This is a genomic window from Brevundimonas sp. EU05-FHT14B11 (assembly GCF_058790835.1).
The window spans coordinates 995741-1051819 of sequence record NZ_JBYTCY010000001.1; the positions used below are offsets into that span (position 1 = coordinate 995741).

At 68.7% G+C, this 56079-nt stretch carries 52 protein-coding genes (2 of these 52 only partly in view); 33 read left to right on the forward strand and 19 right to left on the reverse strand.

The window, feature by feature from the left end:
- Positions 1-152: the 3' end of an ABC transporter ATP-binding protein gene (locus tag AC3WRV_RS04915; protein WP_291836451.1), read on the forward strand. The gene continues 727 nt to the left of window position 1, outside the view; the window shows 152 of its 879 coding nt (coding positions 728-879); its start codon lies off the left edge, out of view; the stop codon is at positions 150-152.
- Positions 153-157: 5 nt separating this feature from the next.
- Positions 158-3733 (forward strand): ABC transporter permease/M1 family aminopeptidase, encoded by a 3576-nt coding sequence (locus tag AC3WRV_RS04920; protein WP_492312369.1) that lies wholly within the window; start codon positions 158-160, stop codon positions 3731-3733.
- 31 nt (positions 3734-3764) lie between these two features.
- Here AC3WRV_RS04920 and AC3WRV_RS04925 read toward each other — a convergent pair whose 3' ends face one another.
- The 4 genes from AC3WRV_RS04925 to AC3WRV_RS04940 are packed head-to-tail and all read right to left on the reverse strand — an operon-like array spanning position 3765 to position 7501.
- A complete protein-coding gene (locus AC3WRV_RS04925) occupies positions 3765-4373 on the reverse strand; it encodes a hypothetical protein (protein ID WP_492312370.1) in 609 nt (202 codons plus the stop codon).
- Complete coding sequence (gene upp / locus AC3WRV_RS04930; RefSeq protein WP_492312721.1) at positions 4373-5002, reverse strand: uracil phosphoribosyltransferase; 630 nt, start codon at positions 5000-5002, stop codon at positions 4373-4375. Before upp ends, AC3WRV_RS04925 begins: the two co-directional genes overlap by 1 nt.
- Before the next feature lie 20 nt (positions 5003-5022).
- Positions 5023-6261, reverse strand: coding sequence for a URC4/urg3 family protein (locus tag AC3WRV_RS04935; RefSeq protein WP_492312371.1), 1239 nt, complete (start codon positions 6259-6261; stop codon positions 5023-5025).
- Positions 6248-7501 (reverse strand): GTP cyclohydrolase II, encoded by a 1254-nt coding sequence (locus tag AC3WRV_RS04940; protein WP_492312372.1) that lies wholly within the window; start codon positions 7499-7501, stop codon positions 6248-6250. The genes AC3WRV_RS04935 and AC3WRV_RS04940 overlap by 14 nt, the downstream gene beginning before the upstream one ends.
- A gap of 134 nt (positions 7502-7635) precedes the next feature.
- Here AC3WRV_RS04940 and ku point away from each other — a divergent pair, with 134 nt between their 5' ends.
- The 13 genes from ku to AC3WRV_RS05005 all read left to right on the forward strand — a co-directional run bounded on the left by ku (position 7636) and on the right by AC3WRV_RS05005 (position 18646).
- Entirely contained in the window at positions 7636-8511 is an 876-nt protein-coding gene (gene ku, locus AC3WRV_RS04945; RefSeq protein ID WP_492312373.1) for a non-homologous end joining protein Ku, read from the forward strand.
- 91 nt (positions 8512-8602) lie between these two features.
- Positions 8603-9298, forward strand: a complete 696-nt coding sequence (locus AC3WRV_RS04950; RefSeq protein WP_492312374.1) for an SDR family NAD(P)-dependent oxidoreductase — start codon at positions 8603-8605, stop codon at positions 9296-9298.
- A 109-nt stretch (positions 9299-9407) separates the two neighbouring features.
- Positions 9408-9737 carry a PadR family transcriptional regulator gene (locus tag AC3WRV_RS04955; RefSeq protein WP_291832190.1) on the forward strand — a complete coding sequence of 110 codons (330 nt, stop codon included), beginning with the start codon at positions 9408-9410 and terminating at the stop codon, positions 9735-9737.
- 26 nt (positions 9738-9763) lie between these two features.
- Positions 9764-10861, forward strand: coding sequence for an HAAS signaling domain-containing protein (locus AC3WRV_RS04960; RefSeq protein WP_492312375.1), 1098 nt, complete (start codon positions 9764-9766; stop codon positions 10859-10861).
- Between the two features lie 231 nt (positions 10862-11092).
- Positions 11093-12196 (forward strand): bifunctional transcriptional activator/DNA repair enzyme AdaA, encoded by a 1104-nt coding sequence (locus tag AC3WRV_RS04965; RefSeq protein ID WP_492312376.1) that lies wholly within the window; start codon positions 11093-11095, stop codon positions 12194-12196.
- A complete protein-coding gene (locus AC3WRV_RS04970; protein WP_291832193.1) occupies positions 12177-12701 on the forward strand; it encodes a methylated-DNA--[protein]-cysteine S-methyltransferase in 525 nt (174 codons plus the stop codon). The genes AC3WRV_RS04965 and AC3WRV_RS04970 overlap by 20 nt, the downstream gene beginning before the upstream one ends.
- Positions 12702-12753: 52 nt before the next feature.
- Complete coding sequence (locus AC3WRV_RS04975) at positions 12754-13587, forward strand: hypothetical protein (RefSeq protein ID WP_492312377.1); 834 nt, start codon at positions 12754-12756, stop codon at positions 13585-13587.
- A 150-nt stretch (positions 13588-13737) separates the two neighbouring features.
- Positions 13738-14817, forward strand: coding sequence for a quinolinate synthase NadA (gene nadA, locus AC3WRV_RS04980; RefSeq protein WP_492312378.1), 1080 nt, complete (start codon positions 13738-13740; stop codon positions 14815-14817).
- 19 nt (positions 14818-14836) lie between these two features.
- Positions 14837-15019, forward strand: a complete 183-nt coding sequence (locus tag AC3WRV_RS04985) for a hypothetical protein (protein ID WP_492312379.1) — start codon at positions 14837-14839, stop codon at positions 15017-15019.
- A gap of 115 nt (positions 15020-15134) precedes the next feature.
- Positions 15135-15986 carry a metalloprotease gene (locus AC3WRV_RS04990; protein WP_492312380.1) on the forward strand — a complete coding sequence of 284 codons (852 nt, stop codon included), beginning with the start codon at positions 15135-15137 and terminating at the stop codon, positions 15984-15986.
- The gene (locus AC3WRV_RS04995; RefSeq protein WP_492312381.1) at positions 15983-17503 is read left to right on the forward strand and encodes an L-aspartate oxidase; all 1521 of its coding nucleotides are present in this window, start codon (positions 15983-15985) and stop codon (positions 17501-17503) included. The genes AC3WRV_RS04990 and AC3WRV_RS04995 overlap by 4 nt, the downstream gene beginning before the upstream one ends.
- A 5-nt stretch (positions 17504-17508) precedes the next feature.
- Positions 17509-18354: a carboxylating nicotinate-nucleotide diphosphorylase gene (gene nadC, locus AC3WRV_RS05000; protein WP_291832198.1), complete on the forward strand. Its 846-nt coding sequence runs from the start codon at positions 17509-17511 to the stop codon at positions 18352-18354.
- Between the two features lie 76 nt (positions 18355-18430).
- Positions 18431-18646 (forward strand): hypothetical protein, encoded by a 216-nt coding sequence (locus tag AC3WRV_RS05005; protein WP_291832199.1) that lies wholly within the window; start codon positions 18431-18433, stop codon positions 18644-18646.
- A 3-nt stretch (positions 18647-18649) separates the two neighbouring features.
- Here the strand turns inward: AC3WRV_RS05005 and AC3WRV_RS05010 are convergent, their stop codons facing one another.
- The gene (locus tag AC3WRV_RS05010; protein ID WP_291832200.1) at positions 18650-19681 is read right to left on the reverse strand and encodes a cell wall hydrolase; all 1032 of its coding nucleotides are present in this window, start codon (positions 19679-19681) and stop codon (positions 18650-18652) included.
- 489 nt (positions 19682-20170) lie between these two features.
- On the opposite strand from AC3WRV_RS05010, the gene AC3WRV_RS05015 reads away from it, so the two are divergent.
- Positions 20171-20356 (forward strand): hypothetical protein, encoded by a 186-nt coding sequence (locus tag AC3WRV_RS05015; RefSeq protein WP_291832201.1) that lies wholly within the window; start codon positions 20171-20173, stop codon positions 20354-20356.
- A gap of 148 nt (positions 20357-20504) precedes the next feature.
- Complete coding sequence (locus AC3WRV_RS05020) at positions 20505-20867, forward strand: DUF6481 family protein (protein ID WP_291832202.1); 363 nt, start codon at positions 20505-20507, stop codon at positions 20865-20867.
- Between the two features lie 45 nt (positions 20868-20912).
- On the opposite strand, the gene AC3WRV_RS05025 is transcribed toward AC3WRV_RS05020, so the two are convergent.
- Positions 20913-24554 carry a PAS domain S-box protein gene (locus AC3WRV_RS05025; protein ID WP_492312382.1) on the reverse strand — a complete coding sequence of 1214 codons (3642 nt, stop codon included), beginning with the start codon at positions 24552-24554 and terminating at the stop codon, positions 20913-20915.
- A gap of 186 nt (positions 24555-24740) precedes the next feature.
- Here AC3WRV_RS05025 and AC3WRV_RS05030 point away from each other — a divergent pair, with 186 nt between their 5' ends.
- From AC3WRV_RS05030 to AC3WRV_RS05045, 4 genes are all read left to right on the forward strand, one after another.
- Entirely contained in the window at positions 24741-25220 is a 480-nt protein-coding gene (locus AC3WRV_RS05030; RefSeq protein WP_291832204.1) for a Dps family protein, read from the forward strand.
- A 153-nt stretch (positions 25221-25373) separates the two neighbouring features.
- The gene (locus AC3WRV_RS05035) at positions 25374-26513 is read left to right on the forward strand and encodes a cell wall hydrolase (RefSeq protein ID WP_492312383.1); all 1140 of its coding nucleotides are present in this window, start codon (positions 25374-25376) and stop codon (positions 26511-26513) included.
- Positions 26514-26596: 83 nt separating this feature from the next.
- A complete protein-coding gene (locus tag AC3WRV_RS05040) occupies positions 26597-28120 on the forward strand; it encodes a sensor histidine kinase (RefSeq protein WP_492312384.1) in 1524 nt (507 codons plus the stop codon).
- A 59-nt stretch (positions 28121-28179) separates the two neighbouring features.
- On the forward strand, positions 28180-28632 hold the full coding sequence (locus AC3WRV_RS05045; protein ID WP_492312385.1) for a response regulator: 453 nt from the start codon (positions 28180-28182) through the stop codon (positions 28630-28632).
- Positions 28633-28644: 12 nt separating this feature from the next.
- On the opposite strand, the gene trxB is transcribed toward AC3WRV_RS05045, so the two are convergent.
- Positions 28645-29655: a thioredoxin-disulfide reductase gene (trxB, locus tag AC3WRV_RS05050; protein WP_291832208.1), complete on the reverse strand. Its 1011-nt coding sequence runs from the start codon at positions 29653-29655 to the stop codon at positions 28645-28647.
- A 69-nt stretch (positions 29656-29724) separates the two neighbouring features.
- On the opposite strand from trxB, the gene AC3WRV_RS05055 reads away from it, so the two are divergent.
- Complete coding sequence (locus tag AC3WRV_RS05055; RefSeq protein WP_291832209.1) at positions 29725-30039, forward strand: glycine zipper domain-containing protein; 315 nt, start codon at positions 29725-29727, stop codon at positions 30037-30039.
- Here AC3WRV_RS05055 and AC3WRV_RS05060 read toward each other — a convergent pair.
- The 4 genes from AC3WRV_RS05060 to AC3WRV_RS05075 all read right to left on the reverse strand — a co-directional run bounded on the left by AC3WRV_RS05060 (position 30036) and on the right by AC3WRV_RS05075 (position 32525).
- A complete protein-coding gene (locus AC3WRV_RS05060) occupies positions 30036-30968 on the reverse strand; it encodes a mitochondrial fission ELM1 family protein (protein ID WP_492312386.1) in 933 nt (310 codons plus the stop codon). The genes AC3WRV_RS05055 and AC3WRV_RS05060 overlap by 4 nt on opposite strands.
- A gap of 50 nt (positions 30969-31018) precedes the next feature.
- Positions 31019-31492 carry a transcription elongation factor GreA gene (gene greA, locus AC3WRV_RS05065; RefSeq protein ID WP_291832211.1) on the reverse strand — a complete coding sequence of 158 codons (474 nt, stop codon included), beginning with the start codon at positions 31490-31492 and terminating at the stop codon, positions 31019-31021.
- Positions 31493-31595: 103 nt separating this feature from the next.
- Positions 31596-31784, reverse strand: a complete 189-nt coding sequence (locus AC3WRV_RS05070) for a hypothetical protein (protein ID WP_291832212.1) — start codon at positions 31782-31784, stop codon at positions 31596-31598.
- A 78-nt stretch (positions 31785-31862) separates the two neighbouring features.
- A complete protein-coding gene (locus AC3WRV_RS05075; RefSeq protein ID WP_492312387.1) occupies positions 31863-32525 on the reverse strand; it encodes a glutathione S-transferase family protein in 663 nt (220 codons plus the stop codon).
- A gap of 111 nt (positions 32526-32636) precedes the next feature.
- On the opposite strand from AC3WRV_RS05075, the gene AC3WRV_RS05080 reads away from it, so the two are divergent.
- The gene (locus tag AC3WRV_RS05080) at positions 32637-33932 is read left to right on the forward strand and encodes a dicarboxylate/amino acid:cation symporter (RefSeq protein WP_492312388.1); all 1296 of its coding nucleotides are present in this window, start codon (positions 32637-32639) and stop codon (positions 33930-33932) included.
- Positions 33933-33973: 41 nt separating this feature from the next.
- On the opposite strand, the gene AC3WRV_RS05085 is transcribed toward AC3WRV_RS05080, so the two are convergent.
- Positions 33974-34273: a DUF1294 domain-containing protein gene (locus AC3WRV_RS05085; RefSeq protein WP_492312389.1), complete on the reverse strand. Its 300-nt coding sequence runs from the start codon at positions 34271-34273 to the stop codon at positions 33974-33976.
- A gap of 377 nt (positions 34274-34650) precedes the next feature.
- On the opposite strand from AC3WRV_RS05085, the gene AC3WRV_RS05090 reads away from it, so the two are divergent.
- Positions 34651-36558: a methyl-accepting chemotaxis protein gene (locus tag AC3WRV_RS05090; RefSeq protein ID WP_492312390.1), complete on the forward strand. Its 1908-nt coding sequence runs from the start codon at positions 34651-34653 to the stop codon at positions 36556-36558.
- A gap of 65 nt (positions 36559-36623) precedes the next feature.
- On the opposite strand, the gene carB is transcribed toward AC3WRV_RS05090, so the two are convergent.
- Together carB and AC3WRV_RS05100 are read right to left on the reverse strand one after the other, a co-directional pair.
- Positions 36624-39923 carry a carbamoyl-phosphate synthase large subunit gene (carB, locus tag AC3WRV_RS05095; protein ID WP_492312391.1) on the reverse strand — a complete coding sequence of 1100 codons (3300 nt, stop codon included), beginning with the start codon at positions 39921-39923 and terminating at the stop codon, positions 36624-36626.
- A gap of 28 nt (positions 39924-39951) precedes the next feature.
- On the reverse strand, positions 39952-40266 hold the full coding sequence (locus AC3WRV_RS05100) for a hypothetical protein (RefSeq protein WP_291838124.1): 315 nt from the start codon (positions 40264-40266) through the stop codon (positions 39952-39954).
- Positions 40267-40627: 361 nt separating this feature from the next.
- Here AC3WRV_RS05100 and AC3WRV_RS05105 point away from each other — a divergent pair, with 361 nt between their 5' ends.
- Positions 40628-43570 (forward strand): TonB-dependent receptor domain-containing protein, encoded by a 2943-nt coding sequence (locus AC3WRV_RS05105; protein WP_291838121.1) that lies wholly within the window; start codon positions 40628-40630, stop codon positions 43568-43570.
- Positions 43571-43645: 75 nt separating this feature from the next.
- Here AC3WRV_RS05105 and AC3WRV_RS05110 read toward each other — a convergent pair whose 3' ends face one another.
- The gene (locus tag AC3WRV_RS05110; protein WP_492312392.1) at positions 43646-44341 is read right to left on the reverse strand and encodes an HAD family hydrolase; all 696 of its coding nucleotides are present in this window, start codon (positions 44339-44341) and stop codon (positions 43646-43648) included.
- A gap of 160 nt (positions 44342-44501) precedes the next feature.
- On the opposite strand from AC3WRV_RS05110, the gene AC3WRV_RS05115 reads away from it, so the two are divergent.
- Positions 44502-45368 carry a hypothetical protein gene (locus AC3WRV_RS05115; protein ID WP_291838115.1) on the forward strand — a complete coding sequence of 289 codons (867 nt, stop codon included), beginning with the start codon at positions 44502-44504 and terminating at the stop codon, positions 45366-45368.
- A gap of 130 nt (positions 45369-45498) precedes the next feature.
- Here AC3WRV_RS05115 and AC3WRV_RS05120 read toward each other — a convergent pair whose 3' ends face one another.
- The gene (locus AC3WRV_RS05120; RefSeq protein ID WP_492312393.1) at positions 45499-46479 is read right to left on the reverse strand and encodes an acyl-CoA thioester hydrolase/BAAT C-terminal domain-containing protein; all 981 of its coding nucleotides are present in this window, start codon (positions 46477-46479) and stop codon (positions 45499-45501) included.
- A gap of 121 nt (positions 46480-46600) precedes the next feature.
- Here AC3WRV_RS05120 and AC3WRV_RS05125 point away from each other — a divergent pair, with 121 nt between their 5' ends.
- Both AC3WRV_RS05125 and carA read left to right on the forward strand, forming a co-directional pair.
- Positions 46601-47938 (forward strand): amino acid permease, encoded by a 1338-nt coding sequence (locus AC3WRV_RS05125; protein ID WP_492312394.1) that lies wholly within the window; start codon positions 46601-46603, stop codon positions 47936-47938.
- Between the two features lie 46 nt (positions 47939-47984).
- The gene (gene carA / locus AC3WRV_RS05130) at positions 47985-49142 is read left to right on the forward strand and encodes a glutamine-hydrolyzing carbamoyl-phosphate synthase small subunit (RefSeq protein ID WP_492312395.1); all 1158 of its coding nucleotides are present in this window, start codon (positions 47985-47987) and stop codon (positions 49140-49142) included.
- Positions 49143-49278: 136 nt separating this feature from the next.
- On the opposite strand, the gene AC3WRV_RS05135 is transcribed toward carA, so the two are convergent.
- Positions 49279-50109, reverse strand: a complete 831-nt coding sequence (locus tag AC3WRV_RS05135) for an SIMPL domain-containing protein (protein ID WP_492312396.1) — start codon at positions 50107-50109, stop codon at positions 49279-49281.
- A gap of 89 nt (positions 50110-50198) precedes the next feature.
- On the reverse strand, positions 50199-50465 hold the full coding sequence (locus AC3WRV_RS05140; RefSeq protein WP_492312397.1) for a hypothetical protein: 267 nt from the start codon (positions 50463-50465) through the stop codon (positions 50199-50201).
- A 215-nt stretch (positions 50466-50680) separates the two neighbouring features.
- On the opposite strand from AC3WRV_RS05140, the gene dnaG reads away from it, so the two are divergent.
- The 4 genes from dnaG (at position 50681) to AC3WRV_RS05160 (ending at position 55573) form a co-directional block, all read left to right on the forward strand.
- Complete coding sequence (gene dnaG / locus AC3WRV_RS05145) at positions 50681-52555, forward strand: DNA primase (RefSeq protein ID WP_492312398.1); 1875 nt, start codon at positions 50681-50683, stop codon at positions 52553-52555.
- A 69-nt stretch (positions 52556-52624) separates the two neighbouring features.
- Positions 52625-54577: an RNA polymerase sigma factor RpoD gene (gene rpoD / locus AC3WRV_RS05150; RefSeq protein WP_291836624.1), complete on the forward strand. Its 1953-nt coding sequence runs from the start codon at positions 52625-52627 to the stop codon at positions 54575-54577.
- A 49-nt stretch (positions 54578-54626) separates the two neighbouring features.
- Positions 54627-54824, forward strand: coding sequence for a DUF2256 domain-containing protein (locus AC3WRV_RS05155; protein WP_492312399.1), 198 nt, complete (start codon positions 54627-54629; stop codon positions 54822-54824).
- An 11-nt stretch (positions 54825-54835) separates the two neighbouring features.
- Positions 54836-55573, forward strand: a complete 738-nt coding sequence (locus AC3WRV_RS05160; RefSeq protein ID WP_492312400.1) for an extensin family protein — start codon at positions 54836-54838, stop codon at positions 55571-55573.
- 48 nt (positions 55574-55621) lie between these two features.
- Here the strand turns inward: AC3WRV_RS05160 and AC3WRV_RS05165 are convergent, their stop codons facing one another.
- Positions 55622-55972 carry a DUF1428 domain-containing protein gene (locus tag AC3WRV_RS05165; RefSeq protein ID WP_291836619.1) on the reverse strand — a complete coding sequence of 117 codons (351 nt, stop codon included), beginning with the start codon at positions 55970-55972 and terminating at the stop codon, positions 55622-55624.
- Positions 55973-56073: 101 nt separating this feature from the next.
- On the opposite strand from AC3WRV_RS05165, the gene AC3WRV_RS05170 reads away from it, so the two are divergent.
- A protein-coding gene (locus AC3WRV_RS05170; RefSeq protein WP_492312401.1) for a winged helix-turn-helix transcriptional regulator crosses the window boundary here: on the forward strand, positions 56074-56079 show its 5' end (the start). 678 nt of this gene lie beyond the right edge of the window; 6 of the gene's 684 nt are visible here — the first part of the coding sequence; it begins with the start codon at positions 56074-56076; the stop codon falls past the right edge of the window.

The window sequence follows — 56079 nt, forward strand, 5'->3', positions numbered from 1 at the left end:
GCTACGAGGTCATCTCGACCCGTCTGCTGGCGGGCCGGACCGTGATCCACGTCCTCGCCGACAACCACCCGGGAGACGGCTTCGAAGGCGCGCCCGGCGGCCTTGAGGATGTCTATCTGGCGACCGTCGCCAAGACCCGCCGCGCGGCCTGATCCCCATGTTCGGCAAAATCGCGAGCTTCGAGTTCCGCTACCAGCTGCGCCAGCCGGCGTTCTGGGTCATCGCCATCGTCTTCGGCCTGCTGGCCTTCGGCGCGGTCGCCAGCGACAACGTCTCGCTGGGATCGGGCGGCAACGTTCACAAGAACGCGCCCTACGCGCTGTCCGTCGCCCACATCATCTTCAACGTCTTCTTCATGCTGGCCACGACGGCCATCGTGGCCAACGTCGTGGCGCGGGACACCCAGACCGGCTTCGGGCCGATGATCCAGAGCACCCGGATCACCAAGGGCGCCTATCTGTACGGCCGCTTCTTCGGCGCGTTCGCGGCGGTGTCGCTCTGCTATTTCAGCATCTCCATCGGCACCCTGCTGGGCACGATGATGCCCTGGGTCGATCCCGAGACGGTGGGCGCGTTCCGGCCACAGGACTATCTCTACGCCTATGGCGTCTTCGGCCTGACGGGCCTGTTCCTGACCTCGGCCCTGTTCTTCACTCTCGCGACCCTTACCCGGTCGATGATGGCCACCTATGTCGGCGTGGTCGCGGTCCTGATCGTCTATCTGGGCACCACCGGAGCCCTGGGCACGAAACCCGAGTTCGAAACCGCCCTGGCCTGGGCCGAGCCCTTCGGCAGCGGCGCCTATTCGCTGGTCACCAAATACTGGACGGCGGCGGAGCGGAACACGCTGAACCCGCCGCTGGAAGGCGTGCTGCTGTGGAACCGGGTCATCTGGGTCGCGGTCGGCGCGGTCCTGCTGGCCGGCGCCTATCTGCTCTACCGTCCCGCCGCCAAGGGCGCGAAGCCGAAGAAGCAGGAGCGCCTGCGCGCGCTGGCCGAGGCCGCCGCGCCCGTGTCCGCGCCCCTGGGCGACCTGCCGGCTCCGAGCCATGGCTTCGCCAGCGGCGTGGCGCGGCTGGTCTCGCGCACGGCTTTCGAGACGGCCCTGATCTTCAAGAGCCCCGCCTATGTCGTCCTGATCCTGCTGGGCTTCGCCTTCGCCGTGGCGACCCTGTTCTTCATGGGCGAGATCTACGGCGCGCCGCTGCTGCTGGTCACCCGCGTGGCGATCACCGGCCTGACCGGCGCCTTCGGCCTGATCTCCATCGTCATCGCGATCTACTATTCGGGCGAGCTGGTCTGGCGCGATCGGGACCGCAAGGTGCACGAGATCATCGACGCCACCTCGACCCCGGACTGGACCTTCCTGGTTCCCAAGACCCTGGCGCTGGCGCTGGTGCTCATCTCCACCGCCCTGATCGGCGTGGTGGCGGGCGTCGTCGTTCAGGCCATCAAGGGCTACACCGACTTCGAGCTGGGCAAATACCTGTTCTGGTATGTCATCCCGCAGGCCGTGAGCTTCGGCTTGCTGGCCGTGCTGGCGATCTTCGTCCAGGCGCTGTCGCCCAACAAGTTCGTCGGCTGGGCGATCATGGTCGTCTACATGATCTCGACGATCGTGCTGTCCAACCTCGGTTTCGACCACGTGCTCTACGCCTACGGCCGGGGCATCGGGGTGCCGCTGTCGGACATGAACGGCACGGGCGACTACGCCGGGTTCAACGCCTGGCTGGACGCCTACTGGACCGCCTTCGCGGTGGTGCTGCTGGTCATCGCCTACGGTCTGTGGCGTCGCGGTACGGAGACCCGGCTGTGGCCGCGTCTCAAGCGCTTCCCGCGCCGTTTGATGGGCCCGGCGGGCGCGATCGGCGGCGTGGCGCTGGCGGCCTTCGTCGGCCTGGGCGTCTTCATCTACACGAACACCAACGTCTGGAACGAGTACCGCACCGACAGCCAGACCGAGCGGCTTCAGGCCGACGCCGAGAAGACCCTGCTGCGCTACGAGACCCAGCCGCAGCCGTCGGTCTCGGACGTGCGTCTGGTCATGGACCTGCATCCCCATGCGCCCAAGCTGACCACGCGCGGGAGCTATGTGCTGGAGAACAAGACCGACCAGCCCCTGCGCGAGGTTCACCTGCGCTGGAGCGACGACCTGGAGATGAAGCAACTGCTCGTGCAGGGCGCGACGGTCGCCCGCGAGTGGCCGGAGTTCGACTACCGCATCTATCGCTTCGACACCCCGATGCAGCCGGGCGAGCGCCGCACCGTGCAGTTCGAGACCGTGCTGGAGCAGCGCGGCTTCAAGAACAGCGGCAACACCACCCGCCTGGTCGACAACGGCACCTTCGTCACCAACGGCGAGTTCACGCCGACGGTCGGCATGGATCGCCGCGGCCTGCTGACCGACCGCGCCAAGCGCCGCAAGCTGGGCCTGCCCGCCGAGCTGCGTCCGGCCAAGCTGGAAGACGAAAGCGCCCGCGCCCACAACTACATCGGCGCCGACTGGGTGACGGCGGACATCACCGTCACGACCGACGCCGACCAGACCGTGGTCGCGCCCGGCGACAAGCGCTCGGACGTCACGGCCAACGGTCGCCGCACGGCGCGCTTCGTCACCGAGTCTCCGGTGCTGAACTTCTTCTCGATCCAGTCGGCCCGCTACGCCCAGACCCGGCGCGAGCACAACGGGGTCGAGCTGGTGGTCTTCCACGACCCCGCCCACACCCGCAACGTGGGCCGGATGCTGGATGCGCTGGAGTCGTCGCTGGACTACTTCCAGGCCAATTTCAGCCCCTACCAGTTCCATCAGGCGCGGATCGTGGAGTTCCCGGACTACGCGTCCTACGCCCAGTCCTTCCCCAACACCTTCGCCTGGTCTGAAGGGCTCGGCTTCATCGCCGACCTCAGCGACCCGACCAAGATCGACTACGTCACCTATGTCGCCGCGCACGAGTTCGGCCACCAGTGGTGGGCGCACCAGGTCGTCGGCTCCAACCAGCAGGGCATGACCACCCTGTCGGAAACCCTGGCGCAGTACTCGGCGCTGATGGTGATGGAGAAGAAGTACGGCCGGGATCAGATCCGCCGCTTCCTGAAGTTCGAGCTGGACCGCTACCTGCGCTCGCGCGGCACCGAGCGGCTGGAAGAGATGCCGTTGTTCCGCAACGAGAACCAGCAGTACATCCACTACCAGAAGGGCGGGCTGGTCATGTACCTGCTGCGCGATCAGGTCGGCGAGGACGCGGTCAATCGCGCCCTGCGCCGGGTGCTGGCGCAATACGCCTTCAAGGGCGCGCCCTATCCCCGCTCCCTGGACCTCGTGGCCGCCCTACGGGCCGAGGCGCCGGCGGACAAGCAGGCCCTGATCACCGACCTGTTCGAAAAGATCACCCTGTATGACGTCAAGACCACCGGCTCGACGGCGACCCGCCGCGCCGACGGCCGCTGGGACGTCACGATCACCGTCGACGCCCGCAAGCTGTACGCGGACGGGCAGGGCAAGGAGACCGACGCGCCGCTGAACGAAAGCTTCGACGTGGGCCTGTTCAGCGCCGAGCCGGGCAAGGGCCGCTTCAACGAGGGCGACGTCATCCTGCTGGAGCGCCGCCCCATCCGGACCGGGGTGCAGACCCTGCGCTTCATCACGACGAAGAAGCCGTCGTTCGTGGGCGTTGACCCCTACAACAAGTGGATCGACCGCAACTCGGACGACAACGTCAGGCCGGTGGACTAGGGCGAAACGGTTGAGTTGGACGTGGTCCGGCTCAACTCGGGTTTCGCTCCTGGGCGGGTGATCCCGGGGCCGGACTGTTCGCCAGGTCGGAGAGACAGCCTCGCCATTCGGCGAGCAGTTCCGGTCGACCGCTGACATCGATCCGGAAGCGTTCCAGCGCGGCGCCCGGGCTGGATTGGTAGGCGACTTCGGCGATCCCGAGATCCGCCAGGCCGCTGAAGAAGGCCGAGGTCTGCGGGCCCATCCGGTAGACGAACATCTCGACCCCCGTGCCGTCGGACTCCTCGCGCCGGATGAACTCGTGCGAGGTCTCCGCGCCGTCTCCGACCAGGACGCCGTGAGCCAGGGGCTGCAGTCGCCTGTCCGGTCCGGAGATGCCGAGACGCAGCACGGCGGCCTGTTCTCCGCTCATGTGATTCAGCACCATCGCGGATCCCGCGAAGGCCTGGGTCGGGGGTTGCTCCGGCCCCGCCCGGCGCAGGACGAGGATGTTCAACTCGCACCCGAAGAGCAGTCCCTCCCTGCGATGGGGGGTGACCCGAGCGGCGCGGATCGCGTCTTCGGGCGCGGCCGCGACGGAACCCGGGACGCTCGCGGCGAGCATCCCGATCAGGCTGGTCAGGGCGATGGCGCGCCGCATCACCGCGTCCCGAACAGCCGGTCGCCGGCGTCGCCCAGGCCCGGCACGATGTAGCCGTGGTCGTTCAGCTTCTCGTCCACGGCGGCGACCCAGACGGGCACATCCGGGTGCCAGCCGCGTAGCCGCTCCAGCCCCTCGGGCGAGGCGACCAGGCAGACGAAGCGCAGATTGGTGACGCCGCGCTCCTTCAGCCGTTCGATGGCCGCGACCGCCGTATTGGCCGTGGCCAGCATGGGGTCGATGACGATGCACAGGCGGTCGCCGACGTCCTCCGGGGCGCGGAAATAGTACTCCACCGCGTCCAGGGTCTCGGGCTCGCGGTACAGGCCGACATGGCCGACGCGGGCGGAGGGGACCAGGTCCAGCATTCCCTCGACCAGCCCCAGGCCGGCGCGCAGGATGGGCACGAAGACCAGCTTCTTGCCCTCGATGCGGGAGCCGGTGGTGGGCCCGACCGGGGTCTCGACCGGATAGTCCTCCAGCGGCAGGTCGCGCGTGACCTCGTAGCAGAGCAGGGTCGAGATCTCCCGCAGCAGGGCCCGGAACCGCGCTGTCGAGGTGTCCTTCGAACGCATGATCGACAGTTTGTGGGCGACCAGCGGGTGACCGACGATGGTGACCCCGTCCATCTTGAAGGCGGCTTTCGGCATCAGAAGACGGTCCCGTCGGAGAGGATGGTCAGGGGCGGTCCGCCGCCCGGTCGGCGTTCGGCGGCGGCGCGGCGTCCGGCGGCCCAGGTCCCGCCCTCCAGTACGCTGGCCAGCCGCATGGCCTCGGCGCTGACGCCCAGTTCGGCGCGCACCAAAGGCGCGATCTTGTCCAGCAGGGCTACGGTCATGGCGCGCCAGCCGACCACCAGCGGGTCGGACACCGGCCAGGCCTTGTCCGCGTCCGCCGGGTCCTTGAGCGTCAGCACGCCCAGGTCGGTGAACAGGCCGCCGTTGCGGTACTCCGCCAGCCCGGTCAGGCCGTCCAGATCGACCACCTTGAGGCCCGCGGTCTGCAGCGGTTCGACCAGCGAATAGCTGAGCCACTGGGACAGCTTGTGGATCGGCACGAGACCATCGGTGGCGTCGTCGCGCTTCATCGCGGGGTGCCGCCAGCAGTCGCCCAGATCGACGCCGCCCAGCGTCAGCCGGTCCTGCCAGACCGGGCCAAAGGCTTCGAGCAGCAGTTCGAGGATGGCCGGGGCGGGCAGGGCGCCGTCGGTCGCCTGGGCGATCAGGACATCGGCCAGGCCGCCGGGGCGGGGCGTGTCGGCCGTGGCGAACAGGTCGGGCCGCTTCAGGCACTGGTCGCCCAGCCGCCGCAGCAGGGCTGCCCGGCCCTCCAGCCCGGCCAGGGGATTGGCGTCCGAGACCTGGAAGCCCTCCGCCAGCGCCTCGGTGGTCAGGGCGGCCAGGGCCTGGGCGTCGACCCGCCAGGGGTCGCGCTCGGTGATCGAGAAGACCCCCGCCTCGAACATCCGCAGGGAGGCGATGGCGAGGCCCTCGGAGCGGGTCAGGGTCACGCCGGTGCGGGCGTCGCGATAGGCCCAACCGGGTCCCGAGCCGGCGTCCAGCAGCACCGAGACGATGGCCAGGTCGAACTCGGTCCGCGCCCGATTTGCGGCGTCCGGCCAGGCGCGAGAGTCCGCGACCGGCCCCCAGAAGTCCTGGCCCTGGATGGCGAAATGCCGCCAGCGGGCGTGGAAGGGCACGGCCAGGGTCGGATACTGGTCGCGGATGATCGCGGCGACGTACTTCGCCGTCTCGGGCAGCCGGTCCAGATCGACACGCCAGTGCTCAAGGCCGTCGGCGACACCGATCGCCAGCATCTCATGGGCCCGCTCGCGGACGGCGGCGGGGGTCAGCAGGCTGCGCGCCTGCCCGGCGTCAGAACTGCTCAAGATCGCGGCCCACCACGCGGGTCAGCTCGTCGGCGGACTTGGCGCCTTCGGGGGTGAAGTAGCCGGCCGCCTTCTTGGCCTCCATCTCGACGGAGGCGTCGGGCGGGATCAGGTAGTCTGGGATCGGCACGCGCTCCCCGATCTCGATGCCCGAGCCGGTGAGGGCGTCGTGCTTCATGTTCGACATGGAGACGAAGCGGTCGATCTTCGTGATCCCAAGCCAGTGCAGGATGTCCGGCATCAGCTGCTGGAAGCGGGCGTCCTGGACGCCGGCGACGCATTCGGTGCGCTCGAAATAGGTGGCCGCCTGGTCGCCGCCCGGCTGGCGCTTGCGGGCGTTGTAGACGAGGAATTTCGTGACCTCGCCCAGCGCCCGGCCTTCCTTGCGATTGTAGACGATCAGGCCCGCGCCGCCGTTCTGGGCCTCGTGCACGCATTCCTCGATGCCGTGGGTCAGATAGGGGCGGCAGGTGCAGATGTCGGAGCCGAAGACGTCCGAACCGTTGCACTCGTCATGGACGCGGCAGGTCAGGCGCCGCGCCGGGTCGGCGATCGCGGCCGGATCGCCGAAGATGTACAGGGTGATGCCGCCGATGGGGGGCAGGAAGACCTTGATGTCGGGACGGGTGACCAGGTCGGCGTACATGCCGCCGGTCTGTTCGAACAGGGTGCGGCGCAGGGCGGTTTCGGTGACGCCGAAGCGTTCGGCGATGCCCGGCAGATACCAGACCGGGTCAATGGCGGCCTTGGTGACGGCCACGTCGCCGGTGTCGTGCACCACGGTCCCGTCGACCTTGATCCGGCCGGCGGCGATGGCTTCGTTGATCTCGCTCAGCTGGAGCCGGGCGCGGGTCACGGCGATGGTCGGGCGGATGTCGACGCCATCCTGGATCTCGGCGGCGAAGTCCTCGGCGACGCGGGCGCCCCAGGGGTCCAGTGAGACGATCTTGCCGCCGTCGGTCCACTGCGGGAACGGCCCCATGGGGGTGGTCGGCGAGGTGTTGGTCAGGTCGGGCCGGTTGTTGGCGCTCATGGCGCCCGACGACACGGCCAGGGCGCGATAGACCGAATAGGCGCCGCCGTGGGCGCCGATGGCGTTGCGGTCGCTACCCGAATTGACGGTGCCGATGACGGGGCCGCGTTCCCGCGCGGTCGGCGCGCCCCAGTTCAGGGGGAAGCGGCTGACGGTTCCCGCACCAGGGTGGGAGTTGAGCCGGATGTGGCTCGGTCGGTTGGACATGTTTCCTCGCTCGATCCGGCTTGTTGTTTTTCTTGCGCCGGACTCATCAGGACACACCCGATCAGACGTGCTGTCCAGTGGGTTGAACGAGTCCCGGCGACCGGCGTTTTCAGCAGGCATCAAGGGAGTTCATCATGGCGGCCCGCCCCACCTGGCAGGGACATCTGAAGCTGTCGCTCGTGACCTGCCCGGTCGCACTGTACACGGCGACGTCGAGCGCCGGGCATGTCAGCTTCCACCTGATCAACCCGGACACCAACAACCGCATCCGCATGGCGCCGGTCGATTCCGGCACGGGCGAGCCGGTGGAACGCGCCGACCTGGTGAAGGGCTTTGAGGTGTCCAAGGACGAGTACGTCCTGATGGACGACGCCGACTTCGAGAAGGTGAAGCTGGAAAGCACCCGCACCATCGACATCGGCCAGTTCGTCGACGAGGACGACATCGACCGGCTGTACTGGGACGATCCCTTCTATGTCGTGCCCGAGAAGGGCGTGGGCGCCGAAGCCTTCGCCGTCATTCGCGACGCCATGAAGGCGGCGGGCAAGATCGCCATCGGCACGCTGGTTCTGCGCAATCGCGAGCGGCAGATCGCGCTGGAAGTGCGGGGCAAGGGGCTGGTGGCCTGGTCCCTGCGGCCCCATGACGAGGTGCGCGACGCGGGCGACTTCTTCGACGACATCCCGGCGGTGAAGGCCGACAAGGACATGGTCGAGATCGCCACCCGCATCATCGACCAGAAGCAGGCGGACTTCGATCCCTCTGAATTCAAGGACCGTTACGACGACGCCCTGAAGGCCCTGATCAAGGCCAAGCAGAAGGGCGGCAAGAAGGCCCTCGTCGCGGCGCCCGAGCCCGACGACACCAACGTCATCGACCTGATGGCGGCGTTGAGGAACAGTTTGAAGGGGTCGGCGACGGGCGGGGCAAAGAAGGTGGCGGCGAAGGCCAGGGCGCCCGCGAAAAAGAGCGCGGCGAAGAAGCCTGCGGCCAAGACCAAGGCGGCGTAGGGCGATCAGCGAGCGGCAGTTGGGGGCGTTTCAACGCCCGTTCCCGCGCGATGCGCTTGACCGCGCGGGCCCGTCAGGCCCTGATCGGGTCATGACGGACATCCCAGCTCCCTCGGCGGTCGTGGTCGGCGCATCGGGCGGTCTGGGGGCCGCACTGGTGACAGCGCTCAACGGCACAGAGCGCTTCGGCCGCGTCCACGCACTGTCGCGGGCGACCGGACTGGATCTGGAAGACGAGGCGTCGATCGCGGCGGCGGCCACAGGGATAGACGGCGGGGGTCACCCGGGTCTGGTGCTGGTTGCGTCAGGCGTCCTGCATGGCGGGTTTGAGCCCGAGCGAAGCTACCGCGCGATTGACCCTGTCCACATGGCTCGGGACTACCGGATCAACACGATCGGACCCGCCTTGGTCGCCAAACATTTCCTGCCGCTGCTGCCCCGCGAGGGGCGCTCGGTGTTCGCGGTCCTTTCCGCGCGGGTCGGATCGATCGGCGATAACCGGCTCGGCGGTTGGCACAGCTATCGGGCGTCGAAGGCGGCGCTGAACATGATGCTGCGTAATCTGGCGATCGAGATGGCCCGCACCCATCCGCAGGCGGTGGTGGCGGGCCTGCATCCGGGCACGGTCGACACCGCCCTGAGCGCGCCGTTCCAGCGTGGGGTGAAGCCGGGCAAGCTGTTCAGTCCCGCTCAGTCCGCCGGCTATCTGCTGGATGTCATCGACGGACTGCGGCCGGCCGACAGCGGCGGCGTGTTCGCCTGGGACGGCGTCCGGATACCTGAATAGACGAGGCGACAAGGCCGGGAGGCTGATCGAGCCGCCCGCTTGACTCCCTCATACAGTATGCCGCATACACTGTGTGTCACACACTATGTGACGCAACAGGAGGGACGGCATGGACGCCGATCCGGACCTTTTTGAAAGCATGCGGCTGGAGTTGCGCCGCGGGTCGCTGGTGCTGGCGGTGCTCGCCTGCCTCAGGACCGAGCGGTACGGCTACACCCTGCGCCAGGCGCTGGCCGCCGACGGGCTCGAGATGGAGGAATCGACCCTCTATCCGCTGCTGCGCCGGCTGGAGAGCCAGGGCCTGCTGGAGAGCGAATGGCGCGAGGAGGAGAAGCGCAAGAAGCGCTTCTACCGCCTGTCGCCGGGGGGCGTCTCGATGCTCGCCGCGCTCACCGACGAATGGCGGGGCATCAACGCCTCGCTCGACAAGATTCTTTGAAATTCCAGGGACGAGGGGAAAGTCTGATGGACCTGATTGATCGCTATCTGAACGCTGTCGCCGCCCAGCTGCCGCAAGACCAGCGGGCCGATATCGTCGCCGAGTTGCGCGACATGATCCTGAGCCGCTTCGAGGAGAAGGAGGAGGCCCTGGGCCGTCCCCTGACCGAGGCCGAACAGGAAGAAATCCTGCGCGATGTCGGCCATCCGCTGTCGGTGGCGGCGCGCTACGGCTCGGGGCCGCAACACGTGGTGGGGCCGGAGCTCTATCCCTGGTGGATGTTCGGCGTGCGCGCCGGCCTGATCGCCATCGTGGCGATCACCGCGATCGGGGCGCTGGTGCGCATCCTGATCGGCGACGAGGAAGTCGGCCGGGCCATCGGCCAGGCGTTCCACAGCATCTTCAACGGCGCGATCATGCTGATCGGTTTCGCCACCCTCGGCGGCTTCATCATCGAGCGGCAGAAGGAGAAGCCCAGCTTCCTGCGCGAATGGCGGGTCAAGGACCTGGGCCTGTTCGAGTTCGGCGGCGGGCTGAACGCCGAGGCCGTCTCGCGCGGCCTGAGCGAGGGCGACTGGACGCTGAAGACGCCGCGCAAGAGTCGTCGTGCCTCCCCGATGGCGCGGGCCGTGGGCAGCGCGGTGGGCTGGAGCGTGGTCCTGCTGTGGTGGATCGGCTGGCTGCCGCTGACGCACACGACGCCCGAGACCCTGGGCGCGGTGGTGGGCGGCGTCGACTACGGCCGGATGCTGAGCCAGATCCATACGCTGCTGTACTGGCCGGTGATCGCCTTCGGGCTGGCGCGCGTCGTCTTCGACGTGATGCGGGTGGCGCGGCCCGACGGGGTGCGGTTCACGGCCCTGGGCGACATCGGCTTCGGCCTGGCGGAAGGCGCGCTGTTTGGCTGGCTGTGGCTGTACTCGCCCCTGTCGAAGGTGGTGTTCGTCCCGACCGTCGAGGCCTTCATGTCGCGGGTCACCAACACCATTCAGGAAGGCTGGTGGCCGCTGTCGACCGTCCTGATGCTGTGCATCGCCTTCGGCTTCGCCAGCGCGGTGGTGAAGGTGGCCCGCTCGGCCTTCCGCCTGGTCACCGGCTATGACGAGCGGCTGCCGAAGGTCTGAGCGGCGCCCGGATAAACTGGGGTGGAAAGTGATTAGTGGTTAGTGACTAGTGGTTCGATGTCGCGGGCGGGGGCTCACAATGACCCAGCACCGGCGTCGCAGCCGCCATCCACTAATCACTAGCCACTCACCACTGGCTGGGCTCCTTGGCGGCCGACTGTGCACCCGCCGCCCACACCCATGTCCGAAAACCGCGAGCGTTTGCGGAGCGGCGGGCCTATCTTTCCGGTCATGGAAAACGCGAGCGAGCTTGATCAGGAGGCCTGCTACCGCGCCGTGCTGACGCGCGACGCGCGGTTCGACGGGCGGTTCTTCGGCTGTGTGAAGACCACGGGCATCTACTGCCGCCCGGTCTGTCCGGCGCGGACCCCGAAACGCGAGAACATGATCTTCGTGGTCACGGCGGCCGCGGCCGAGGAGGCGGGTTTCCGCGCCTGCCTGCGCTGCCGGCCCGAGACGGCGCCGGACATGGGCGCCTGGCGCGGGACCTCCAATACGGTGAGTCGGGCGCTGGCCCTGATCGAGGCGGGCGCCCTGGACGAAGGCGACGTAGACGGACTGGCCGGCCGGCTGGGGGTCGGCGAGCGGCACCTGCGCCGCCTCTTCCGCCAGCATCTGGGCGCGGCGCCGGTCAGCGTGGCGCAGACCCGCCGGGTGCTGCTGGCCAAGGCGCTGATCCACCAGACGGACCTGTCGATGGCGCAGGTGGCGCTGGCCTCCGGCTTCGGCAGCGTGCGGCGCTTCAACGAGACCTTTCAGGCCCTGTATGAGCGGCCGCCCTCGGCGCTGCGGCGCCGCGGCGAGCGGGCGCACGAGGGCGGGGTGGTGCTGAGCCTGCCTTACCGCCCGCCCTATGACTGGGACGCGATGCTGGCGGCGCTGGCCGGGCGGGGCGACACGGTCGAGGGCCGCAGATGGTCGCGCGTCCTGACCCGTGAGATCGACGGCGCCGAGGGTTCGGTCTCGGTCGAGCCGGGCGCGGCGGGCCGGGTCTCGGTCTGTGTCGAGACGGCCGAGCTGAAGGCGATGCCGGGCGTGCTGGCGCGGGTGCGGCGGGTGTTCGACCTGTCGGCGGATCCGGACGCCATCGCCCGTGACCTGTCCGCTGACGCCCTGCTGCAGCCGCTGGTCGCGGCGCGGCCGGGGTTGCGGCTGCCCGGTCTGTGGATGGACGAGGGCGCCGATCCGCCGAATGACCGACTGGAAGACGAACGCCTGACCGCGCGCGCCGAACGCTGGCGACCGTGGCGGGCCTATGGAGCGCTGCACCTGGCGATGGCCGAGATCAGCGGCGCGGATGTGACGGAGAACGACGATGCGAAACGTGCAGCCTGAAACCCTGACGCTGGACCGGGTGGCGACGCCTGTCGGCGACGTCCTGCTGGTGACCGGGCCCGAGGGCGCGGTGCGGGCGTTGGACTTCGCCGGATACGAGGACCGGATGCACCGCCTGCTGGGACGGCACAGTCCCAACGCGGCCCTGGCCGAGGGGCGGGCGCCGGAGGGCGTGAGACGGGCGGTCGAGGCCTATTTCAGCGGGGACGTGCAGGCGCTGGACGCCCTGCCGGTGAAGACCGGCGGCACCGACTTCCAGAAGGCGGTCTGGGCGGCGTTGCGCTCCATCCCGGCGGGCGAAACGCGCAGCTACGGCCAGCTGGCGGCGGCGATCGGGTCTCCGAAGGCGGTGCGGGCGGCGGGGCTGGCCAACGGCCAGAATCCGATCGCCGTGATCGTGCCGTGCCACCGGGTGATCGGCGCGAACGGGACCCTGACCGGCTATGCGGGCGGGCTTGAGCGCAAGCGCTGGCTGCTGGCCCATGAGGGCGTCAGGACCGCTTGACGAGACCCTGAGTCTGCGTGTCACTGCGCGCGGGCTGTTTGGGGTTTTTAAGATGAAGACGGAACTTTGTTTGGGTCTGGCCATGATGGCCGGGCTGGGATTTGCGTCGGCCGCGGTCGCGCAGGACGATGACTGGGAATTCCAGGAAGATCCGGCGCGGCAACTCTCGATCGCGGCGGCGCGGTATGACGCGGGCCAGATGATCGTGGTGCAGTGCCGGCAAGGCGGCTTGACCGTGGTTCTGGCAGGCATGCCGGTGACGCCTGGGCCGATTCAGGTGCAGGCCACGCGCGCCGACGGTCGCGCCGTCTCGCAGGCCTGGCTGCCGGCCGGCGCGCCCGGCGCTTACCGGTCCGCGTCGTCGGGAGCCACCGTGCGATTCATGCGGGGCGGCGGGCTGTACGCCCTTCGCACGGAATCGCCAGCATTCCGCGCGTCGTTCGACCTGCCGACGCAGTCCGCCAACCTTGATCGCGTGCTCACGGCCTGTGGATGGGCGACCGAGGACGATCGCGATCTGCTCCCGGAGGCGACCCAGGTCAGCATGGTCGATCCGGACGATACGCCCGCCCGTCCGCGTGCGCGATCCGCTCGAGGCGCGCCCCGGGCGCCGACCCCCCGCCCGGAGGCTCCCGCGGGTCCCCCGCAGCTGCCGCCCGCCGAGTACGGCGTCAGCTGTATCGTCCGCGATCTGCACCTGCGGGACTGCCGGGCCGTACATCCTGCCAGCGCCCGGGAGCGCATTGTCCGGGACGGGATCCGGTATCTCGAGGGTAAGGAAGTCTATGCCGTCAACGGATCGACCGCCGCCGACAGCGAGGGCAAGGTCATGAACGTGATCGGCGGGCGGATCACGATCATCGACTACATCACCACCGCTCACTGAGGAGCCCCTTCGGGCTTGCAATCCCCGGCCATCGGCCTAGATTGTCCCCGCTTATGCTGAAAGTGAGCATAAGTCGGCGGCGGGCCGATGAGCCGGGCCGCCGTTCTTAGGAACTCTGATTTGCTCATTTGGAGCAAAAGGGTGGATGGGATGGCGGACGGCATGTTCGGGCTGTCGAAGGACCTGGAGCGGGAGACCGCGCCGGTGTGGGCCAAGATCAAGGATCATGTGACGCCGCTGGAATGGCCGGCGCAGGCGGCGCTGATCCACGAGATCAACCAGCTGAAGCGCGAGCGCGACGCGGTGATCCTGGCACACAACTACATGACGCCCGAGATCTTCCACGGCGTCGGCGACTATGTCGGCGACAGCCTGGGGCTGGCCAAGGAGGCCGCCCGGTCGAAGGCGAAGGTGATCGTCCAGGCGGGCGTGCACTTCATGGCCGAGACCTCGAAGATCCTCAGCCCGGAAAAGACGGTGCTCATCCCCGACCTGCGCGCGGGCTGCAGCCTGGCCGCCTCGATCACGGGCGCGGACGTGCGCCTGATCAAGCAGCGTTACCCCGGCCTGCCGGTGGTCACCTATGTGAACACGACCGCGGACGTGAAGGCCGAGACCGATATCTGCTGCACCAGCGCCAACGCCGTGCAGGTGGTGGAGTGGGCGGCGAAGGAATGGGGCGTCGACCGCGTCATCCTGATCCCCGACGAATACCTGGCGCGCAACGTGGCGGCCCAGACCACGGTGGGGATCATCGCCTGGAAGGGCCGCTGCGAGGTGCATGAGCGCTTCACCGCCCAGGATATCTCCGACATGCGGGCCGCCTATCCGGGCGCCGAGATCCTGGCGCACCCGGAATGCCCGGAGGACGTTCTGGCCGCGTCGGACTTCGCCGGATCGACCGCGGCGATGGTCGACTATGTCGAGGCGCGCCGTCCGAAACAGGTGGTGCTGATCACCGAATGCAGCATGGCGTCGAACGTCGCGGGCGACGTGCCGGGCGTGCAATTCATCGGTCCGTGCAATCTGTGCCCGCACATGAAGCGGATTACGCTGGAAAACACTCGCGACTGCCTGTTGAACATGCAGTTCGAGGTGATGGTGCCGGAAGAGATGATCGAGCGGGCGCGGCTGGCCGTGCAGCGTATGGTCGATCTGCCGCCGCCCGCCATCCCGGCGCGCTATGACCTGATCAAGGCGCGGCATCATGTGGCAGTGGAGTTGATCTGACGTGGTTCGAGTTTGGCGCATGCCGTTTGGCTATCTCATCCTGATCTGGCGCGATCGGAACCGCTGGATCGCCTTCAAGCCGGTCAGCGATCTGCGCCGCGTCTATGAAATCCTGGCGCGCCGCGGCGTGCCCAAGAACCTGTCGCGCGCCGCACTGGCGAAGGCCAATCCCGCCGAGGCGCGCGCCTACAACCTGGACTGAGATCCATGCACTATGTTCCGCCCGTCCGCGTCGTCGCCGGCGTCGACCGGAAGACCCTGCGGCTTCTCGCCGTACTGGCCTTGTGGCTGAGGGCGGAAAAGGCCACGTCGCAGGGATGAGCGACATCGACACCCCCCGCCGTCCCGGTCCCTGGGACCCCCGCCCCGAAGACGGCCGGGCGCCCGTCACTCCGACCGTCGATCCCGCGCGCGGGGCCGAGGCGCCGCTGGACAAGGGCCAGCATCCGGTCTGGGCCTTGATCTCGACCCTGCTGCTGGGCGGGCTGATCTACTACTGGTCCGGGAGTGTTGTGATCGTGGCGGCCGTGCTGTTCGGCCTGCTGGTCCACGAGTATGGGCATGTGCTGGCGATGAACCGTCTCGGCATGGGGCCCGCGCGCATCTACATCGTGCCCTTCCTCGGCGGGCTGGCCAAGGGTCAGCGGCTGCCGGTCAGCGAATGGCACGGGGTGCTGGTGTCGCTGGCGGGACCGGCGTTCGGCCTGCTGGCGGCCATCCCCTTCTATGGCCTGTATCTGTGGAGCGGGCAGGTGGTCTGGCTGCAGGGGGTGTTCGCCATCGCCTTCATCAACCTGATCAATCTGGCCCCCGCGCCGCCGCTGGATGGTTCCAAGGCGCTGGGTCCGGTGCTGGCCCGCATCCACCCCATGCTGGAGAAGGTCGCCCTGCTGGCCGTCGGCGCGCTGGCCGTCCTGTGGGGCGTGTCGAACGGCAGCTGGCTGTTTGCGGGCTTCCTGGCGCTGGCGCTGTTCAGCCACCTGCGCCGAGGCGCCTGGAGGCCTGAAGGGCGTCGCCTGAGCTGGGGCGAGGCCGCCAAGTCCACCGGCCTGTTCGTGCTGACCACCGTCGCCTGCGTCGGCGTGGGCGTGGCCGCCCTGGCGCCCGGGGTGGAGACGCTGACCGAAAGCCTGACCCACGGCGCGCGCGTATTCGAGTTCGGCCGTTGAACCGCATCCGTCATGACGGGCCGCTGATCATCGGCGGCGGGCTGGCGGGCCTGTCTGCCGCGCTGGAGGCCGGGCCGCGCCCGACGCTGGTGGTGACGCCGGCGCCTCTGCTGCAGGCCTGTTCCTCGGCCTGGGCCCAGGGCGGGGTCGCGGCGGCCCTGTCGGCGGAAGACCAGCCCGCGCTGCACGCCGCCGACACCGCCTCGGCGGGGGCGGGGCTGGTCGATCCGGAGGCGGTTCGCGCCCTGACGGATGATGGACGACAGACGGTCGAATGGCTGGCCGCGCTGGGCGCGCCTTTCGACCGAGACGCCGACGGCGGTTTCGCGGTCAGCCTGGAGGCCGCGCACTCGAAGGCTCGAGTGGCCCGGGTCGGCGGCGACGGCGCGGGACGGGCCATCCTGTCGGCGCTGGTCGCCTCTGTGCGCGCCGCGCCGCATATCGAGGTGTGGGAGAACGGACGGCTGCGCGCCCTGGTGCAGGACGCCACGGGCGGCGTGCGCGGGGCCTTGATCGAGCGCGACGGGCGCCTCGTCGAGGTGCTGGCCCCGGCGGTGGTGCTGGCGACCGGCGGGGCCGGCGGCCTCTACGCCCGCACCACCACCCCGGCGGCCCTGCTCGGCGAAGGCATGGCGCTGGCCTGGCTGGCGGGCGCCGAGATCCTCGATCCCGAGTTCGTGCAGTTCCACCCGACCGCGATCGACGTGGGCGTGGATCCCATGCCCCTGGCCACCGAGGCCCTGCGCGGCGAGGGCGCCCGGCTGATCGACGCCCACGGCGACTTCCTGCTGGGCGATGCGCCCGACGCCGACCTGAAGGCCCGCGATATCGTCGCCCGCGCCGTGCATCAGGCTCGGGCCGAGGGGCGCGGCGCCTATCTGGACGCCCGCGCGGCGGTGGGGGCGCATTTCCCCAACGAGTTTCCGGCCGTCTTCGCCGCCTGCATGCATGCGGGGCTGGACCCGCGTGAGACGCCGATCCCGGTCGCGCCGGGCGCCCACTACCACATGGGCGGGATCGCCGCCGGACTGGACGGGCGCACCAGCCTGCCGGGCCTGTTCGCCGTGGGCGAGTGCGCGGCGACGGGCGTGCACGGGGCCAACCGGCTGGCCTCCAACTCCCTGCTTGAGGCCGCCGCCTTCGGACGGCGCACGGGTCGGGCCGCCGGCGCGGAAGCGGGCGGGGAGGGAAGGGTCGTGAAAGCCGTCGTCGCGCCCGACCTGGCGCCTGAAGCCCTGACGGCCCTGCGTGTGGCCATGAGCGACAATGTCGGCGTGGTGCGCGACGCCGCCGGGCTGACGCGGGCCCTGGCCCTGATGGAGCGACTGGAGCAGGAGGCGCGGGGCGCCCTGCCGGTCATCGCCGCCCGCCTGATCGCCGGGGCCGCGCTGGAGCGGCGCGAGAGCCGCGGCGGCCACTACCGGTCCGACTATCCCGACACGGACGCCGATGCGCGCCATACCCGCCTGAGCCGCGCGCCTGTCGTGGCCCCCGCCGCCGTTCTGGCCGCCGAGTGAATCCCATGATCCCGACCCTGCCTGACCTGCTGATCGAGCCCGTGGTGCGACTGGCCCTGGCTGAGGATCTGGGCCGGGCGGGCGATGTGACGGCGAAGGCCTGCATTCCCGAAGACGCGCGGATGCGGGCGGTCTTCGCGGCGCGCAAGCCCGGGGTGCTGGCCGGAATCGACTGCGTGCGGCTGGCCGTGCTGGCCATGGACCCCAAGGCGTCGGTCGAGCTGAAACTACGCGACGGCGAGGCCTTCGAGGCCGGCGCGGTGCTGGCCGAGGTCGAGGCCGACGCCCGCGCCTTCCTGTCGGCCGAGCGGACGGCGCTGAATCTGCTGGGGCGGCTGTGCGGCATCGCCACCCTGACGCACGCCTATGTCGATGCCGTTTCCGGGACAAAGGCGCGCATCGCCGACACCCGCAAGACGACGCCGGGCCTGCGCGCGCTGGAGAAGCACGCCGTGCTGTGCGGCGGCGGGCTGAATCATCGCTTCGGACTGGATGACGCGATCCTGATCAAGGACAACCACGTGGCCGTCTGCGGCGGGGTCGGCGAGGCCGTGCGGCGGGCCAAGGCGGCGGCGGGCCATCTGATGAAGGTGGAGGTCGAGGTCGACGGGCTGGACCAGCTGGACGAAGCCTTGGCTGAACGCCCTGACGTGATCATGCTGGACAACTTCACACTGCCGATGCTGCGCGAGGCCGTGACGCGGACGGCCGGGCGGGTGACGCTGGAGGCCTCGGGCGGGGTCAATCTGGAGACCGTGCGCGCCATCGCCGAGACCGGCGTGGACGTGATTTCGGTCGGCGCCCTGACCCACTCCGCGCCGTCGCTGGATATTGGTCTGGACGCGGTTTGAGGCCATCCGGCGAACCTCGCTACGGAACGACCCGGGCGCAGGACGGTTTTCTTCCCGATACGGAAGGAGACTTCAGATGACCCACGCCCCCAGGATTCCCAAGGAACAGCGGAGTTTCGCTGACCGGGGCGGAAAGCCGCTGGACGACGCCAAACAGGCCGACCGTCGCGACCTCGAGACCGGCGCCCAGTCGGGCCAGCCGGGCGATGCGGATGTGAATCTCGATGAGCAGGGCCGGTTCGGCAACCTGCGTCAGAACCTGACCACCCACTGGAAGGTGCAGGAGCGCTGAGGATCAGGCGGCGGGCGTGGCCGGGGCTTCAGGCGCCGGGGCGGCGGTGACCGCCGGAGCGGCCGGCGCAGGCGTTTCGGCCTGCGGCGCGGCGCGGCCTTCCTGGGCGATCAGCAGGTTGTAGGCGACGGCGCCCACGTCACGCGCCGGGCCGGTCGGATCAAGGCTGGCCTGGATCAGCTGCGGCGCGGCGTCGGCGGCGGTCGAGCGGCGTGCGGCGTAGGAGAAGGCCCCGCTGGCGCCCGAACGGCCGCCGAAGCGGTAGAACAGGTGGTCGCCGACCTGGGTCACGCGGATCAGGGAATTGCGCCACTGCGGCGCGACGCCGGTGGTGTGGAAATGGGTGGCGTTGCCGACGCTGCCGAACACCGAGCCGGACAGGGCGGCGGAGGCGATGGCGCGGGCCTGGTCCCAGGCGCCCCGGTTGACGCGGCCGCGCATCGAGCCGTCGCAGGTGAAGCTGAACTGGCAGCCGGTCTGACGGCCCGCGCCCTGGAAGACGACGCCGCAAACGGTCTTGGGGAAGGCGGGGTGGCGAACGCGGTTCAGAACCACCTGAGCCACGGCGCGCATGCCGTCGCGGCCTTCGCCGCGGGCTTCGTAATAGGCGGCCTGGGTCAGGCAATCGAGATCGCGCGAGGCTTCAAGGGCCCCGCCGAGGCGGAAGGGCTGGGCCGCGATGGGGGCCGAGAGATTGACCTGACGCAGGCCGTCGGCGCGCAGCGGGGCGTTCCCGCGCAGCTGTTCCAGACGGGCGGTCAGCAGTTCGGCCTGGCGGTCGCGCTGGGTCGGGCCGGCGACGGTATAGGGGTCGTGACGGCGCGCGATGGTCAGCGCGCTTTCGTCCAGGCCGCCGGCCGCTGCGGCGAGGGCTTCCTCGGTGAAGCCGGCGGAGGTCGCGCCGTCGATACGTTCAGCCTGGGCCTGCACAGTCGAAGCCTTGGCCGCCGCGCCGCCAAGATAGGCGCCGCCCACAGCCAATCCCACCAGAGCGCCGAACATCGCCGCCGCCGTACCGGGCCGGATGCGGGCCACGTGTTCAGCAGTCGGGTTCGCGCGCGTCTGAGACGGTTTCGACAAAGGCTCGGTCCTGTTCGGCAGGGCGCAGTGCCGCCCCCGGGTAGTCTCGCCGCCGGGCGATGCGAGGATCGCGGACCGGCTGCAGCAGTTTCGATGTTCGGCGAATGAGCGGAAATCGAAGGACGCGCCTTAAGCCAGCCGTTTGTGGCGCCAATGTGGTTGATTCGCAAGAATTGGGTGCGGCGCAACATCGCGCGATGTCCGCAGTGAAGTCTGTCGGTTAAAGGGGGTTAACTCAGACTACATGGGGCCAGTTAATGTGGCTTCTACTGTATTTGTCTTCGCTATCTCAACCTTTTGGCCCGGGCGCGTTGTCAGTCTTAGTCTTTCCTATGGGGTTGGTCTGTTATCGCGCGGTGGGTCGGGATGGCGTGCGACTTCCGGTTACAGCGTGGAACCCTCACGGCGACGCTGACGTTTGATGAACCGAACAGGAGAACCATCATGCGCCGTATCGCCACCGTATTTGCCGTCGCCGCCCTCGCCGCGGGAGCCGCCGCCTGTGGGCACACCATTGAACAGAAGGCCGCCACGGGCGCGGTCGCCGGCGCCGTCGTGGCCGGTCCGGTCGGCGCCGCGGTCGGCGGCGCGGCGGGCGCTGCCGTGGGTCACGCAGAGCGCCCCAAGTGACACACTGAGCGGGGCGGATGTGTTCATCCGCCCTCGCAACCTTGCTTTTCGCGCCCATATGGGGTTAGCGGACCCGCCCGGGGCTGAGCCACGCTCGCTCCGGCGTACGCGCATCTGACAATCGATCAAGGATACGACGACTCCACGCATGAGAGATCTGAAACAAACCGGCTTCACCGATCGCCTGACCGCCCAGCAAGAGGCCAAGAAGGCCCTGCTCGCCAAGTTCAAGCCGAAGGCCGCCGCCCCCGACCCTGAATTCGAGAAGCTCGCCGCCAAGCGCGCCGCCGAAAAGGAAGCCCTGCGTCAGCAGCACGAGCTGGCCAAGGCCGAGCAACGCCGCGAGAAGGCCGAGAAGGACGCCGCGCGTCTGGCCGCGCAGATGGCGGCCCAGGAAGCTGTCGACGCCGAGAAGCGCGCCGCCCGCAAGGAGCGCAAGCAGCTCACCAAGGAAGAGCAGAAAGCCGCGCGCGACGCCCGCTACGCCGCCCGCAAGGCGCGCTCGCGCTGATCTGTTGACGAACACCCGCGGTCGCCCGTCAGGCGGTCGCGGGCGTCACTCCGCTCGGGCGGGAACCTGCCCCAGAATGTCGGCCAGTTGCGCGCCTGAATAGGGCTTGCGCAGGAACGGCCACGGCGCGTCCGATAGGGCCTCGTCCACATCCTCGCCGGCATAGCCCGAGGTCAGGACGATCCGCATGTCCGGCCACTTCTTCGCACACTCGCGCGCCAGCTCGATCCCCGTCATGCCGCCGGGCATGGCGATGTCGCTGAGCATCAGGTCGAAGCCTTCGACCTGCAGCATCTCCAGCGCGCGCGGGCCGGTGTCGGCGGTCGCCACGTCCATGCCCATGGCTGTCAGCAGATCCAGCGCGATGGCGGCCACGCCCGGATCGTCCTCGACCAGCAGGATGCGGCGGGTCGCGACCTGCGGATAGGGCGATATCCCGCGTTCGACGGTCTCCAGCTCGCTCAGCCGGTCCAGCGGCGGCAGGTAGAGACGGATTTCGGAGCCCCGGCCCGGCGTGGAGGCGATGCGCACGCCGCCGCCCGACTGCCGCGCGAAGCCGTAGACCTGGCTCAGGCCCAGGCCGGTGCCCTTGCCGATGGCCTTGGTGGTGAAGAAGGGCTCGAACACGCGGCTGATCACCTCCGGGTCGATGCCCGAGCCGTTGTCCGACACGGTCACGCAGACATAGTCGCCCGCCGGCAGCTCCGGCACCTCGCCCCCACGGACCTTGCAGCTCTGCGTCTGAACGGTGATGCGGCCGCCCTTGTCGCCCACGGCGTCGCGGGCGTTGACGACCAGATTGAGAAGGGCCGCCTCGAACTGGGACGGGTCGACGTTCACCCGCGCCCCGCCGCGACGGAGTTTCAGCTTGAACTCGACGGCCTCGCCCACGGCGCGGCGCAGCAGGGGCTCGCTCTCGCGGATCAGGCCGTTGAGGTCCAGAGATTCGGGCCGCAGGGCCTGACGGCGTGAGAAGGCCAGGAGTTGGTGGGTCAGGCCTTCGCCGCGGCGGGCGGCGGCCAGGGCGGCCTCGCCGAGCTTCTTCTGGCGGGCCAGGTCGGTGGGCGAGCGCAGCATCATGTCCAGCGCGCCGATGACCACGGTCAGCAGGTTGTTGAAGTCGTGCGCCACCCCGCCGGTCAGGCGGCCGACGGCCTCCATGCGCTGGGCGTGCATCAGGTCCGCCTCCGCCTTGGCCTTCTCGGCCATGGCTTCGCTGACGCGCTCCTCCAGCAGTTCGTTGATGCGCTTGAGGTCTTCCTCGGCCTGCCGAGCCTCGGTGATGTCGATGTTGGCGCCGACGTAGCCCTGGAAATGGCCGGCGCCGTCGAAGCGGGGGATGCCCTCGCAGCGCAGCCAGCGACGGCCCATCTGCGGGTGGACGATCTCCATGATCCCTTCATACCGGTCGCGCTGCGCCAGGGCGGTCAGGAAGCCGGAATGGAAGGCCTCCAGTCCGTTGGCCGACATCGTGGCGGCCCAGTTGGCCTGCAGGTCCTCGTCACGGCGGACGCCGAAGAAGGTGCGGTAGCGCCTGTTGGCGAACACGACGGCGCCGGTCTCGTCGGTCATCCACATCTGGGCCGGGGCGCTGTCGGCGACGGTGCGGAAGCGGGTCTCGGACTCCGTCAGTCGGGCCTGAGCCTCGCGGATGTCGGTGACGTCGAAGGCGACGCCCACGAAGCCGATGACCTCGCCGTCGGCGTCCAGCCGCGGGCGCGAGAAGGACTTCAGCCAGCGGTACTCGCCGTCATGGCGCAGGTAGCGGGCCTCCATCGAGAAGGGCTGGCCGGTGGCCTCGCCCGCTATGGAGTCCTGGATGATCCGTTCATGGTCGTCGACGTGGATCACGGCGCGCCAGTCGGCCAGCCGAGCCTCCTCGTAGGAGCCGCCGTTGTAGGCGACATAGGCCTGGTTCACGAACTCGCGCACCCGGTCGGCGCCCGTGACCCAGATCAGCACCGGGGCGGTGTCGGCGATGGCGCGGAAGCGTTCCTCGCTCTCGCGTACGGCGCCCTCGGCGCGGGCGCGTTCAATCTCCGTCCAGGTGCGGCGCCCGACCTCCTGCAGCAGGTTGGCCTCGGCGTCGGTCCATTCCCGGACCGTCGAGTTATGGACGTAGAGGAAGGCCCGCAGGCGCCCGCCGCGATGCAGAGGCGCGCGCATGAGGGCGCGGGTGCCCAGCCGCTCGAACGCCTGGAGCGCGCCGCGCGTCCGCTTGTCCTTGCGCACGTCGGCGATGCGGATCAGCCGACCCTCGGCCAGGTCGCTGATCAGGTCGGCGCCGAGTTCCCCGAGGCTGAATTGGCCCTGGGCGCTGACCGCCCCGGTGGTCCAGTCCCGGCTCATCGACACCAGACCCCGCTCCTGATCGACTTCGCCATAGCCGACGCGGTCGGCCCCGAGTTCGTCGCCCAGCGAGCGTTCGACTTCGGCCATGATGTCGTCGGGCGTGGTCAGGTCGCGCAGGCGGTCGGTCAGGGATAGCAGGAAGCTCTGGCGGCGTTCTTGGGCCTCAAGCGCCTGCATGGCGTTGCGGGTTTCGGTGATGTCGAACGACATGCCGACGTAGCCCAGGAAGGCGCCGGCGGCGTCGAAGCGTGGATTGACCGCGATCCGCATCCAGCGCCAGTCGTTGTCGAAGCGAAGGAAGCGCGCCTCGAAGCCGTAGGGATGATGGCCCGGCCGGGCGACCTCCATGACGGCGGTCATCTCGGCCACGTCGTCCGGATGGACGCTCTGGCGCCAGACCGAGCCCAGAATGTGCTCGGCGGGGCGGCCGTAGAACTCGACCAGCGCCTTGTTGACGAATTCGACTTCGGCGTGGGCGTTGGTCATCCACACCGGCGAGGGCGCGGTGTCCGCCATCAGGCGGAAGCGGCTCTCGCTTTCCCGCAGCGCGGCCTCGGCGGCCTTGGCGGCGGTGATGTCGACGACCACGGCGATGAAGCCCATCGGCTCGGCCGCGGGGGAGGTCAGGGCGCGCAGGCTGGTCAGGGCCCAGACAGTCGAGCCGTCCGGCCGTAGGTAGCGTTTCTCGATCGTGCCGTCGCCGCCCGCGCGGGCCGCGTCGAGCGCGCTCCTGGTCAGGGCGATGTCGTCGGGGTGGGTCACGTCGCCGGTGGTGATCCCGACGGCCTGGTCAGGCCTCAGGCCGAGAATCTCGGCGAAGCGGGCGTTGCTGCTGACAATCTCGCCGTTGAGTCCGACGCGGGCGATGCCGGCGGACGCCTGCTCGACCATGGCGCGCAGTTCGGACGTGGTTTCGTCGACCAGGCTGTCAGAGGCGCGCAGGCGGCTGACGGTGTCGTCCAGATCGCGCAGGGTGGAGCGCAGCGAGGCGCCCAGCACCGTGCCGAACAGACCCGCGAAGATGAAGCTGGCCACGCCGACCGCCAGACTGGTCGCATTGAACGCGATCAGGCCGCCGGCCAGCTGGGTCAGGGCGACCGCGCCGACGATGCTGACGATGATGGCGGCGTAGCCAGCGAACCGGCCGCCCCAGAGGGCGGCGATGAGGACGGCCGGCAGAAGCACGGTCAGGCCGCTGGCGCCGCCGAACAGGGGTTGCAGCATCGCGCGGACAGCCAGTCCCGCGGCGCCGCACAGCAGGCCGGTCAGGATCGCCTGACCGGGGCGCCCCGGCTGGGCCAGCGCGAGTTGTCTGAAGAACCTGTCCGCCCCCAAGCCGTTTCATCCCTGCGCGCTGTCGATCAGCGCGACAGACTGCAACGCTTTCTCGCCAAGGGCGTTCCCGAACGCCCTATATATCTCATTGTGTCATCAAGGACCCCTATGGTCGGACTTGGCCGCGGCCGTCCGGGCGCCTAATTGTATCGCCGACCTTACAGCCTTTCTGAGCAGGATCTCCCCATGACCGTGACCATCGACACCGGCCTGAGCAAAACCGAACGCAATGACGTCGCGACGGAACTGACCAAGGTTCTGGCCGACAGCTTCGCGGTTTATCTCAAGACGCACGGCTATCACTGGAATGTCCGCGGGCCGGAGTTTTTCGGCTATCACAATCTGCTGGAACAGCAGTACCGCGACATCTGGGCCGCGCTGGACGACATCGCCGAGCGCATCCGCGCCCTGGGCGTGCTGGCCCCGCAGAGCTTCTCCGGCTTCGGCAACCTGACCTCGATCAAGGACGGCGATCCCGAGAAGGAAGCCGGCCCGATGCTCAAGGAACTTCTGGGCGACCACGACACCCTGATCGCCACGACCCGCAAGGCGTTCGAGGTGGCCGACGCCGCGGGCGACGAGGCCTCGGCCGACCTGCTGACCCAGCGTCTGGCGGCGCATGAGAAGTTCGCCTGGATGCTGCGCTCGACCCTGGGCGGCCGGTAAGGCTGGTCGAACGGCGCTTTTCCGCCCGAAAAGCGCCGCCCTTCGTGGGCATGAACCTTGCTCCGGTCCCGTGATCGGACGCTTTGGAGACGGACGCTGAACAGGACGACCCTGACCTCGGCAGTGAAGGCGGCGCGACGGCTGGGGCCGGCCGTGCCCGTTGTGCTGGCCGTTTTCGGTGTGGCCATGGCGGCGTCCTCGACCCCCCGTCCCGAAATCGACCGGCGTGTCGAAGCGGTGCGCCAGCTGACCGGCGGCGATCTGTCCGACAAGGGGCTAAGCGCCATCGCCGGGCGAATGACGCCGTCGCAGCTGGCCCTGGCCGAGCGGTTCGATCCCTCGCTGCGCCGCGCGGCCCTCTACGGCCTGACCCCGGGGTGGGAGAGCCTGACGCTGGCGGGCAAGCCGACGCTGGACTTCGGCGAGACCGGCCTGGACGCCATGCGCCTCAACGCCGCCACGCCGACGACGTCGGGGCTGTTGCGCGCCGCCCAGCCCTTCATCTTCCGTCCCGCCACGGCTGAAGATCGCCGCCGCGCCCAACGCTGCCTGACGCAGGCGATCTATTACGAGGCGGCGCTGGAACCGACCGAGGGCCAGGAGGGCGTCGCCCAGGTAATCCTGAACCGCGTGCGCGACCCCAACTACGCCAACACCGTCTGCGGCGTCGTCTTCGAGGGCGCCGAGCGGACCACCGGCTGCCAGTTCAGCTTCACCTGCGACGGCGCTCTGGGGCAGGCCCCGGTGGCCTGGGCCTGGGAGCGGGCGCGCAAGGTCGCGGACCGGGCGCTGGCCGGCTACGTCTCGACCAGGGTCGGCACGGCGACCCACTATCACGCCGACTACGTCCACCCCTGGTGGGCCCCGACGCTGAACAAGCTGACCCAGATCGGGGCGCACATCTTCTATCGCTGGAAGGGCGTCTACGGCGAACCGGCGGCCTTCCGTCAGGCCTATGCCGGGCGTGAGCCGCTGATCGATGAGGCGCGCTTCTCGAAGCCCCGCATCCAGATTCCCGACGCGACCACCGTGGCCGAGGCGGACGCCGCCCTGACCCTGGCCGCCGCCAATGGTCAAAGCGCCATGCGCACGGTCGAGATCAACGGCCAGACCCGTGTGGTGGGCGTCACCTCGCTGGGCGGTCGTCGCCAGGCCACGGCGCAGGACATCGCCGTCATCAACCAGCGGCTGGCCGCGTTCGAGACCCCAGCTCCCGCCGCGGCTGCGCCCACACCCCCCGCGCCCGGCGTGACGCCCATGGATGTCGAGGAAGTCGGTCGTCCCTCGTCCTGATGATCTCGGTCGTCATTGCAACGCTGAGCCGCCAATCGCATTGATATGAGCCGTGCGCCGTGCGCGCGCCGTCAGAGGTTCGCTTGTCAGCTCCTTCCGATCCATCGCCCGTCTGGACCGAAGCCGACCGTCTGGCGGCGCTTCGCGCCTTCGATGTTCTCGATACCGAGCGTGAACCGGCATTCGACGGGATCGTGACCCTGATCGCCCGGGTCTTCGATGCGCCGATCGCGGTGGTCAATCTGATCGACGAGGAGCGGCAGTGGTTCAAGGCCGAGGTGGGGCTGGGCGTCCGGGAAACGCCGCTGGCCACCTCCTTCTGCGCCCACGCCCTTCTCGAGCAGGACCGGATGATCGTTCCGGACGCCACTGCCGACGAGCGGTTCGCCTGCAACCCGCTGGTGACGGGCGAAAGCGGCCTGCGGTTCTACGCGGGCCAATTGCTGAAATCCGCCGAAGGACTGCCGATCGGCACCCTGTGCGTTCTCGACACCCGGGTCCGGCACGAGGGGCCGACGGCCCTGCAGCTTGAGGCGCTGGAGGTGCTCGCCGCCCAGGTCATGGCCCAGCTGGAACTGCGCCGGGCGCTACGCCAGCGGCAGCAATCCGAATCCCAGTTCCAGGCGGTCGCGGATTCCATGCCGCAGATGGTCTGGTCGACCCTGCCGGACGGCTTCCACGACTATTACAACGCCCGTTGGTACGAGTTCACCGGTGTGCCGGAGGGCTCGACCGACGGCGAGGGGTGGAACGACATCTTCCACCCCGACGATCAGGAGCGGGCCTGGGCCCGTTGGCGCCAGTCGCTGACGACGGGCGAACCCTATGAGATCGAGTACCGGCTGAGGCATCGCTCGGGCGTCTATCGCTGGACCCTGGGCCGGGCCATGCCGATCCGCGACGAGAGCGGCGAGATAGTGCGCTGGTTCGGCACCTGCACGGACATCGACGACCTGAAGCGGATGGAGCAGTCCAAGGAGCTGCTCAGCCAGGAGCTGAGCCATCGCATCAAGAACATCTTCGCCGTCGTTTCGGCCCTGATCGCCCTGTCGGCGCGGCGGTTCCCCGAGGCCAAGGCCTTCGCCACGGCGCTGCGGACGCGGATCAACGCGCTGGCCCGCGCCCATGAGTTCGTGCGGCCCCATACCGAGACCTCCCGGCCCACCGTGGGAACGATGACCCTGCACGCCTTCCTCGCCGACCTGTTCAAGGCCTACGCCGGATCGGACGAAGCCGCGCGGGTCCTGCTGAGCGGCGACGACGCCACCTTCGACGACCAGGCCGCGACTTCCGTGGCTCTGCTTTTCCATGAGCTGGCGACAAACGCCGCCAAGTATGGCGCCCTGTCGGTCGAGGGCGGCCATGTCGAGCTTGAGACACGGAATGAGGGTGCGCGTTTCATCCTGACCTGGCGCGAGCACGGCGGGCCGCCGGTCGCGGGACCTCCAAAACATTCAGGCTTCGGCTCTTCGTTGGCCACCCTGTCCGTCGAGGGACAGCTGGGCGGGCGGCTGGACCGGGACTGGGCGGCGGACGGCCTGTGTGTGGTCGCGGATCTTCCCGCAACGGCCCTGTCTCGTCGAAGGGCGGCTCTGGATGTCCGGTAACGGACATTGGCCTGAAACCTGCTGACGACCTGTGCGTTCCCCCTTTGCGCGTACCAAAGATGTACGCGAACCTATTTGTGAAAGTCCGTGTTCGGCACTGCCTGATGACCGCCCGTATCCTTATCATTGAAGACGAAGCGCTCGTCGCCATGGAGCTCCGCTACGTGCTGGAGGACCTGGGCCATGAGGTGGTGGGCATGGCGTCGGACGCCCGGACCGCCCGCCACCTGGTGCGCGAGACCGAGGTCGATCTGGCGCTGGTGGACATCCATCTGTCGGACGGGCCGACGGGGGTCGAACTGGGCCGCGAGCTGGGTCAGGACCTGGGGGTCTCGGTCCTGTTCATGACGGCCAACCCGGGCATGGTGCGCAACGGCGTGGCGGGAACCATCGGCGTCCTGTCGAAGCCGACGGACGAGCGCGCGGTGCAGACGGCTGTCGATTACGCCCTGCGTCGCCGCACCGGCCAGCCGATCGAATACGCCCCTCCTGGGCTGCAGCTGTTCGGCTGATCCGAGCGGGGCCTACCAGACCCCGATCTTCTCCGCTTCCTTGTGCGTGATCGGGTGGTGGGCCTTGGCGTGGTCTTCCTCGGCGAGGAAACGCACGGCCTCCAGCGCGGCCATACAGCCCATGCCCGCCGCGGTGACCGCCTGGCGGTAGACGTCGTCGGTCACGTCGCCGGCGGCCCAGACGCCCTCGATGGCGGTGGCGGCGGTGCCCGGCTTCACGACCAGATAACCGCCCTGCTTGGTCTCAAGCTGGCCGGCGAACAGTTCCGACGACGGGGCGTGACCGATGGCGATGAAGACGCCGTCAGCCGTGATGTCGCGGGTCTCGCCCGTTTCGACGTTCTTGATCCGCGCGCCGGTGACGTTGACGCCGCCGAAGCTGTTGGTCTCGCCCAGAATCTCGTCGATGGCGTTATTCCAGACCACCTCGACCTTCGGGTGGGCGAACAGGCGGTCCTGCAGGATGCGCTCGGCGCGGAACTCGTCGCGGCGGTGCACGACGGTGACCTTGGATGCGAAATTGGTCAGGAACAGCGCCTCTTCCACGGCGGTGTTGCCGCCGCCGACCACGATGACCTCCTTGTTGCGGTAGAAGAAGCCGTCGCAGGTGGCGCAGGCGGAGACGCCGAAGCCCTGATATTTCTGCTCGCTCTCCAGACCCAGCCATTTGGCCTGGGCGCCGGTGGAGATGATGACCGTCTCGGCCAGCATCTCGGTTCCGGAATCCAGCGTCAGGCGGAACGGGCGCTGCGACAGGTCGGCCTTGACCACGATGTCGTGGATGACCTCGGTTCCGACGTGCTCGGCCTGCTTCTGCATCTGCTCCATCAGCCAAGGGCCTTGGATGACGTCGGCGAAGCCGGGATAGTTCTCCACGTCGGTGGTGATGGTCAGCTGGCCGCCGGGCTGCAGGCCCGCGATCACGACGGGCTGCAGCATGGCGCGCGCCGCATAGATGGCGGCGGTCCAGCCGGCGGGGCCGGAACCGATGATGGCGACGCGGACGGTACGGAGAGTGCTCATGGCGCCTATTTAAGAGCTGATTCCGGATTCCGCGATGGCTAGGGTGGGCTCGGATCAAGGGAGTCGGGGATGAAGAAGAACAACGGCGCGGCCTTCCTGCCGCTCGGGATCGCCATGGGCGTCAGCATGGGGACGGCGATCGGGGTGGCGACCGACAATCTCGCGCTGGGCCTCAGCCTCGGCGTCGCCATCGGCGCGGGCCTGGGCGTCGCCCTGATGGGCGCCGTGAACGCAGCGAAGGACAAGAACAAGAAGGACGGCTCGGACAGCAGCGGGACCGTCTATCCGGCCGACAGCCACCGTGACGGTCATGACAACAGTTCGGACGGCGGCTCCGACGGTGGCGGTTCCGATGGCGGCGGCGGTGGCGGCGGCGGGGACTAAAGCCCCAGCTTTTCCAGGATCATCCGCGCGGCCCGGTCGGTCTCGGCCAGCGGCTCATAGCTCCAGCCCGCCAGCGCGCCGTCGAACGGCCGCGCCGCGCCGCGCTCGCGCAGGTCGGCGTGCAGGCGGGCGAACTTGTCCGCCGGCTTGGTCGCCACCATCGGCAGGATGTGCACCGGTTTGCCGGTCGAGGCGGCCTCGGCGGCCATGTTGGCGCTGTCCTCGGTGACGAGGATGTGGTCGGCGGCCTGCAGGAAGGCGAAATAGGGATTGGCGCCGGTCCCGTCCCAGATCACACCCGGCAGGTGGGACAGGCGCGCCGTCATCGCCGCCTTCGCCGCATCGGGCGTACGGCGCGAGAAGGTCAGCATCAGCGACCCGCCCGCCGCCGTGATCGCCGCGGCGATGCGGTCGGCCAGGTCGGCGGCATGGGCTTCGGGCAGGTCGTGGGCGCGGGACTTGCCGCCGATCACCACCGCCACGCGCGGGCGGGTCAGGGGATCCAGTCGGTCGGCGAAGGCCGCCGCGCTCTCCGCCAGCCCTGCGGCGGAGATGCGGTGCGGCGAGCCGGTGATCGACAGCACGTTCGACCCCTCGATCCCGTCATGCCGGGGCGCGACCACCAGATCATAGTCGCCGGTGCGCCAGCGCGGGTCCTGGGTCTGGACGACGAAGGTCTTCCCGCCCGAGCGGCGCTTAGTGATCAGCGACAGGGGCAGGGTCGCCCGGCCGGTGGCGATCCACACGTCCGGCCAGGCCTCGCCGGTCGCCGGGAAGGGGTCGTCCAAGGCCGGGTCCAGCATCCACGGCGCCTTGAGGGCAGACGGCAGCTTGTCGAAGACCTTGCGCCACCGCACGCGTCGGACGGTGATTTCAGACGGCGAAAGGCGCTGGAGGGCTTCCGCCAACCCCAGCGCCTGATTTTCCATGCCGACCCGGCCGTCAGAGACGACCCGGATCGAAAGAGGCTTTTGCGAGCCTACTTCCACTCGACCTTGAGGATCTCATAGGCCTTCACGCCGCCGGGCGTGTTGACCTCGACCACGTCGCCGACCTCTTTCGAGATCATGGCGCGGGCGATCGGCGAGGCGATGGAGATCTTGCCCGCCTTCACGTCGGCTTCGTGTTCACCGACGATCTGATAGCGGCCCTCTTCCTCGGTGTCCTCGTCGACCACGGTGACCGTGGCGCCGAACTTCACCTGGCTGCCGGACAGCTTGGACACGTCGATCACCTGGGCGCGCGACAGTTTGTCCTCGATGTCGGCGATCGAGCCTTCAATCCAGCCCTGCCGTTCCTTGGCCGCGTGATACTCGGCGTTTTCGGACAGGTCACCGTGTTCGCGAGCCTCCGAAATGGCCGCGATGACGCTCGGCCTTTCGACCGACTTCAATTGCTTAAGCTGATCGTCGAGGACACGGTAGCCCTCGGCCGTCATCGGCACTTTTTCCATATGTCGTGAGTTTCTTGCTTCGCCCGACTGACAGACTACTCGGCACAGAGGTCGCTGGGCGCACGCGACCGGCCCAAGAGGGTAGGGCGCCAAGCCCAAAGGTTCAAGGGCGCGTCGCGCTCGCTGTTTTGCGGACCTGCCGGATCAGGCTCCAGGCCAGCCAGGCCACGGCCGCGAGGCCGACGACCATGAACAGGCCGGAGAGCAGAAGGACGCCCGCGGCGATGAAGGCCAGGACGAAGGCGAGGGCCGCGACGAGGGCGGCGATGATCTGGACGGTCTTCAGGCGCATGAATCGTTAACGCGGCCCGCGCCCCGGGGTTTCGCCCGCCGAGCGATCACCCACGCCTGTGTCATTTCTGTCAGGAGATCAGGCGTAGGCGTAGGGACCGCCGCGTTCCAGGGCGCGTTGATAGGCGGGTCGGGCGTGGATGCGCTCGAGGAAGGCCTTCGCCCTGGCCATCTTCGGTCCGAACGGCGCGCGAGAGCCGGCGGCCTCCAGCGGGAAGCTCATCATGATGTCGGCGGCGCTGAAGCGGTCGCCCGCGAACCATTCGCCCTTGCCCAGTTCCGCTTCCCAGTAGGCCATGTGGTTGGCGATCTGCGGGTCGATCAGGCTGGCCCCGACCTTCTTCGAAATGCCCTGGGCGATGGGGCGGATCAGCAGGGGCGAACGTTGCGGGACGACGCTGAAGATCAGCTTCAGCAGCAGGGGCGTCATGGCCGAACCCTCGGCATAGTGCAGCCAGTAGGTGTAGCGCCGGGCCTCGGGCGTGCCGGCGGGCGGCTTCAGGCCCGGGTCGGGGAAGGCCTCCAGCAGGTATTCGACGATGGCGCCCGTCTCGGCGACGATGATGTCGTCGTGCTGGATCACCGGCGACTTGCCCAATGGATGGATGGCGCGCAGCTCGGGCGGGGCCAGCCGCTGGGCGTTCCGCTCATAGCGTTTGACCTCATACTCGACGCCCAGCTCCTCCAGCAGCCACAGCACGCGCTGCGAGCGGGAGTCGTTCAGATGGTGGACGATGATCATGGCCGGGCTCCGTCAGAGGATCACTGTTGTGCGGTGTTGACGCCGCGTCCGTCCAGAGGCGAACGCACAAGATGGATGGCGTCCGGCGCAAACCCCGCCTAGCTTCACCGCATGGCCGTTTCCCGACTTCGTTCCGCCCTGAAATCCCTCAGCCTCTGGGTGATGATCGCCCTGTTGGCCGGCCTGTTCGCGGGCGCCGCGGCGCAGGCCTGGGGCCTGCCGGGCGGAGAGGGGACGGCGACGCCGATCGCCTCCATCGGGTCCCTGTGGCTCAACGCTCTGAAGATGACCATCATTCCGCTGGTCTTCAGCCTGCTGGTGACCGGCATCGCCTCCATCGCGGATGCGGCTTCGACCGGGCGGCTGGCGCTGAAGGCGCTGCTGGTGTTCGGCCTGCTGCTGCTCGGCGCGGTGACCTACGCCTTCCTCGCGTCCGAGGGGCTGCACATGCTGTGGCCCATCAGCCCCGAGGGCGCGCGCACCCTGTTGTCCAGCGCGCCGGACGCCTCGGTGGTCATCAGCAGCGCCCACGGCGGCGGCCTGCCCGCCTTCCTGGCCAGCCTGGCGCCGCCCAACGCCGTGCGCGCGGCCGCCGAGGACGCCATCCTGGGCATCGTGGTCTTCGCCATCGCCTTCGGGTTCGCCACCACCCGGCTGGAGGCCCGCCTGCGCGCGCCGCTGGTGACCTTCTTCGAGGCCCTGTCCGAGACGATGATCGTCATCGTTCACTGGGTGCTGCTGGCCGCGCCGATCGGCGTGTTCGCCCTGTCCATGGGCGTGGGTCTGAACGCCGGTCTCGGCGCGCTGGGCGTGCTGGGCCACTACGTCACCTTGGTGGTGCTGGCCCAGGTCGGGCTCATCATCCTGATCTATGTCGTGGCCGTGCCGTTCGGGCGCATCGGCCTGAGCCGGTTCGCGCGCGGCGTGGCCCCGGCCCAGGTCGTGGCCTTCTCGACCCAGTCCTCGCTGGCCAGCCTGCCGGCCATGGTCGAGCAGGCGCGCACCGCCCTGGGCGTGTCCACGGCGACGGCGGGTCTGGTCCTGCCGCTGGCGGTGGCGGTGTTCCGCATCACCAGCCCGGTCGCCAACCTGGCCGTGGTCATCTACGTCGCCCACCTGCATGGCATTCATCTGGGGCCGGCTTTGTGGATCGCGGGCGGGCTGACGGCGCTGGCGGTGTCGGTGGGTACGGTGGGCTTGCCCGGTCAGGTCAGCTTCTTCGTCTCCATCGCCCCGATCTGTCTGGCGATGGGCGTGCCGGTGCAGGTGCTGCCGCTGCTGCTGGCGGTCGAGGTCATCCCCGACATCTTCCGCACCATCGGCAACGTCACCGCCGACCTGGCCGCCGCGCGGATCGTCGAGGGCCGCGATGCGGATCTGGACCCGGAGCCGGGCGCCGGGATCTAGGCGCGGGCGCGGCGCTGATGGCGCCTGCTTCGGCGAGCCACTCAGCCCGACATCCACCAGACCCCCGCACCGACCGCCAGCAGGTGAACCAGCACCGCCGCCGCCAGGAGCGTCCGGAACGGCTCCTTGCGCGTCTTGTGGCGCAGCATCTGGCACGCCAGCCACGCCCCGATACCGCCCCACACAGCCGCCCATAACAGGCTCTGTTCGGGGACGCGGCGCCGGTGTTCGCGCGCGGCCGCCTTGTCATGCGCGAACAGGAGGAAGGCGGCGCCCTCCAGCCCGGCCAACCCGATCAGCAAGGCCGGGACCACATAGTCGGACGAGGCGGCGACGTTCAAGGCGACTCCGGTCCCCCGCGCCGCGACAGGGACGACAGCCCGAGGCCGATCAGCACGGCCAGAGCGTCGCCGAGCGCGCGGGAGCGACCGGGCCGGGGGCGTTTCCGCCGCGTTGTCTGGGGATCAACACGAGCGTTTCCTCGTTGGGGGTGCAGATCGGAGAATATTTTCAACAATACTACCTATTGTTGTTGCGTATACGTATTTGTACCTGCTTCGTGATGAGCCTTGGTTACTGCACACGCACCTTGCGTGCACAGAAGTGGGGAAACATTGATCTTCGATTAATCAATAACGGTGACATTCTGAGGTGCGTGATGGGGATCGCGTCGGGCCGCCCTATCCGCGCCTGGCGATACCCCAAGGGGAGACGCCCGATGAAGATGACCATCAAGACCCGCCTTCTGGCATGCCTCGGCGCCCTCGCCATCGGCATGACGGCGATAGGCCTCAGCGGCTGGATCTCGGCCTCGATGGTGGATGGCCGGATGCGCTCGATCATCGGTGATCGGATCGTCCCGATGCAGCAGTTGAAGGCGGCCAGCGACATGTACGCCGTCAACATCGTCGATACGGCGCACAAGGCGCGCGCGGGCGCGATCACCCCGTCCAAGGCTCTGGAGGACATCACCGCCGCCAAGGCGACCATCGCCCAGAACTGGAACGCCTACAGCGCCACGGAGATGACGCCGGAGGAGGAGACCCTGATCGCCAGCGTGACCGAGGGCCTGCCCGCCGCGAACGCCGCGGTCGCCCGGCTCGAGACCATTCTGCGATCGGGAGACGCCCCCGCGCTCGCGCAGTTCGTCGAGACCGAACTCTATCCTGCCATCGATCCCGTCAGCGCCAGCATCGGGGCCTTGGTCGATCTGCAGGTCCGAGTCGCCCGCGAGGACGGCGCGGCCGCGGCGCGGGTGTTCCAGATTTCGCTGATGATCATGGGCCTCGTCGCCCTGTTCGCGGCGGGCGTGCTGGCGGTGACCACACGCGTGATCCTGAGCCGGGTCTCGGCTCCGCTCCAGGCCATGACCGCCGCCATGCGTCGCCTCGCCGACGGCGATCACGGCATCACTGTGCCGGCGGTCGGCCAGCGCGACGAACTGGGCGAGATGGCCAACGCCGTCGTGGTCTTCCGCGACGCCGCCGTCGCCAAAATCCAGGCTGACGCCGAGGTCGTCGAGGCCAAGGCCCGGGCCGACCGCGACCAGAAGGCCGCCAGCGAGGCGGCGATCGCCCAGCAGCAGGCGCTGGTGGTGCAGTCGTTCGGCGTCGCGCTGGAGAAACTGGCCCAGGGCGATCTGACCTACAGCGTCACGGACGACCTGCCGGTCGAGTATGAAAAGCTTCGGTCGGACTTCAACGCCGCCATGGGTGCGCTGAAGGACACTATGGCCGTTGTCGTCACCAACGTCTCGGCCATCCGCTCGGGCTCGGGCGAGATCAGCCACGCGGCCGACGACCTGTCGCGCCGCACCGAGCAGCAGGCCGCCAGCCTCGAGGAAACCGCCGCCGCGCTGGATCAGATCACCGCCACCGTCAACAAGACCGCCTCGGGCGCCCGTCAGGCTTCCAGCGTGGTCCAGGGCGCGCGCGGTGACGCCGAGACCTCGGGCATCGTGGTTCGCGACGCCGTCGAGGCCATGAGCGCCATCGAACGATCGGCCCAGCAGATCAGCCAGATCATCGGCGTCATCGACGAGATCGCCTTCCAGACCAACCTGCTGGCCCTGAACGCCGGGGTCGAGGCGGCCCGCGCCGGCGACGCCGGCCGCGGCTTCGCGGTCGTCGCCTCCGAAGTCCGGGCCCTGGCCCAGCGCTCGGCCGAAGCGGCCAAGGAGATCAAGACCCTGATCTCGGCCTCGACCAGCCAGGTCGACACCGGGGTGAAACTGGTCGGCCAGACCGGCGAGGCCCTGCAGCGCATCGTCGGCCGCGTCGCCGAGATCGACGGCCTGGTGTCCGAAATCGCGGCCTCGGCCAACGAACAGGCCACCGGCCTTCAGCAGGTCAACACCGCCGTCAACCAGATGGATCAGGTCACCCAGCAGAACGCCGCCATGGTCGAGCAGTCGACCGCCGCCAGCCACTCGCTGACGCAGGAGGCCGAGGGCCTGGCCTCGTCCGTCGCCCGCTTCCGCATTGGCGACGCGGCCCCGGCCACGGCCCGCGCCCCGGCGCCGGGTCCGGCGGCCCGTCCTGTTCCGGCCCTGAAAATCATCGGCCGCGGCGGCGCCGCCCGCCGGTCCGAACCGGTCGCCGCCGCCGACGGCTGGGAGGAGTTCTAGGGCTCGGACTCAATCCCGCTCGTCCCGGCTTTCGCCCCCGCCATCCTGACAGGAGAGGCTGTCAGTCAGGCATAGTCCTGGATCGGGCGGACATCCAGTTCGCCCGCCTTGATCGCCCCGATCGCCTGGGCGGCGGCCAGGGCCCCCGCGGCGGTGGTGTAGTAGGGGATCTTCATCATCAGCGCGGTGCGGCGCAGGCTGAAGCTGTCCTGCAGCGACTGCTTGCCCGAGGTGGTGTTGAAGACCAGCTGGACCTCGCCGTTCTTCATCGCATCAACGATGTGCGGACGGCCTTCCAGCACCTTCTTGACCAGCCCGACCTCAAGGCCTTCGCCGACGAGGTAGGCGTGGGTGCCCTCCGTGGCGATCAGGGTGAAGCCTTCGGCCAGCAGGGTCTTGGCGGCGTCGAGGATGAAGGGCTTGTCCTCGTCCTTGACCGAGATGAAGGCGCAGCCCGCGGCCGGCAGGGTGGTGCCGCCGCCCAGCTGGGACTTGGCGAAGGCGCGGGCGAAGGCGGGGGCCATGTCGGCCTCGCCGTCGCGCTTCCAGTCCAGGCCCATGACCTCGCCGGTCGAGCGCATTTCCGGGCCCAGGATGATGTCGACCCCGGCGAAGCGGGCGAACGGGAAGACCGCTTCCTTGACCGCGATATGATCGTACGGCTTGTCGGCCAGGCCGAAGGACTTCAGCGGCACGCCGGCCATGACCTTGGCGGCGATGGCGGCGATCGGCTGGCCGATGGTCTTGGCCACGAAGGGCGCCGTGCGGCTGGCGCGCGGGTTCACTTCCAGCACGAAGATGCGCGGGGTTTCGCTGTGCGGCTCCTCGATGGCGAACTGGACGTTCATCAGGCCGCGCACCTTCAGCGCCCGGGCCATGGCCTCGGTCTGCCGCTTCAGCTCGGCGACGATGGCCGGCGACAGCGAATAGGGCGGCATCGAACAGGCGCTGTCGCCCGAGTGGACGCCGGCTTCCTCGATATGCTCCAGCACGCCCGCCACGAAGACGGTCTCGTCATCGCACAGGGCGTCCACGTCCACCTCGGTGGCGCGGTTCAGATAGTGGTCGATCAGCACCGGATCGTCGCCCGAGACGCGCATGGCCTCATGGACGTAGCGGTCCAGCTGCTCGCGGTCGTGGACGATCATCATGCCGCGTCCGCCCAGCACGTAGGAGGGGCGCAGGACGACCGGATAACCAACTTCTTCCGCCTTCAGCGCGGCTTCCTCGGCGCTGCGGGCCAGGCCGTTGGGCGGCTGCTTCAGGCCGATGTCGTTGAGCATCTTCTGGAAGCGCTCGCGGTCCTCGGCCAGGTCGATGGAATCCACCGTGGTGCCCAGGATCGGCACGCCGTCCTCCTGCAGCGCATGGGCCAGCTTCAACGGGGTCTGGCCGCCGAACTGGACGACGACGCCGATCAGTTCGCCCTTCGAGCGCTCGACGTCGATCAGCTCCAGAACGTCCTCTTCGGTCAGAGGCTCGAAATAGAGGCGGTCGGAGGTGTCGTAGTCGGTAGAGACGGTCTCGGGGTTGCAGTTGACCATGATCGACTCGACGCCGATGTCGTCGAAGGCGAAGGCCGCGTGACAGCAGCAGTAGTCGAACTCGATCCCCTGGCCGATCCGGTTGGGACCGCCGCCCAGGATGATGGCCTTCTTCTTGTCCGACGGCGCGGCTTCGCACTCGGGGACCTGGCCCAGGGCGCCCGTCTCATAGGTCGAGTACATATAGGCCGTGGCCGAGGCGAACTCGGCGGCGCAGGTGTCGATGCGCTTGAAGACCGGGCGCACGTCCAGCGCGCGGCGGGCCTTACGGACGGCCTTCTCGGTCGAACCGGTCAGCTGGCCCAGACGGGCGTCGGAGAAGCCCTTGGCCTTCAGCCTGCGGAAGTCGGTCGCGGTGGTCGGCAGGCCCTGCACGACGACATGGCCCTCGGTGCGGACGATGTCGGCGATCTGGCGCAGGAACCAGGGCTCGTAGGAACAGGCGGCGTTGACCTCTTCCACGGTCAGGCCGTGGCGGAAGGCCTGGGCGATGACGCGGATGCGGTCGGGCGTCGGCTGGCCCAGCGCCCGGATGACGGCGGCGCGCGCCGAAGCGTCGTCCTCGACATCCGCCACGCCTTCGATCTCGATCTCGTTGAAGCCGGTCAGGCCGGTCTCGAGGCCGCGCAGGGCCTTCTGCATCGATTCCTGGAAGGTCCGGCCGATGGCCATGACCTCGCCCACCGACTTCATCGAAGTGCCCAGCAGGGGCTCGGAGCCCGGGTATTTCTCGAAGGCGAAGCGCGGGATCTTGGTGACGACATAGTCGATGCTCGGCTCGAACGAGGCGGGCGTGACCTTGGTGATGTCGTTCTGCAGTTCGTCCAGCGTGTAGCCGACGGCCAGGCGCGCGGCGACCTTGGCGATCGGGAAGCCGGTGGCCTTGGAGGCCAGGGCGGAAGACCGCGACACGCGCGGGTTCATCTCGATGACGACCATGCGGCCGTCGGCCGGATTGATGGCCCACTGCACGTTCGATCCGCCGGTCTCGACGCCGATCTCGCGCAGGACGTTGATCGAGCCCGTGCGCATGCGCTGGTACTCTTTGTCGGTCAGGGTCAGGGCGGGCGCCACGGTGATGCTGTCGCCCGTGTGCACGCCCATCGGGTCGATGTTCTCGATCGAGCAGATGATGATGCAGTTGTCCGCCGTGTCGCGGACGACCTCCATCTCGTACTCCTTCCAGCCCAGCACCGATTCCTCGATCAGCACTTCGGTGGTGGGCGACAGGTCGAGGCCGCGCAGGACGATCTCCTCGAACTCCTCGCGGTTGAAGGCGATGCCGCCGCCGGTGCCGGCCAGGGTGAAGGACGGGCGGATGACGGCGGGCAGGCCGACGAACTCCAGCCCCTCCAGCGCCTCTTCCATCGAGTGGGCGGCCTTTGAGCGGGGGCTTTCGAGGCCCAGCTTGTCCATGGCGTCGCGGAACTTCTGACGGTCCTCGGCCTTGTCGATGACCTCGGCCTTGGCCCCGATCATTTCGACGCCGTATTTAGCCAGCGCGCCGGACTCTTCCAGCGCCAGCGCCGTGTTCAGCGCGGTCTGGCCGCCCATGGTCGGCAGCAGGGCGTCTGGCCGTTCCTTGGCGATGATCTTCTCGACGATCTCGGGCGTGATCGGCTCGATATAGGTGGCGTCGGCCACCTCCGGGTCGGTCATGATCGTGGCGGGGTTGGAGTTGACCAGGATCACCCGGTACCCCTCAGCCTTCAGCGCCTTGCAGGCCTGCACGCCGGAATAGTCGAACTCGCACGCCTGACCGATCACGATCGGGCCCGCGCCGATGATCAGGATGGACTGGATGTCTGTGCGTTTGGGCATGGGCCTGAGGCTCTTCTTCTTTGGATCGTCAGTTCGTCACGACCGCGCACTCCCAGCCGTCGTAGTCGAGCTGGAAGGCCGCGGCCCAGGATTGCATCATGGAGGAAACGGGCGCGAACGACGTCTCGTCCACCGGGATCGTCGTTTCCAGAACGGTCATGTCGTCCTGCCCCCGGGTCACGAAGCCGGCGCGCCGCGCCACCTCGTTCAGGTCGTCGTGGTCGCCCTCGCCGTAGAAGTAGAACAGCGTGTGCCGGGGCGTGACGCCGTTGTCGCCCTGGGCCGCCAGGGCCGCGCGCACGGCGGCGTCGCGTTCGTCATGGCTGGCGTCGGAGGCGGACACGGGCGGGGGAGGCTCCTTGCGCGCGCGAACCCGACGCGGCTTGCGCCGGCGCGGTTTCGTTCGGGTTGTCGGTTAAGCGGCCCGTCTAGAGAAGGGGGGCGTCGGCGGCAAGGCGAAAAGACACCCCGGCGCCGACCGGTCCTCAAGCTATCCGGGGGCGTTCCCACGGGGTGTGTCGCTGATGTGACAAATCATTGCCGGAATTCCCTCCCAAGACGAACACACTCGAGGCGAAGGGAACAAGTTCCCGCCGCTTTGGGTTGCCCAACGGACGTTCGCGGGGGGAGTTTCTGCGCGCGTCCAAATCTTTGCGTCACCAGTCTGGCCATAGTCGGCCGCATTTCATCGGGGTTCTGAAATCATGTCATTCCGTAATCGCCTCCGCGATTCCTCCGCGCTGACAGGCGGCCTTCTCGCCGCCGCACTGCTCGCTACGCCCGCCTTCGCCCAGGATGCGGGCGGTCAACAGCCCGCTCCGCAGGATGAAGCGACCGAAATCGGGGAGGTGGTCGTCACGGGATCGCGCATTCCGCGCCCTAACCTTGAACAACCCACGCCGGTCGCCACGGTTTCCCAGGAAGCGATCCAGACGTCGGGTACCCAGGATCTGGGCCAGATCCTGGCGGAACTTCCGGCGCTGAGCGCGAACTCGACCGTTCGCGCGAACTCCGACAGCTTCGGCGACTCGGGCGGCCTGAACTTCCCGAACCTGCGGGACCTGGGCGCCGCGCGGACCCTGACCCTGGTGGACGGCAAGCGTCACGTCGGCGGCGACGCGGGCAATGCTGCGGTCGATCTGAACTCGATTCCGGCCGCGCTGGTCGAGCGTGTCGAAGTGATCACCGGCGGCGCGTCGGCCATCTACGGCTCGGACGCCGTGTCCGGCGTGGTCAACATCCTCCTGAAGAACGACTTCGACGGCGGCGAGATGACCGCCCAGGTCGGGGGCGTTCCCGACGGCGGCGGCCGCACCTGGTCCCTGAACGGCGTGTACGGCCGCAACTTCCTGGACAATCGCGCCAACGCGACCGTCAGCCTGTTCTACGATCACTCTGACCGGGTCATGGCCAGCGAGGTCGATGCGCTGCGCGACTACGGCTCGATCATCAACCCGCTGAACACCGGGCCGAACGACGGCATCCCCGACCGGATCCTGGTGCCGAACGTGCTCACCGATTACCTCGACGAGAACGGCGTCATCATCGACGCCAATACGTTCGAGATCATCACCGCGCTGCGCAACAACGGGTCGCCCGTTCCGCAACAGCCGCGCATCGGTGAAAACAGCTTCGCCTTCGGCCAGTTCGGCGACTGCGAGACCTGCACCTCGCTGGAGGACTATGTCACGCTGGTGCCCCGGACCAATCGGTACGGGACCGACGTCCGGCTTCGCTATGACTTCTCTCCCAATGTGACGGGCTATCTGGACGCCAAGTTCGTCCGGTCCGAGATCCAGGACTCCGTCCAGCCGTCCTTCACGTTCGGCGACTACCTGATCCAGCCCGACAATGCGTTCATCACCCCGGAGCTGGCCGCCGTCATCGCCGGCCGCGACATCACCTTCGGCCGCTTCAACGCGGACATGGGCTCGCGGGTGAACAATATCTCGCGTGAGACCTATCGTGTCGTGACCGGCCTGCGCGGCACGTTCGAGACCGGCTTCGCCGACTTCGACTGGGATCTGTCGTACAACTACGGTGAGACCCAGAACCGGTTCGACGCCACGGGCGGCATGATCCCGGGCAACTACGCCGCGGCGATCGACGCGATCCGTCTGCCGACCGGCGAGGTCGTCTGCCGCAACATGACGCCTGGTCCCGACCAGACCTCGGAACCCTGCGTGGCGTTCAACCCGTTCGGCCGCCAGAACTCCCAGGCCGCCATCGACTACGTGACCTACGAGGCGACCCGGAACCACACCATCACCCAAGAGGTGGTGACCGGCCTGTTCAACTTCGACACCTCGAAATTCTTCAACCTGCAGGGCGGCCCGATCGCCTTCGCCGGCGGCTTCGAGTATCGCAAGGAGACGAGCGAGAACATCAACGACCCCTTCATCAAGTCGGGGTTGGCCGACAGCGCCGCGCAGCCTGACGCCTATGGCGAGTTCGACGTCACCGAGGTGTTCGGCGAGTTCAACCTCCCGCTGCTGGCGGATCTGCCGTTCGCCTATCGCCTGTCGATCGACGGCGCCTACCGCTACGCGGACTACTCGACGGTCGGTGGAGCGGAAGCCTGGAAAGTCGGCGCCGTCTATGCGCCGGCTCGCGATGTGATGTTCCGCGGAACCTATTCGCGCGCCGTTCGGGCCCCGAACATCACCGAGGCCTTCCTGCCGACGACGGCGGGCTTCTTCTCGGTGAGCGATCCCTGCGACGTCAACAACATCAACGCCGATCCGGATCGGGCGGCCAACTGTGCGGCCGATGGTCTCCCGGGCGGCTTCAACTCCAACACCAACGCGTCGATCGACGGCACGTCCAGCGGCAACCCGAACCTCGATCCGGAAGAAGCCGAAAGCTTCACCTACGGCGTCGTCCTGCAGCCGCGCTGGATCCAGGGTCTGACCTTCACGGCCGACTACTATGACATCAAGATCGACAAGGCGATCGCGTCGATCGGGGCCCAGGACATCATCAACAACTGCTACGACGCCACGGGCGGCCTGGACGCGAACTTCTGCTCGCTGTTCACCCGCGGCGCCGACAACAACATCGACTTCGTTGAGACGACCTTCATCAACGCGGCGATGCTGACCACCAAGGGCTGGGATTTCGAGCTGACCTATCAGCGCGACCTGGACGCCCTGGCGATGGATCACCCGCGGTTGTTCGGCGGACTGCGCGGCCGGCTCTCCGGCAGCCTGAGCGCCAACTATCTGAAGGAGCTGGACTTCTTCGCGTTTGCTGATCGTCCTGACGAAATCGACGTCGAGAAGGGCGAAATCGGCAACCCCGAATGGTCCTACAAGTCCCGCCTGACCTGGGACGGCGGCGGCCTGGCCGTGACCTGGGAAACCCGGTTCGAGGACGAGGTGGCCCGCTTCGACGTCACGCCGAAGCCGGGCGTGAACTCCGCCGAGGCGATCTACCCGAACTATGTGCCGAGCCAAGTCTACCACGACATCATCGTGCGCTACCGCATCGACGGCGGCTTCGGTGGAGCCGACAACGTCGAGCTGTTCGTCGGGGTGAACAACATCACCGACGAGCAGATGCCTTACGGCCTGACCGGCAACGGCACGGCCTCGACCTACGAGCTGTTCGGCCGCTCGGTCTTCGGCGGCGTCCGCGCCCGCTTCTAAGGTCTAGCGCGGAACGGAACGAAGGGGCGGCGTCGATGACGCCGCCCCTTTTTCGCGCCTGCTCGACTGTGGGCGTCAGGCCCGGGCGGCGATCCAGTCCGGGAGGGCGCTGATCGACTCCAGCGCGCCGTACCGGGCATGGCCCTCGGGCGCTTCGGCCAGCTCGTGCGCCCAGGTGATGGCGTAGGGGATATGGACCGCGAAGGCGCCGGCCTCGAGCGCGGGCAGGACGTCGGACTTCATGGAGTTGCCGGCCATGACCGCCTCCTCCGCGCCGGTCCCGTGACGAGCGAAGACGCGCTGATAGGTTCCGCTATCCTTCTCCGACACGATCTCGACCGCGGCGAACAGGTCGCCCAGGCCGGAGGCCGCGACCTTGCGCTCCTGATCCATCAGGTCGCCCTTGGTGATCAGAACGAGGCGGTACTTTTCCGACAAGGCCGCCAGGGCTTCGTCAACGCCGGGCAGGGTCTCGACCGGGTGGGCCAGCATCTCGCGGCCCGCCGCCAGGATCTCGCGCACCACGACCGGAGGCGCTTCTCCGCCGGTCAGTTCCATGGCCGTTTCGATCATCGACAGGGTAAACCCCTTAACCCCGTATCCGTAGAGACGCAGGTTGCGCCGCTCGACCTCGGCCAGGCGGCCCTCGATCAGGTCGCGGTCGCCGTGATCGGCCAGAAGGGCGACGAACCGGTCGTGGGTGAGCCGGAAGATCGTCTCGTTGTGCCAAAGGGTGTCGTCGGCGTCGAGGCCGATAGTGGTGATGCTCATGCGGCGTTCCCTGAACCGGATTCGCGCGCCCGTCGAGCGGGGCGCTGGGCGGTTAATGGTCAATGCGGTCTTGACCACATTCGTCAGGGATATGTTCGCAAACCCGGTTCAGCCTCAACCCCGAGGCAGATCCCGGGGGGCCGCGCAAACGGAGCCGGTCATGGGAAATGAAGCGGGGCGGATCGGTCCGCCCGAGACCACGGCATGGGGTGATGAGGACCTCCCGCCGCAGACGACGCCGGAGCGGCGCGCCTACGCGCCGCCCGAGGACGATCGGCCGGACGCGATCCAGCCCATCGGGCGGCGGTCGTACGCCGCGCCGTACGAGAGCCTGACCTTCACCATGGTCACGCGGGCGCGTCGCGAGCTGACCGTGACCCTGGCCGCCCAGCCGGTGTTCGACCTGGTCCGTTCACTGCCGGTCAGCCGACGCATTCGCCGCACAATCCGCCATCGGGGCGGGGAACGGGCGCTGACGGGACTGAACCGCCGCACCCTGGAGGCGACCGACCTGCAGAGGATCGACCTGCAGACCCTGCGTCACGGACTGGACATGCTGCGCCTCGGCCAGAACGACAGCGGCGTGCTGCCGGTGTTCTGGCGGACCGTGGCGACCAGCCGCGGCCGCTTCTCGCTGCTGTGCTCCGAGATGCAGCACGAGAACACGCCGGGGACCCTGCTGGTCGAGGTGATGGGCGGGCTGGAAAGCGCGCCCGTCGAGGCGATCCAGTCGGCCATCGGCCATTTCGAGACCGACGCCCAGGGGGTGATCCTGCACGTGGCCCCCGACATCGCGGCGGTGCGGCGGCTGGCCGGGACCCCCGGCCGCTGCCTGTCGATCGACTTCGCCGGGGTCAGTCACGAGACCGCGCGGGACTGGCGGGATGCGGCCGCCCTGATCGGGGTCGGCCGTCAGGTCTGCGGCCAGGTCATGCTGCTGAACCTGAGGCCCGACCGCGGCCTGGCCGCGCAGACCGCCGGCGCGACCCACGCGGTCTTCGCCGGCATGGACGCCGTCACCGTCTGATCCCCTAGAGCCAGATCGGCTGAGGCGGAATCGCTTCGCGATCCCGGTGATGCCGCGAATAAGGCTCCAGAATTATGCTGGAGCGAAATCTGAGCTGAGATGGACTGCGTCCAGCTCAACCGATTTCGCTCTAGCCGCCGTTCAGGGCGTCGCGCAGGAAGCGCAGGACGCGGGGCCAGCCGTCGGCCCGTGCAGCGACCAGGCCGGGCAGGGTGCCGCCCAGGGCGAGCGCGCGCTCCAGCCCCGGCGCATCGGCGGCGACCGGGGCGCCGAAGACGGCGTGGCCGGCGTCCGGATAGGTCAGGTTGACGACCGGGTGGCGGAAGCCGTGGGCCTGCAGCCGTTGCTCCACGCGCCGGGCCATCTCCGCCGAGGGCCACAGGCCGTCGGCCTGGCCGGAGATCATCAGCACCGGGCCGTTGATCGCCTCGACCGGGATTTCCGCCTCGGCGGAGGCCGTCGCCAGGCTGTCGTTGTACAGGTTGAACACCCCGGTGAAGCCGTTGGACATGTTGTAGGGAACGTAGGCGAGCGGCTGGCCGCCGGCGGTCCAGGATGAGCCGACGGCGCCGCCGGTCTGATCGATGCCGGCCCAGACGACGTGGGAGGGCACGCCGGCGACGACGGCGCGGATCTCCGGATTGCGGCTGGCGGTCAGCAGGGCCAGTTCACCGCCCTTGGACACGCCCATGACCGCGATCGGGCCGTGGATTTCCGGTCGGGCCTTGAGCCAGGCGAGGGCGCGGTCGACCGGCTCGATGGGAATCTCGTTCAGGACCGGCTTCTGGCCCGGCTCGCCGAAATAGGAGACGGCGATGGCGGCGAAGCCCGCATCGGAAAGGCGGCGGGCCAGGCCACGTCCGCCGCGCAGCCCGCCCTCCGAACCGCCCAGGACGATGACGGCGCCCGCGGAGGCCTGCGTTCCGGGCGCGGGGGCGAAGTATTCGGCGACGAGGCCCTCCTCGCGGATGATCACGTCGGCGGCCCGGGCGGCGGGCGCCGCGACGGTGGGGGCGGGCGTCTGTGCGGTCGCCGGAGCGGTCAGGACGAAGGCGCCCAGCAGCAGGGCGGCGACGGCGGCGGGAAGGCTGGCGGACAGGGCGAAGGACATCAGGATCTCCATTTATCAAGTACTTTATGATGCAAAGTAAATGGAGGGTCAATGAGACTCGCAAACCCTCGTCGTCCGACACCTGTTGACGCCGCGGCCTGAGCGGATGCACCTCTGCGGCATGAGCCACGTCGAACACTCCATCCCGCTGCCCGAGGACCCGCTCTCGGACCGGCACAAGCTGGGCTGGGGGCTGGCCGCGCTGGTGGTGGCCGGGAACATGATCGGCTCGGGTCTGTACCTGCTGCCCGTCAGCCTGGCCTCGACCGGCAGTTCCAGCCTGATCGGCTGGCTGGTGGCGGCCGTGGGCGCGGCGACGCTGGCGCTGGTGTTCGGGGCGCTGGGCCGGGTCGCGCCGAAGGCCGACGGCCTGTCGGGCTTCGCCGAGCTGGGGCTGGGCCGGTTCGCGGGCTTTCAGGTCTCGCTGGCCTTCTGGATGGCCTGCCTGATCGGCAATGTCGCGGTGGCCGTGGCCGCCACGGGCTATCTGGGTTTCTTCTGGCCGATGCTGAAGAACCCGGTCGCGGCGACATTGTGCAATCTGGGCCTGATCTGGATCGCGACCCTGGCCTACATCATCGGCGCCCGCACGGCCTCGTGGCTGGCGGCCGTGGCGCTGGTGGTGGGCCTGATTCCCATCGGCATCGCCGTCGCGGCGGGCGTCGCCGCCTTCGATCCGGCGGTCTTCGCGGCCTCATGGAGCCCGTCGGGCGAGCCGTTGCTGAAGACCGTGCCCGCCTCGCTGGCCATCATCTTCTGGGCCTATCTGGGCGTGGAAAGCGCCGCGGCCCTGTCCCACCGGGTGCGTCATCCGGCCGTCGACGTGCGGCGCGCTTCGGTCGCCGGCGCCCTTCTGGCCACACTGGTCTATGTCAGCGCGACGGTCGCCGTGTTCGGCGTGATTCCCGTGGCCCAGCTGGCCCATTCGACCAGTCCCTACGCCGACCTGGCCGGGCGGGTGTTCGGCGCCTCGATCGCCGGAATCGTCGCGGTCTGCGCGATCACCAAGACCCTGGGCACCATCGGCGGCTGGACGATGATGGGCGGCGAGACGGCGCGCGCCGCGGCGCAGCAGGGCTATCTGCCCTCGGGCTTCGGCTCGCCGACCAGGACGCCGATCGTCACCCCTCTGCTGGGCGCGGCCTTCATGAGCGTGATCGCCATCCTGTCGGGCCAGCCGACGCTGGGTAAGCAGTTCGGCATGCTGGTGGGCGTCACCTCAGTCCTGAGCCTAACCATCTACGCCGTCTGCGCGCTGTCGCTGTTCCGGTTGGCGAAGACGCCCGGCGCGCGTTCCATCGCCGTTCTGGGCATGGTGTTCGCCGTCGCCGCCGTGGCCGCCGCGGCGCCCGGATACATCCTGCCGACGGCGGGTTTCGTCGCCCTGATGACCGCCGCATGGTTCGTGTTTCTGAGAAAGTCCGGATCGCGCGTTGACCCTGAGGGTCAGGGGGCCTAACCACCCCGCCGTTTGTTCGCCGGATTACGGCCTTACGGAGCGCGCCATGACCCAGACCCTTCTTCCCGGAGTCACAGGCGTTCTGGCGCTGGCTGACGGCACGATCTTCCAAGGCGTCGGCTGCGGCGCGACCGGCTCGGCGCTGGGCGAGGTGGTCTTCAACACCGCCATGACCGGCTATCAGGAAATCCTGACCGACCCGTCCTACATGAGCCAGATCCTGGCCTTCACCTTCCCGCACGTCGGCAACGTCGGGGTGAACGTCGAGGACATCGAACAGATCGGCGGCGGCTCGGACACCTCGGCCAAGGGCGCGATCTTCCGCGACGTCCCGACGGATCCGGCCAACTACCGCGCCGAAAGCGATTTCGACGGCTGGATGAAGCGCCGCGGCGTCGTCGGCCTGGCCGGCGTCGACACCCGCGCCCTGACCGCCCGCATCCGCGACACCGGCGCGCCGCATGCCGTGATCGCCCACGATCCGGACGGAAACTTCGATCTCGACGCCCTGGTCGCCGAGGCCAAGGCCTGGACCGGCCTGGTCGGCCTGGACCTGGCCAAACCCGCCTCGACCCTGCAGGCGTTCGAGTGGGACGAGGGGCTGTGGGAATGGCCGGAAGGCCATCCGCGGGTCGACGCCGCCGACAAGACGGTGGTGGTCATCGACTACGGCGTGAAGCGCAACATCCTGCGGGCGCTGGCCTCGACGGGCGCGAAGATCACCGTGGTCCCGGCCACGACGACGGCGGAAGAGGTCCTGGCCCGCAATCCGGACGGCGTCGTTCTGTCGAACGGTCCGGGCGATCCGGCCGCGACGGGCGTCTATGCGGTGCCGGAGATCAAGAAGCTGGTCGACAGCGGCAAGCCGGTGTTCGGCATCTGCCTGGGCCACCAGATGCTGGCGCTGGCTCTGGGCGCCAAGACCGTGAAGATGGACCAGGGCCACCACGGCGCGAACCATCCGGTGAAGGACCTGACGACCGGCAAGGTCGAGATCGTGTCCATGAACCACGGCTTCACCGTTGATCGCGACAGCCTGCCCGACGCGGTCGAGGAGACCCACGTCAGCCTGTTCGACGGCACCAACTGCGGCATCGCCCTGAAGAACCGTCCTGTGTTCAGCGTCCAGCACCACCCGGAAGCCTCGCCGGGACCGACCGACAGCCTCTATCTGTTCCAGCGCTTCGCGGATTCGATGAAGTAGGGAATTCTCCCTCCCCTCCTGGGGAGGGTGGACCGCGCAGCGGGACGGGTTGGGAACCGAGCGCTCTGATACGAACCCCACCCTGTCGCCGCTGATGCGACGACATCCCTCCCCACGAGGGGGAGGGAGAGTTTTGTCACTCCAGTCCGAACCGAACGGCGACGCTGACCAGGGCGTCCTCGCCGTCGTGCGAGCGCAGCAGCACCGAGACGTAGCGGACCTGTCCCAGCGGGCGGCCCGAGGCGGCGGCGATGGTCTCGGCCTGGGCGCGGGCGCGGACGATGGCGTCGGCGGTGGCGGCGTTCCACACGGCCTCACCCGGATCGCGGGCCGTATCCAGCCCCATCAGCGACAGGAAGGGCTGCATCTGGCCCAGGTTCATGCCGTTCAGGCTGTCGTCCAGATCGGTCACCCCGGCGTCCACCAGCGCGTCGACGAAGGCGGGCAGGCGGGTTTCGTTGGGGCGGACGATCTTGACCTGGACCGAGGCGGTGACGGTGCGGGCAGGGGGCGCCTCTTCAGCCGCATCGCCCGCGGCGTCCACAGCGACAGCCGCTTCGGCGGCGGCCTCGGCCACGGCGGCGGCGTCCATGGCCCCGGCGTAGGCGGAGGCCTCGGTCCAACCGGTCCCCTCGGAGATGGAATAGGTCGTGGTCCCGACCTCGATGGCGACGTCGAAATTGTTGGCGGCCGAGCGGACCCGGTCCAGCTGGGCGTTGCGGTCGGCGACGGCTTCGGCGGCGGTCTTGCCCTCGCCCTTGATGGTCAGGGTCATCGGCAGGGCGCCGGCGTCCGGCAGGGGCGCGCGACCCTGGGCGGTGACGAAGACGCCCGGCCCGCCGGCCATGGACTCCGCCATGCTCTGGCCGAACTGATCGACGGCGGCGGCGACAGGCCCCGCGATGTCCTGGGCGGCGACAGGCGTGGCGATCAGGACGGCGGCGACGGCGGCGATGACGGTCTTCATGGCTGGTTCCCCCTCAGCGTTGCCGGAGAGAACACCGGCGCGGCGACGGCGCCTAGCCCTGGCAGCGAGGCGAGACGCGTCGCCGCAGGTCAGGGCAGGGGGAGGAAGCCGGTGGCTTCCCGCAGGGCGCTGGCCTTGCGCACGGCGACCGGTGCGGCGTGCAGCCAGTAGTCGGCGTCCTCGGGACGGTTGTTCCGGCGTCTCTCGAGCCCGCGCATCCGCCGGAGCGCGGCGTTCTGCAGCAATCGGGCATGCAGGGCGCGCGGCGAGGCGGAGGGGATGGCGGGGGAACCGGGGACGGCGACGGCGTCGGGGCCTTCGGGCTCCACCGCCGGGCGGGCGATGGCGATGAACATGGGCGGCTTTCAATCCGGGCGGCCCCGCAGCGTCCGCTGCGAAACCGGCGGGTCCCGTCCCGTTTCTGGGACGGTTGCGTGGTTAATCCACAAGGCCTGTGGATTGTTCCCGAAAATTGTGCTTTGAATCAGCCTCTTAGCGTCGCCATTTTGCCTTCTTGGTTAACGAAAGGTAAATCGCCCCGTTTGGCTGAGTCGCGCGCTATAAGGCGACCGTGCGCTTTGACGAACGCTTCATCGAGGAACTGAAGGCCCGCCTTCGCCCGTCCGACATCATCGGACGGTCGGTGAAACTCAAGCGTCAGGGACGCGAATACGTCGGCCTGTCGCCCTTCTCGAAGGAGAAGTCGCCGTCCTTCTTCGTCAACGACGACAAGGGCTTCTTCCACGACTTCAGCTCCGGCAAGCACGGCGACGTCATCAGCTTCCTGCAGGAGACCGAGCGGCTCAGCTTCGTCGAGGCCGTGCAGCGGCTGGCGGCGGAGGCCGGGATGCAGCTGCCCGCCGAGGACCCGCAGGCGCAGGAGCGCGAGCAGAAGCGGCAGGGGCTGAACGACTGGATGGACCTGGCCCAGAAATGGTTCGCGGCCAATCTGCGCCGATCGACGGGCAAGGCGGCGCGCGAATATCTGGAGAAACGCGGCCTGCCCGAGGACCAGTGGGAGCGCTTCGGCCTCGGCTATGCGCCGAACGACCGCGAGGGGCTGAAGCAGGCCCTGGTCCAGCGCGGCGCCAAGCCGGGCGATCTGGTCGAGGCCGGGATGCTGATCTCGCCCGAGGGCGGCGGCCAGCCCTACGACCGGTTCCGCGACCGGCTGATGTTCCCCATCCTCGACGCCCGGGGACGGATCGTCAGCTTCGGCGGGCGCGCGATGAACCCGGACGACCGGGCCAAATATCTGAACGGTCCCGAGAGCCCGCTCTTCCACAAGGGCGCGACCCTGTACGGCCTGCCTGAGGCGCGCCGCATCCTGGGCGCCGAGTCCCGGGGCGAGCAGGGCATCGTCGTGGTCGAGGGCTATATGGACGTGATCGCCTGCCAGCGGGCGGGCATCCCGGCCGTGGCGCCGATGGGCACGGCCCTGACCGAAGAACAGATGGAGCGGTTGTGGCGCGTGTCGGCCGAGCCGGTGCTCTGCTTCGACGGCGACGCGGCGGGACGGCGGGCGGCCTATCGCGCCATCGACCGGGCCCTGCCGCAGCTGAAGCCCGGCCGCTCGTTCCGCTTCGCCCTGCTGGAAGGCGGCCAGGATCCGGACGACATCCTGCGCGACCGCGGCGCCCCGGCCCTGCGGCAGGCGCTGGCGATGACCAAACCGTTCGCCGAGGTGCTGTTCCAGAAGGAGGCCGAGGCCGAGCCGCTGGACTCGCCCGAGCGCCGGGCCGGTTTCAAGGGCCGGCTGCGCCAGCAGGCCTCAGCCATCCAGGACAAGGATCTGGCCGAACAGTACCGCCGCGACATGTTCGAGCGGTTCGATGCGGCCTTCCCCTCGCGCCGTCCGCCGCAGGGTCAGCAGGGCTACGGGCAGGGCTCATATGGAAAGGGTCGTTTCGGCGGTCCGCCGCCCAAGCTGGGTCAGACCGTGGAGGGCGCCCAGGCCATGCAGTCGCTGAGCCGCGCCATCGAACCCGTCGCCGCCGCCCTGGCCCACGGCGCCATCGACGACCCCGAACGAATGGACGACCATCTGGAGGCGATCGCCTCCCACGGCTTCGGCGATCCGTCGCTGGATGGATTGGCGCAGGAGATGGTTCGATTGCGCTTCTCGGGTCAGGACCTTGACTCTGCGGCGCTCCGTCGCCATCTGGCGCAATCGGGTCATGACGTCTTAATGCGTGAGGTCGAGAAGGCGGCGGCAAAGTCCGGCGCGCCTTTCCTGGCTGCAGACAAGCCCCTCGGCGAGACGAGGATCCGATGGTCGCAGGCGTTTGACGCGTTAACCCGTGTCGCCGCCTTGGAAGACGCCCTGTCTTCGGCGCGTAGCGTGCCGGGGCAGGACGAGGCGTTTCGCCGGCTGAAGGCCGAGCGGGATGCGTTGCGTCGCGCGATCAAGACCGGAGAAATTTGGGAAGACAGTTCGAGTTCGTAACCAAACGAGCTCGCCACACGTTGTATTGGCGGCGGGCCTGATCAGCCCTCCCCGCGGAGAAGAGACTGAATGAGCGCCCAGACCGAGACGCAGGAAGCCGAAGTTCAGAGCGACGGCCCGCTGCTCGACCTTACCGACGCCGGCGTCAAGAAATTCATCAAGCAAGCCAAGGCCAAGGGCTATGTGACGATGGAGGAACTGAACAAGGTCCTCCCGTCCGAAGAGGTGACCCCCGACGCGATCGAGGACACCCTGGCCATGCTCAGCGAGATGGGCGTCAACGTCGTTGAGGCCGAGGAAGACGCCGAGCAGAAGGAAGGCGAGGGCGGCGAAGTCGCCGAGCGCGCCGAGACCAACGTCGCCGAGACGCCGGCCAAGGCCGCCTATGACCGCACCGACGACCCCGTGCGCATGTATCTGCGCGAGATGGGTTCGGTCGAGCTGCTGAGCCGCGAGGGCGAAATCGCCATCGCCAAGCGGATCGAAGCCGGCCGCGACGCCATGATCTCGGGTCTGTGCGAAAGCGCCCTGACCTTCGAAGCCATCATGGTGTGGCGCGACGAGCTGGCCAACAACCGCATCCTGCTGCGCGAGGTCATCGACCTGGACGCCACCTACGGCGTGCTGAATCCCTCGTCCCTGCCGCACAACCAGCCGCCGGCTGGCGAGGCCGTTGAGGAAGAGGTCGAGGAAAAGGCTGAAGGCGAAGAGAAGCCGGAATCCGACGACGACGACGAGGATTTCGACGACGGCGGCGGCATGTCGATCTCGGCGCTGGAAGCCGAGCTGCGCGACGGCGTCATGGAAGTGCTGGACGCCATCGCGTCGGACTTCGGCGGCTTCCGCAAGCTGCAGGACAAGCTGGTCGAGGCCCGTCTGAAGGGCGAGATCCTGACGGCCAAGGACCAGAAGGCCTACGACACCCTGACGGCGACCATCTCGGGCCGCCTGAAGACGATGAAGCTGAACAACAACCGCATCGAGGCGCTGGTTGAGCAGCTGTACGCGATCAACAAGCGGCTGATGGGGCTGGAAGGTCGCCTGCTGCGCCTGGCCGACAGCTACGGCATCTCGCGTCCCGAGTTCCTGAAGGCCTACTTCACCAAGGAACTGGATCCGAACTGGGCCGAGAACGTCAAGGAAATGGGCGTCCGCTGGACCAAGTTCAGCGACAATGAATCCGGCCAGATCGCCCAGATCCGCGCCGACGTCGCCGCCGTGGCGACCGAGGCCGGCCTGCCGATCGACGACTACCGCCGCATTGTCCAGACGGTCCAGAAGGGCGAGCGCGAAGCCCGTCAGGCCAAGAAGGAAATGGTCGAGGCCAACCTGCGCCTCGTGATCTCCATCGCCAAGAAGTACACCAACCGCGGCCTGCAGTTCCTGGACCTGATCCAGGAGGGCAACATCGGCCTGATGAAGGCGGTCGACAAGTTCGAGTACCGCCGCGGCTACAAGTTCTCGACCTACGCCACCTGGTGGATCCGTCAGGCGATCACCCGCTCGATCGCCGACCAGGCGCGGACCATCCGCATCCCGGTGCACATGATCGAGACGATCAACAAGATCGTCCGCACCAGCCGCCAGATGCTGCACGAGATCGGCCGCGAGCCGACCCCGGAAGAGCTGGCCGAAAAGCTGGCCATGCCGCTGGAGAAGGTCCGCAAGGTCCTGAAGATCGCCAAGGAGCCGATCTCGCTGGAGACCCCCATCGGCGACGAGGAAGACTCGCACCTGGGCGACTTCATCGAGGACAAGAACGCCGTCCTGCCGATCGACGCCGCCATCCAGTCGAACCTGCGCGAAACCACGACCCGTGTCCTGGCCTCGCTGACCCCGCGTGAGGAACGCGTCCTGCGGATGCGCTTCGGCATCGGCATGAACACCGACCACACTCTGGAAGAGGTCGGCCAGCAGTTCAGCGTGACCCGCGAGCGGATCCGCCAGATCGAGGCCAAGGCGCTGCGCAAGCTGAAGCACCCGAGCCGGTCGCGGAAGCTGCGGTCCTTCCTGGACAGTTGAGATTGACGAAGGGGCGGTTCGAAAGAGCCGCCCCTTTTTCTGGCCCCGCATGAGCCGCAAGCACGTCAATCTGGGCCGCGCGCCCGCCAAGGCCGACCTGCCGACCAAGGCCTGCGCCGCCTGCGGCCTGCCGTTCAGCTGGCGCAGGAAGTGGGCGCGGGACTGGGATCAGGTGAAGTTCTGCTCGGACCGCTGCCGGGATCAGGGTCGCGGGTTGGTGATCCCCAGCGGCGGCAAATCACCCTAGACTCCGGCGCCATGCGCTCCCTTCCGCTCGCCCTGACCGCCCTCGTCCTGCTGGCGAGCTGCAGCCCGATGATGCCCGAGCCCCGACGCACGCCGACGCCCTATCCGGCCGCGCCGTCCCGCACCGAGGCGCCGCTGGTGGGGGCCCTGATTGATCAGCCGATCGGCGGCGGCACCCGCTCGGCCGTGATCCGCGAAAGCGCCGACCTGAGCCAGTGCGTGGCCCAGCTGACGGCGGCGCGGGTGACCTTCCGGCCCGTGCCGGACAAGGGCGATCCCCAGGCCTGCGGACTGGTCGCGGGCGGGGTTCTCGGCCCCGACCTGGGCACGGTGGCGCGGACGCAGCCGGGGGACATCGAGATGACCTGCCGCACCGCCTTGGCGCTCAGCGTCTGGCGGCGGCAGTCGCTCGAGCCGGCGGCGCGCGAAATCCTGGGCTCGGACGTGGTCCAGATCGACCACATGGGCGCCTACGCCTGTCGCAACGTGAACAACGGTGGCGTCAGCACCCGGATCAGCGCCCATTCGCAGGCGGCGGCGCTGGATTTCGCGGGGGTGCGGTTGCGCGACGGGCGGCGGATCAGCGTCAAGGACCGCTGGTTCGGCGGCGACGAGGCCGAGCAGCGGTTCCTGCGCCGCATCCGCGACGACGCCTGCCGCATCTTCGGCACCACGCTCAGCCCCGACTACAACGCCGTGCACGCCGACCACCTCCACCTTGAGGCGACCGACACGCAGTTCTGCCGGTAGGCGACGGTAGCGTCCTCACGACACGAGGGGACGCTACCGCAGGGCGTCTCAGTTCTCCGCGATGACGTCGAAGCCGGCGAAGATCATGCGCTTGCCGTCAAACGGCGGCTCGTCCCCGCCCATCATGCGCTCGTCCTGCATCAGCTTTTCCCAGCCCGCGTCGCGGGTCGCCTTGTCGGGCCAGGTGATCCAGCCGACGGCGACGGTTTCGCCGTCCTGCAGGGCGACGGCGCGTTTGAAGTCCGTAACCTTGCCGTCGGGCACGTCCTCGCCCCAGGTCTCGGTGACCGACAGGGCGCCCTGTTCGCGGAAGAGGGGCGACATCACTGTGGAGTGCTTGAGGTAGGCGTCCTTCTTGGCGGTCGGCACGGGGATGACGGTGATGTCGAGGAAGGGCATGTCTCTCTCCTGGGGTTTTGAGCGCGGCGGGCGGCGCTTCTTTCTTGCGCCGGCGTCTTGCGGCTTGAGAAACCTGACTCGGAATGTTATTAAACGCAAGCATGAAG

What these genes read in the sequence shown, in the direction of transcription:
- AC3WRV_RS04920 (WP_492312369.1), top strand. Translation starts at nt 158, where the DNA reads ATGTTCGGCAAAATCGCGAGCTTCGAGTTCCGCTACCAGCTGCGCCAG.
- AC3WRV_RS04925 (WP_492312370.1), bottom strand. Translation starts at nt 4,373, where the DNA reads ATGCGGCGCGCCATCGCCCTGACCAGCCTGATCGGGATGCTCGCCGCG.
- upp (WP_492312721.1), bottom strand. Translation starts at nt 5,002, where the DNA reads ATGGACGGGGTCACCATCGTCGGTCACCCGCTGGTCGCCCACAAACTG.
- AC3WRV_RS04940 (WP_492312372.1), bottom strand. Translation starts at nt 7,501, where the DNA reads ATGTCCAACCGACCGAGCCACATCCGGCTCAACTCCCACCCTGGTGCG.
- ku (WP_492312373.1), top strand. Translation starts at nt 7,636, where the DNA reads ATGGCGGCCCGCCCCACCTGGCAGGGACATCTGAAGCTGTCGCTCGTG.
- AC3WRV_RS04950 (WP_492312374.1), top strand. Translation starts at nt 8,603, where the DNA reads ATGACGGACATCCCAGCTCCCTCGGCGGTCGTGGTCGGCGCATCGGGC.
- AC3WRV_RS04955 (WP_291832190.1), top strand. Translation starts at nt 9,408, where the DNA reads ATGGACGCCGATCCGGACCTTTTTGAAAGCATGCGGCTGGAGTTGCGC.
- AC3WRV_RS04960 (WP_492312375.1), top strand. Translation starts at nt 9,764, where the DNA reads ATGGACCTGATTGATCGCTATCTGAACGCTGTCGCCGCCCAGCTGCCG.
- AC3WRV_RS04965 (WP_492312376.1), top strand. Translation starts at nt 11,093, where the DNA reads ATGGAAAACGCGAGCGAGCTTGATCAGGAGGCCTGCTACCGCGCCGTG.
- AC3WRV_RS04970 (WP_291832193.1), top strand. Translation starts at nt 12,177, where the DNA reads ATGCGAAACGTGCAGCCTGAAACCCTGACGCTGGACCGGGTGGCGACG.
- AC3WRV_RS04975 (WP_492312377.1), top strand. Translation starts at nt 12,754, where the DNA reads ATGAAGACGGAACTTTGTTTGGGTCTGGCCATGATGGCCGGGCTGGGA.
- nadA (WP_492312378.1), top strand. Translation starts at nt 13,738, where the DNA reads ATGGCGGACGGCATGTTCGGGCTGTCGAAGGACCTGGAGCGGGAGACC.
- AC3WRV_RS04985 (WP_492312379.1), top strand. Translation starts at nt 14,837, where the DNA reads ATGCCGTTTGGCTATCTCATCCTGATCTGGCGCGATCGGAACCGCTGG.
- AC3WRV_RS04990 (WP_492312380.1), top strand. Translation starts at nt 15,135, where the DNA reads ATGAGCGACATCGACACCCCCCGCCGTCCCGGTCCCTGGGACCCCCGC.
- nadC (WP_291832198.1), top strand. Translation starts at nt 17,509, where the DNA reads ATGATCCCGACCCTGCCTGACCTGCTGATCGAGCCCGTGGTGCGACTG.
- AC3WRV_RS05005 (WP_291832199.1), top strand. Translation starts at nt 18,431, where the DNA reads ATGACCCACGCCCCCAGGATTCCCAAGGAACAGCGGAGTTTCGCTGAC.
- AC3WRV_RS05015 (WP_291832201.1), top strand. Translation starts at nt 20,171, where the DNA reads ATGCGCCGTATCGCCACCGTATTTGCCGTCGCCGCCCTCGCCGCGGGA.
- AC3WRV_RS05020 (WP_291832202.1), top strand. Translation starts at nt 20,505, where the DNA reads ATGAGAGATCTGAAACAAACCGGCTTCACCGATCGCCTGACCGCCCAG.
- AC3WRV_RS05030 (WP_291832204.1), top strand. Translation starts at nt 24,741, where the DNA reads ATGACCGTGACCATCGACACCGGCCTGAGCAAAACCGAACGCAATGAC.
- AC3WRV_RS05045 (WP_492312385.1), top strand. Translation starts at nt 28,180, where the DNA reads ATGTACGCGAACCTATTTGTGAAAGTCCGTGTTCGGCACTGCCTGATG.
- trxB (WP_291832208.1), bottom strand. Translation starts at nt 29,655, where the DNA reads ATGAGCACTCTCCGTACCGTCCGCGTCGCCATCATCGGTTCCGGCCCC.
- AC3WRV_RS05055 (WP_291832209.1), top strand. Translation starts at nt 29,725, where the DNA reads ATGAAGAAGAACAACGGCGCGGCCTTCCTGCCGCTCGGGATCGCCATG.
- AC3WRV_RS05060 (WP_492312386.1), bottom strand. Translation starts at nt 30,968, where the DNA reads ATGGAAAATCAGGCGCTGGGGTTGGCGGAAGCCCTCCAGCGCCTTTCG.
- greA (WP_291832211.1), bottom strand. Translation starts at nt 31,492, where the DNA reads ATGGAAAAAGTGCCGATGACGGCCGAGGGCTACCGTGTCCTCGACGAT.
- AC3WRV_RS05070 (WP_291832212.1), bottom strand. Translation starts at nt 31,784, where the DNA reads ATGCGCCTGAAGACCGTCCAGATCATCGCCGCCCTCGTCGCGGCCCTC.
- AC3WRV_RS05075 (WP_492312387.1), bottom strand. Translation starts at nt 32,525, where the DNA reads ATGATCATCGTCCACCATCTGAACGACTCCCGCTCGCAGCGCGTGCTG.
- AC3WRV_RS05080 (WP_492312388.1), top strand. Translation starts at nt 32,637, where the DNA reads ATGGCCGTTTCCCGACTTCGTTCCGCCCTGAAATCCCTCAGCCTCTGG.
- AC3WRV_RS05090 (WP_492312390.1), top strand. Translation starts at nt 34,651, where the DNA reads ATGAAGATGACCATCAAGACCCGCCTTCTGGCATGCCTCGGCGCCCTC.
- carB (WP_492312391.1), bottom strand. Translation starts at nt 39,923, where the DNA reads ATGCCCAAACGCACAGACATCCAGTCCATCCTGATCATCGGCGCGGGC.
- AC3WRV_RS05105 (WP_291838121.1), top strand. Translation starts at nt 40,628, where the DNA reads ATGTCATTCCGTAATCGCCTCCGCGATTCCTCCGCGCTGACAGGCGGC.
- AC3WRV_RS05110 (WP_492312392.1), bottom strand. Translation starts at nt 44,341, where the DNA reads ATGAGCATCACCACTATCGGCCTCGACGCCGACGACACCCTTTGGCAC.
- AC3WRV_RS05115 (WP_291838115.1), top strand. Translation starts at nt 44,502, where the DNA reads ATGGGAAATGAAGCGGGGCGGATCGGTCCGCCCGAGACCACGGCATGG.
- AC3WRV_RS05120 (WP_492312393.1), bottom strand. Translation starts at nt 46,479, where the DNA reads ATGTCCTTCGCCCTGTCCGCCAGCCTTCCCGCCGCCGTCGCCGCCCTG.
- AC3WRV_RS05125 (WP_492312394.1), top strand. Translation starts at nt 46,601, where the DNA reads ATGAGCCACGTCGAACACTCCATCCCGCTGCCCGAGGACCCGCTCTCG.
- carA (WP_492312395.1), top strand. Translation starts at nt 47,985, where the DNA reads ATGACCCAGACCCTTCTTCCCGGAGTCACAGGCGTTCTGGCGCTGGCT.
- AC3WRV_RS05135 (WP_492312396.1), bottom strand. Translation starts at nt 50,109, where the DNA reads ATGAAGACCGTCATCGCCGCCGTCGCCGCCGTCCTGATCGCCACGCCT.
- AC3WRV_RS05140 (WP_492312397.1), bottom strand. Translation starts at nt 50,465, where the DNA reads ATGTTCATCGCCATCGCCCGCCCGGCGGTGGAGCCCGAAGGCCCCGAC.
- rpoD (WP_291836624.1), top strand. Translation starts at nt 52,625, where the DNA reads ATGAGCGCCCAGACCGAGACGCAGGAAGCCGAAGTTCAGAGCGACGGC.
- AC3WRV_RS05155 (WP_492312399.1), top strand. Translation starts at nt 54,627, where the DNA reads ATGAGCCGCAAGCACGTCAATCTGGGCCGCGCGCCCGCCAAGGCCGAC.
- AC3WRV_RS05160 (WP_492312400.1), top strand. Translation starts at nt 54,836, where the DNA reads ATGCGCTCCCTTCCGCTCGCCCTGACCGCCCTCGTCCTGCTGGCGAGC.
- AC3WRV_RS05165 (WP_291836619.1), bottom strand. Translation starts at nt 55,972, where the DNA reads ATGCCCTTCCTCGACATCACCGTCATCCCCGTGCCGACCGCCAAGAAG.